General features: G+C 51.2%; 60 protein-coding genes and 1 tRNA gene (1 of these 61 running past the window's edge). 31 read left to right on the top strand and 30 right to left on the bottom strand.

Annotated elements, in window-relative coordinates:
• Positions 1-340 precede the first annotated feature (340 nt).
• The 13 genes from LRP54_RS05110 to LRP54_RS05165 form a co-directional block, all read right to left on the bottom strand.
• Positions 341-1,060, bottom strand: coding sequence for a hypothetical protein (locus LRP54_RS05110; RefSeq protein ID WP_231235247.1), 720 nt, complete (start codon positions 1,058-1,060; stop codon positions 341-343).
• A 71-nt stretch (positions 1,061-1,131) separates the two neighbouring features.
• Positions 1,132-1,569: a single-stranded DNA-binding protein gene (locus LRP54_RS05115; protein ID WP_231235248.1), complete on the bottom strand. Its 438-nt coding sequence runs from the start codon at positions 1,567-1,569 to the stop codon at positions 1,132-1,134.
• Positions 1,570-1,677: 108 nt separating this feature from the next.
• Entirely contained in the window at positions 1,678-2,106 is a 429-nt protein-coding gene (locus tag LRP54_RS05120) for a hypothetical protein (RefSeq protein ID WP_231235249.1), read from the bottom strand.
• Positions 2,103-3,284, bottom strand: a complete 1,182-nt coding sequence (locus LRP54_RS05125) for a hypothetical protein (RefSeq protein WP_231235250.1) — start codon at positions 3,282-3,284, stop codon at positions 2,103-2,105. The genes LRP54_RS05120 and LRP54_RS05125 overlap by 4 nt, the downstream gene beginning before the upstream one ends.
• 29 nt (positions 3,285-3,313) lie before the next feature.
• The gene (locus tag LRP54_RS05130) at positions 3,314-3,694 is read right to left on the bottom strand and encodes a hypothetical protein (protein WP_231235251.1); all 381 of its coding nucleotides are present in this window, start codon (positions 3,692-3,694) and stop codon (positions 3,314-3,316) included.
• A 619-nt stretch (positions 3,695-4,313) separates the two neighbouring features.
• Complete coding sequence (locus tag LRP54_RS05135) at positions 4,314-5,222, bottom strand: hypothetical protein (protein WP_231235252.1); 909 nt, start codon at positions 5,220-5,222, stop codon at positions 4,314-4,316.
• Positions 5,215-5,769 (bottom strand): hypothetical protein, encoded by a 555-nt coding sequence (locus LRP54_RS05140; protein ID WP_231235253.1) that lies wholly within the window; start codon positions 5,767-5,769, stop codon positions 5,215-5,217. The genes LRP54_RS05135 and LRP54_RS05140 overlap by 8 nt, the downstream gene beginning before the upstream one ends.
• Positions 5,766-5,930 (bottom strand): hypothetical protein, encoded by a 165-nt coding sequence (locus tag LRP54_RS05145; RefSeq protein WP_231235254.1) that lies wholly within the window; start codon positions 5,928-5,930, stop codon positions 5,766-5,768. The genes LRP54_RS05140 and LRP54_RS05145 overlap by 4 nt, the downstream gene beginning before the upstream one ends.
• Positions 5,923-6,114 (bottom strand): hypothetical protein, encoded by a 192-nt coding sequence (locus LRP54_RS05150; RefSeq protein ID WP_231235255.1) that lies wholly within the window; start codon positions 6,112-6,114, stop codon positions 5,923-5,925. Before LRP54_RS05150 ends, LRP54_RS05145 begins: the two co-directional genes overlap by 8 nt.
• 82 nt (positions 6,115-6,196) lie before the next feature.
• Complete coding sequence (locus LRP54_RS08410) at positions 6,197-6,331, bottom strand: hypothetical protein (protein ID WP_269212763.1); 135 nt, start codon at positions 6,329-6,331, stop codon at positions 6,197-6,199.
• A 183-nt stretch (positions 6,332-6,514) separates the two neighbouring features.
• Positions 6,515-6,730, bottom strand: a complete 216-nt coding sequence (locus LRP54_RS05155; protein ID WP_231235256.1) for a helix-turn-helix domain-containing protein — start codon at positions 6,728-6,730, stop codon at positions 6,515-6,517.
• On the bottom strand, positions 6,727-7,230 hold the full coding sequence (locus LRP54_RS05160; protein WP_231235257.1) for a phage antirepressor N-terminal domain-containing protein: 504 nt from the start codon (positions 7,228-7,230) through the stop codon (positions 6,727-6,729). The genes LRP54_RS05155 and LRP54_RS05160 overlap by 4 nt, the downstream gene beginning before the upstream one ends.
• A 38-nt stretch (positions 7,231-7,268) precedes the next feature.
• Positions 7,269-7,514, bottom strand: a complete 246-nt coding sequence (locus LRP54_RS05165) for a hypothetical protein (protein WP_231235258.1) — start codon at positions 7,512-7,514, stop codon at positions 7,269-7,271.
• A gap of 133 nt (positions 7,515-7,647) precedes the next feature.
• Here LRP54_RS05165 and LRP54_RS05170 point away from each other — a divergent pair, with 133 nt between their 5' ends.
• Positions 7,648-7,989 carry a phage regulatory CII family protein gene (locus tag LRP54_RS05170; protein ID WP_231235259.1) on the top strand — a complete coding sequence of 114 codons (342 nt, stop codon included), beginning with the start codon at positions 7,648-7,650 and terminating at the stop codon, positions 7,987-7,989.
• Positions 7,990-8,167: 178 nt separating this feature from the next.
• On the opposite strand, the gene LRP54_RS05175 is transcribed toward LRP54_RS05170, so the two are convergent.
• Entirely contained in the window at positions 8,168-9,004 is an 837-nt protein-coding gene (locus LRP54_RS05175) for a phage antirepressor (RefSeq protein ID WP_231235260.1), read from the bottom strand.
• Positions 9,001-9,315, bottom strand: a complete 315-nt coding sequence (locus LRP54_RS05180; protein WP_231235261.1) for a hypothetical protein — start codon at positions 9,313-9,315, stop codon at positions 9,001-9,003. Before LRP54_RS05180 ends, LRP54_RS05175 begins: the two co-directional genes overlap by 4 nt.
• A gap of 177 nt (positions 9,316-9,492) precedes the next feature.
• On the opposite strand from LRP54_RS05180, the gene LRP54_RS05185 reads away from it, so the two are divergent.
• From LRP54_RS05185 to LRP54_RS05200, 4 genes are all read left to right on the top strand, one after another.
• Positions 9,493-9,819 (top strand): hypothetical protein, encoded by a 327-nt coding sequence (locus LRP54_RS05185; protein WP_231235262.1) that lies wholly within the window; start codon positions 9,493-9,495, stop codon positions 9,817-9,819.
• Between the two features lie 8 nt (positions 9,820-9,827).
• Positions 9,828-10,241, top strand: a complete 414-nt coding sequence (locus tag LRP54_RS05190) for a hypothetical protein (protein ID WP_231235263.1) — start codon at positions 9,828-9,830, stop codon at positions 10,239-10,241.
• A gap of 394 nt (positions 10,242-10,635) precedes the next feature.
• Positions 10,636-10,708 (top strand) — tRNA-Arg (locus tag LRP54_RS05195).
• A gap of 290 nt (positions 10,709-10,998) precedes the next feature.
• Entirely contained in the window at positions 10,999-11,844 is an 846-nt protein-coding gene (locus LRP54_RS05200) for an aldo/keto reductase (RefSeq protein WP_231205652.1), read from the top strand.
• Positions 11,845-11,865: 21 nt separating this feature from the next.
• Here the strand turns inward: LRP54_RS05200 and LRP54_RS05205 are convergent, their stop codons facing one another.
• From LRP54_RS05205 to LRP54_RS05230, 6 genes are all read right to left on the bottom strand, one after another.
• Positions 11,866-12,354: a GNAT family N-acetyltransferase gene (locus LRP54_RS05205; protein ID WP_231205651.1), complete on the bottom strand. Its 489-nt coding sequence runs from the start codon at positions 12,352-12,354 to the stop codon at positions 11,866-11,868.
• Positions 12,355-12,564: 210 nt separating this feature from the next.
• Positions 12,565-13,143 carry a GtrA family protein gene (locus LRP54_RS05210; RefSeq protein WP_231235264.1) on the bottom strand — a complete coding sequence of 193 codons (579 nt, stop codon included), beginning with the start codon at positions 13,141-13,143 and terminating at the stop codon, positions 12,565-12,567.
• Between the two features lie 362 nt (positions 13,144-13,505).
• Positions 13,506-14,111 (bottom strand): DUF1349 domain-containing protein, encoded by a 606-nt coding sequence (locus LRP54_RS05215; RefSeq protein WP_231205649.1) that lies wholly within the window; start codon positions 14,109-14,111, stop codon positions 13,506-13,508.
• Positions 14,112-14,321: 210 nt separating this feature from the next.
• Positions 14,322-14,702 carry a type II toxin-antitoxin system death-on-curing family toxin gene (locus LRP54_RS05220; protein WP_231235265.1) on the bottom strand — a complete coding sequence of 127 codons (381 nt, stop codon included), beginning with the start codon at positions 14,700-14,702 and terminating at the stop codon, positions 14,322-14,324.
• Positions 14,699-14,941: a type II toxin-antitoxin system Phd/YefM family antitoxin gene (locus LRP54_RS05225; RefSeq protein ID WP_231235266.1), complete on the bottom strand. Its 243-nt coding sequence runs from the start codon at positions 14,939-14,941 to the stop codon at positions 14,699-14,701. The genes LRP54_RS05220 and LRP54_RS05225 overlap by 4 nt, the downstream gene beginning before the upstream one ends.
• A 370-nt stretch (positions 14,942-15,311) precedes the next feature.
• On the bottom strand, positions 15,312-16,520 hold the full coding sequence (locus LRP54_RS05230) for a methyltransferase domain-containing protein (protein WP_231235267.1): 1,209 nt from the start codon (positions 16,518-16,520) through the stop codon (positions 15,312-15,314).
• Between the two features lie 322 nt (positions 16,521-16,842).
• Here LRP54_RS05230 and dnaK point away from each other — a divergent pair, with 322 nt between their 5' ends.
• From dnaK to ppdK, 5 genes are all read left to right on the top strand, one after another.
• Positions 16,843-18,693, top strand: coding sequence for a molecular chaperone DnaK (gene dnaK, locus LRP54_RS05235; RefSeq protein ID WP_231205647.1), 1,851 nt, complete (start codon positions 16,843-16,845; stop codon positions 18,691-18,693).
• A 253-nt stretch (positions 18,694-18,946) separates the two neighbouring features.
• Positions 18,947-19,516, top strand: a complete 570-nt coding sequence (locus tag LRP54_RS05240; protein WP_269212764.1) for a nucleotide exchange factor GrpE — start codon at positions 18,947-18,949, stop codon at positions 19,514-19,516.
• A 106-nt stretch (positions 19,517-19,622) separates the two neighbouring features.
• On the top strand, positions 19,623-20,696 hold the full coding sequence (locus tag LRP54_RS05245; protein ID WP_231235269.1) for a DnaJ C-terminal domain-containing protein: 1,074 nt from the start codon (positions 19,623-19,625) through the stop codon (positions 20,694-20,696).
• A 2-nt stretch (positions 20,697-20,698) separates the two neighbouring features.
• Positions 20,699-21,283 (top strand): heat shock protein transcriptional repressor HspR, encoded by a 585-nt coding sequence (locus tag LRP54_RS05250; protein ID WP_231235270.1) that lies wholly within the window; start codon positions 20,699-20,701, stop codon positions 21,281-21,283.
• 287 nt (positions 21,284-21,570) lie between these two features.
• A complete protein-coding gene (ppdK, locus tag LRP54_RS05255; protein ID WP_231235271.1) occupies positions 21,571-24,282 on the top strand; it encodes a pyruvate, phosphate dikinase in 2,712 nt (903 codons plus the stop codon).
• Between the two features lie 137 nt (positions 24,283-24,419).
• Here ppdK and LRP54_RS05260 read toward each other — a convergent pair whose 3' ends face one another.
• Entirely contained in the window at positions 24,420-27,476 is a 3,057-nt protein-coding gene (locus LRP54_RS05260; RefSeq protein ID WP_231235272.1) for an FAD-binding and (Fe-S)-binding domain-containing protein, read from the bottom strand.
• Positions 27,477-27,574: 98 nt separating this feature from the next.
• Here LRP54_RS05260 and LRP54_RS05265 point away from each other — a divergent pair, with 98 nt between their 5' ends.
• Positions 27,575-28,861 (top strand): hypothetical protein, encoded by a 1,287-nt coding sequence (locus LRP54_RS05265; RefSeq protein WP_231235273.1) that lies wholly within the window; start codon positions 27,575-27,577, stop codon positions 28,859-28,861.
• A 58-nt stretch (positions 28,862-28,919) separates the two neighbouring features.
• Here the strand turns inward: LRP54_RS05265 and LRP54_RS05270 are convergent, their stop codons facing one another.
• A complete protein-coding gene (locus LRP54_RS05270) occupies positions 28,920-29,987 on the bottom strand; it encodes an alpha/beta fold hydrolase (RefSeq protein ID WP_231235356.1) in 1,068 nt (355 codons plus the stop codon).
• A 294-nt stretch (positions 29,988-30,281) separates the two neighbouring features.
• On the opposite strand from LRP54_RS05270, the gene LRP54_RS05275 reads away from it, so the two are divergent.
• Positions 30,282-31,538: a C40 family peptidase gene (locus tag LRP54_RS05275; protein WP_231205640.1), complete on the top strand. Its 1,257-nt coding sequence runs from the start codon at positions 30,282-30,284 to the stop codon at positions 31,536-31,538.
• Positions 31,539-31,642: 104 nt separating this feature from the next.
• Here LRP54_RS05275 and LRP54_RS05280 read toward each other — a convergent pair whose 3' ends face one another.
• Positions 31,643-32,152, bottom strand: a complete 510-nt coding sequence (locus LRP54_RS05280; protein WP_231205639.1) for an inorganic diphosphatase — start codon at positions 32,150-32,152, stop codon at positions 31,643-31,645.
• A 108-nt stretch (positions 32,153-32,260) separates the two neighbouring features.
• Between LRP54_RS05280 and dacB the strand changes: the two genes are divergently transcribed.
• From dacB to LRP54_RS05330, 10 genes are all read left to right on the top strand, one after another.
• On the top strand, positions 32,261-33,643 hold the full coding sequence (gene dacB, locus LRP54_RS05285; protein WP_231205638.1) for a D-alanyl-D-alanine carboxypeptidase/D-alanyl-D-alanine endopeptidase: 1,383 nt from the start codon (positions 32,261-32,263) through the stop codon (positions 33,641-33,643).
• A 138-nt stretch (positions 33,644-33,781) separates the two neighbouring features.
• Positions 33,782-34,636: a hypothetical protein gene (locus LRP54_RS05290; protein ID WP_231235274.1), complete on the top strand. Its 855-nt coding sequence runs from the start codon at positions 33,782-33,784 to the stop codon at positions 34,634-34,636.
• Positions 34,599-36,053, top strand: a complete 1,455-nt coding sequence (tilS, locus tag LRP54_RS05295) for a tRNA lysidine(34) synthetase TilS (RefSeq protein ID WP_231235275.1) — start codon at positions 34,599-34,601, stop codon at positions 36,051-36,053. The genes LRP54_RS05290 and tilS overlap by 38 nt, the downstream gene beginning before the upstream one ends.
• A gap of 66 nt (positions 36,054-36,119) precedes the next feature.
• Positions 36,120-36,674 carry a hypoxanthine phosphoribosyltransferase gene (gene hpt / locus LRP54_RS05300; RefSeq protein ID WP_231205635.1) on the top strand — a complete coding sequence of 185 codons (555 nt, stop codon included), beginning with the start codon at positions 36,120-36,122 and terminating at the stop codon, positions 36,672-36,674.
• Between the two features lie 19 nt (positions 36,675-36,693).
• Positions 36,694-38,745: an ATP-dependent zinc metalloprotease FtsH gene (gene ftsH / locus LRP54_RS05305; protein ID WP_231235276.1), complete on the top strand. Its 2,052-nt coding sequence runs from the start codon at positions 36,694-36,696 to the stop codon at positions 38,743-38,745.
• 32 nt (positions 38,746-38,777) lie between these two features.
• Entirely contained in the window at positions 38,778-39,314 is a 537-nt protein-coding gene (folE, locus tag LRP54_RS05310; protein WP_442984622.1) for a GTP cyclohydrolase I FolE, read from the top strand.
• Between the two features lie 62 nt (positions 39,315-39,376).
• Positions 39,377-40,171 carry a dihydropteroate synthase gene (gene folP, locus LRP54_RS05315; RefSeq protein WP_231235357.1) on the top strand — a complete coding sequence of 265 codons (795 nt, stop codon included), beginning with the start codon at positions 39,377-39,379 and terminating at the stop codon, positions 40,169-40,171.
• Positions 40,155-42,377 (top strand): 2-amino-4-hydroxy-6-hydroxymethyldihydropteridine diphosphokinase, encoded by a 2,223-nt coding sequence (folK, locus tag LRP54_RS05320; protein ID WP_231235277.1) that lies wholly within the window; start codon positions 40,155-40,157, stop codon positions 42,375-42,377. Before folP ends, folK begins: the two co-directional genes overlap by 17 nt.
• A complete protein-coding gene (locus LRP54_RS05325; protein ID WP_231235278.1) occupies positions 42,374-42,868 on the top strand; it encodes a DUF3180 family protein in 495 nt (164 codons plus the stop codon). The genes folK and LRP54_RS05325 overlap by 4 nt, the downstream gene beginning before the upstream one ends.
• Before the next feature lie 50 nt (positions 42,869-42,918).
• Positions 42,919-43,566 (top strand): hypothetical protein, encoded by a 648-nt coding sequence (locus LRP54_RS05330; protein ID WP_231235279.1) that lies wholly within the window; start codon positions 42,919-42,921, stop codon positions 43,564-43,566.
• 72 nt (positions 43,567-43,638) lie between these two features.
• Here LRP54_RS05330 and disA read toward each other — a convergent pair whose 3' ends face one another.
• From disA to LRP54_RS05350, 4 genes are all read right to left on the bottom strand, one after another.
• Complete coding sequence (gene disA / locus LRP54_RS05335) at positions 43,639-44,709, bottom strand: DNA integrity scanning diadenylate cyclase DisA (RefSeq protein ID WP_231205629.1); 1,071 nt, start codon at positions 44,707-44,709, stop codon at positions 43,639-43,641.
• A 37-nt stretch (positions 44,710-44,746) separates the two neighbouring features.
• Positions 44,747-46,123 carry a DNA repair protein RadA gene (gene radA, locus LRP54_RS05340; RefSeq protein WP_231205628.1) on the bottom strand — a complete coding sequence of 459 codons (1,377 nt, stop codon included), beginning with the start codon at positions 46,121-46,123 and terminating at the stop codon, positions 44,747-44,749.
• Between the two features lie 105 nt (positions 46,124-46,228).
• A complete protein-coding gene (locus LRP54_RS05345) occupies positions 46,229-46,897 on the bottom strand; it encodes a potassium channel family protein (protein ID WP_231205627.1) in 669 nt (222 codons plus the stop codon).
• Positions 46,898-46,957: 60 nt separating this feature from the next.
• Complete coding sequence (locus tag LRP54_RS05350) at positions 46,958-48,385, bottom strand: TrkH family potassium uptake protein (protein WP_231235280.1); 1,428 nt, start codon at positions 48,383-48,385, stop codon at positions 46,958-46,960.
• Between the two features lie 218 nt (positions 48,386-48,603).
• On the opposite strand from LRP54_RS05350, the gene LRP54_RS05355 reads away from it, so the two are divergent.
• The 3 genes from LRP54_RS05355 (at position 48,604) to hemH (ending at position 50,422) form a co-directional block, all read left to right on the top strand.
• Positions 48,604-48,822 (top strand): helix-turn-helix domain-containing protein, encoded by a 219-nt coding sequence (locus tag LRP54_RS05355; protein WP_231205788.1) that lies wholly within the window; start codon positions 48,604-48,606, stop codon positions 48,820-48,822.
• Positions 48,823-48,907: 85 nt separating this feature from the next.
• The gene (locus LRP54_RS05360) at positions 48,908-49,006 is read left to right on the top strand and encodes a 30S ribosomal protein bS22 (RefSeq protein ID WP_003792170.1); all 99 of its coding nucleotides are present in this window, start codon (positions 48,908-48,910) and stop codon (positions 49,004-49,006) included.
• A gap of 357 nt (positions 49,007-49,363) precedes the next feature.
• The gene (gene hemH, locus LRP54_RS05365; RefSeq protein WP_231235281.1) at positions 49,364-50,422 is read left to right on the top strand and encodes a ferrochelatase; all 1,059 of its coding nucleotides are present in this window, start codon (positions 49,364-49,366) and stop codon (positions 50,420-50,422) included.
• Positions 50,423-50,554: 132 nt separating this feature from the next.
• Here the strand turns inward: hemH and LRP54_RS05370 are convergent, their stop codons facing one another.
• On the bottom strand, positions 50,555-51,013 hold the full coding sequence (locus tag LRP54_RS05370; protein ID WP_231235282.1) for a MarR family winged helix-turn-helix transcriptional regulator: 459 nt from the start codon (positions 51,011-51,013) through the stop codon (positions 50,555-50,557).
• A gap of 527 nt (positions 51,014-51,540) precedes the next feature.
• Here LRP54_RS05370 and LRP54_RS05375 point away from each other — a divergent pair.
• The 5 genes from LRP54_RS05375 to LRP54_RS05395 all read left to right on the top strand — a co-directional run bounded on the left by LRP54_RS05375 (position 51,541) and on the right by LRP54_RS05395 (position 55,820).
• Positions 51,541-51,864, top strand: coding sequence for a histone-like nucleoid-structuring protein Lsr2 (locus LRP54_RS05375; RefSeq protein ID WP_231235283.1), 324 nt, complete (start codon positions 51,541-51,543; stop codon positions 51,862-51,864).
• Between the two features lie 129 nt (positions 51,865-51,993).
• Positions 51,994-52,731, top strand: a complete 738-nt coding sequence (locus tag LRP54_RS05380) for a phosphoglyceromutase (protein WP_231205623.1) — start codon at positions 51,994-51,996, stop codon at positions 52,729-52,731.
• 240 nt (positions 52,732-52,971) lie between these two features.
• On the top strand, positions 52,972-53,526 hold the full coding sequence (locus tag LRP54_RS05385; RefSeq protein WP_231205622.1) for a CarD family transcriptional regulator: 555 nt from the start codon (positions 52,972-52,974) through the stop codon (positions 53,524-53,526).
• Between the two features lies 1 nt (position 53,527).
• Complete coding sequence (locus LRP54_RS05390) at positions 53,528-54,286, top strand: IspD/TarI family cytidylyltransferase (protein WP_231235284.1); 759 nt, start codon at positions 53,528-53,530, stop codon at positions 54,284-54,286.
• Positions 54,287-54,413: 127 nt separating this feature from the next.
• Positions 54,414-55,820, top strand: a complete 1,407-nt coding sequence (locus LRP54_RS05395; protein WP_231205620.1) for an MFS transporter — start codon at positions 54,414-54,416, stop codon at positions 55,818-55,820.
• Positions 55,821-55,994: 174 nt separating this feature from the next.
• Here the strand turns inward: LRP54_RS05395 and ispF are convergent, their stop codons facing one another.
• On the bottom strand, positions 55,995-56,576 hold the full coding sequence (ispF, locus tag LRP54_RS05400) for a 2-C-methyl-D-erythritol 2,4-cyclodiphosphate synthase (protein ID WP_231235285.1): 582 nt from the start codon (positions 56,574-56,576) through the stop codon (positions 55,995-55,997).
• A 112-nt stretch (positions 56,577-56,688) separates the two neighbouring features.
• Here ispF and thrC point away from each other — a divergent pair, with 112 nt between their 5' ends.
• A protein-coding gene (gene thrC, locus LRP54_RS05405) for a threonine synthase (protein ID WP_231235286.1) crosses the window boundary here: on the top strand, positions 56,689-57,671 show its 5' portion. The gene runs 541 nt beyond the window's last position; 983 of the gene's 1,524 nt are visible here — the first part of the coding sequence; the start codon lies at positions 56,689-56,691; the stop codon falls past the right edge of the window.

The raw sequence follows: 57,671 nt of genomic DNA on the forward strand, positions 1-57,671 counted from the left end.
GAGAGTCCGAGTGTGAAAATGAGCAGAGTGATGGTGGTGAGTGCGGCCTTGCGTTTCATGCCTTTGAGTATAGCTATCTTAAGGCATTTGTGTGTGTGTGGGAACGGCCAGTCATTGCCAAGGCCCTTTGTGATAGGGGTGCTGGGTGACTGGCCGTTTACCGTTTGTTGAGTGCGGGGCGTAGGGTCACAAGCGCCAGATAGGAGTGTTTTAGGTGTGGTTCACCCCGCGCAGTATGACAGTATCAGATTTTCTCGCCATATGTGCGACAGACGGAAAAGGGGCCGCTCTCGCGTATCACGCTCACACACGAGAGCGGCATAACAGATGTCACTAACATCTAACGCTCATCATACTTTTTGTTGTGTTCGCGCGCAATTCGGGCGTTCACGCTGGCCAGATCGTAGCCGTGCTCGGTTTTGATGATGTGGTCGCGCTGTTTCCATTTAGCGAGTAGCGGGGCGCTGAGCTGTGGGTGTAGGCGTGTGAGTTCTTGGCATTTGAGGTACAGGCCGGGCGTGTTCCATGTTTTGAGTGCGCGCAGTTCTAGGGCGGTGAGTGATTGTTTCCAGTGGCTGGCGGTTTGCCATGTGGTTTTGCAGTTTTCGCAGACGGGTTTTGCTGCGTAGCCGTTCTTGGTGGGGTTTTGTGTGACGTTTCGGGTTTTGCATATGGGGCAGGGGCCGAGGTGTCGTGGCGTGTAGCCGGCGAGGTGGGTGATGTGTGCGAGGATGCGCGTGATTTCTCGTGTGAGTGTGTCCCACATGTGGGGGTCGCGTTCTTCTAGCACTGGGGTTTCGTGGGCGAGGCGGATGAGCGGGTCAGTGTGGTGTGTGAGGCCGTATTGGGCGCACCATTCTGCGGCCCACGCGTTGAGGTCTGCGAGGGCGCGTATGTTGTGGGGGAAGTTTTGGTGCGCGTGGAGGTGTTGGTCGAGTGTGGGTGTGGCGCGCGTGTGGGTGCGGGTTGGGGCCGGTGAGTGTAGGTGTGTGTCTGGCGTGGTTGTGGGTGTGATTGTGCGCAGTGTGATGAGGTGTTGGGTTGCTGTTTTTGCGTTCACTCGTGGGTTCCTTTCACTCACCGGCCATTACCGTTTGTTTACTTTACTGTGGGACTAGTTTGGTGTTGTTTTTAGAATGGGGCTGGGTCGTTTGCGCTGGTGCCCCAGGGGTCGTCGGTGGGTGTGGCGTAGGTGCCATTGCGGGCCGCTGACGCTTGGGGGGCTTGCCCGTTTTGTCGCGGTTTTACGCCCAGAAAACGCGGGTGCATGACCTCTAGGCTTTCGCGTGTTTGCCCGTCCGCGGTGGGGTAGGTGTCAAGCTTGAGGGTGCCGGTAACGCTGACCGTGTCGCCTTTGTGGAGGGTTTCTGCGAGGTTTTCGGCTTCGTACTCCCAGAAGGTGGCGCGTATCCACAGGGTTGCGCCTTGGTCTTCCCACTGGCCGCTGGTCTGGTTTTTTTGTGCGGGTGTGGCGCATATGGGCAGGGTGAGGACGGCTTTGCCGGTTTTGGTGAATTTGATTTCGGGTTCGGTGCCGAGTCTGCCGGTGAGTGTGAGTGTTGCGCTCATGGTTCTTGTTCTCTTTCTGTCATTGCCCCGCTAAGCGTGCTAGGAGGCGTTTTGACGGACTTTTATCAGGTTTTGGTATGTGGGTGCCACTTGGGGGGTAAAAGTCGCTTAGAGCGGCTTACGAGTGATTCTAGGGGCATGTGAGAGGACGGGGCCAAGGTTCGACGGTTCTCGTCCTATCGCGTTCCATGCCACCTCATCGGGGGCCGGGTGGCCGTCTTGGATGGCGAGGATGAGGTTTTTTCGCCACAGGAGCTCAACCTCTGGCTCATCCTCTAGCCCATCGGGGATAGGGATTCTCCCATAGGCCTCTACGCGCCTTTGGCGGATGTCCCGGTGCATCGCGTTGATGTCGCAGGGCATGATTGGGTGCCGGTTTTCCGCGTAGTACTTTGTGACGATATGGGTTGCTTCATTGAAGCACAACGTTTGGTCGAGGGCTTTGGACCATGTGACGATCATCGTTTGGCTGACCTGACGGCGGTCCACACTGGCGCAGATGGCGAGAATTTTCGCTATTTCCTCGTGGGTCATCATGACGCGTCACCACATGGGCTAGCGTCAAGGTGTGCCCACTCGTTGCCGGGGGCCGCTTGGTCTTGCTGCTGGTAGTGCTCAGCGAGGGCGAGCCAGTCGGCAACGATCTCATCCGTGCTGCCTGTGCGCCTCGCAGGGAGCGGCTCATCTTCCCACGACCCGGCGTTCAGCCACGTTGTCGGGTGCTTGGTGTACTGGGCTTCACGGTTAGGGTCTGCCGCATAGCGGGCCGCGCCTTGAATGATAACTTCCGGGGAGGCTTCCTTGATGGCTTTGTCCCACGCGACCCGCGCACGCAGTTTGCCGACTTTTCTCGGGTATGCCTTCCAGAAGCGCTCGAAGTCTTTTTCGATCCGACTCGCGGAGTGGTCGCGTGTGTCTGTGAGGGCAATGAGGGCGAAGGGTTCCGACTCGGGTTCCGGCGTGGGTTGGGGCGTGTTTTTTTCGTCGTTTGGGGCCGAGGTTTGTTCGGGGATTTGGGGACGGTTAGAGGGGCTTTTCTTCCTTTTGGGGGTATGGGTTTCTTTTTCTTCTTCTTCTTTTCTTTGTATTACTTTCTTTTCTTCTTCTTCTTTTTCTTTCCTTAGGGGGTCTTTTCCTTCTTTTTTCGACGATCCGCTTTCCACATTTCCACAGGCAGTTTTACACAGCCCTGAGTGTGTTAGAGGTAACAATTTGTTCGTATTAGAGGTCACATCAGTGTAATAGCCATCACAAATATTTATTCCAGAATGTGTTAGAGGTAACAGCTTGTTCGTGTTAGAGGTCACAAATGCGCATTTGTTGGAATCTTGAATTACTTTGTTCGATCTTTCTTCGCCAAAGTTACCATTTCGTAATAAACCCTCATCCGACCCCTGAGAACACGCGCAATCCAGCGCTTCCGTACTCACCCAGTTATAAAAATCGACCACGTGAATGATCTTGGCCGAATCCGCCATATAGGTGATAACAAAGCCGGCGAGCTTCAGCTCAGCCAACGCCAGCGCCACATGCTCTCGAACCTCATCACCCTCGCGCGCCTCAGAGAGCAGATGCTCAGTGAGCGTGCCTGCGTCTCCGACCCCCCATGCGTCCACGTGCTTCAAAATCTCAATCAACGCTACCTGTGCGAGCGCAGACAGCCCCTGATAACGCTCACTAGAGAGCAGGCGCGCACTTATCTTACGATTACACATACAAAACACAACCTTTACGAAAACATTACTTACAGTGTGGTGGGCGACAATACGAACCGAAACACGTACTCGCCCTTCTTGCAGGTGCCGTCCTCGCGATAAAACGCCGGGCCAGCCACATGAGCCGAATCATCATCTACCCACACGCCCGCATCGGTCAGCCCGTCCAACATGGCCTTCACGCTCGGATACGTGTTCGCAGGATCAGCCCGCCGCCTGTGCGCATACTGCACATACACGCTCACCATGCACAGGCCAGCAACCGGCTTGATGCCCTGTGAGAGTGCGTGATAGCGTGCGCGGCGACGCAACATGCGCGTGCGCTTTGCTCGTACTGGCCAGTGGTGGCGCGCGTTAGCCGACAAGAATTCGCTTGCCGGGACGCGCACGATCAACGTTTGCTCACTCATGGCCTACCCACCTCGCTCGCGTTCACCTCTAGAGGGTGGGTCCCTCGCCATGCGCGCTCAAGGTGAGAGATCGTCGCATCCGGGTTGTGTGGGTACCGATACAGTGAGATTCCCTTGTAGTGGTCTTTGCCCGGCTCGGCGGGATGAGCTAGCGCCAGAGTGCACATGTCCCGCAGGACATCCGCCCGTGTGCCCTCGCACGCATCCTCTAGTACGTCTAAGCGTTTCGCGCGGAGCACGTGCTCCACCCACATGAGCAGTTCGTCAAAATCCGTTTTCAAAATGGGCAGGGAATAACATATCAAAGCCTTCCCGCCCTGTACGCGGGCCAGAACGCATTTTTCACGCGGCTTAAAACTGATCCCAAACCCCGTAAAATGACGCAGGACCTTGATTGCCGTTAGCCCGATAGCGTTATACGAGGGGATGCTCGTGTCAATCGGTAGCTGTACCGCGTGGGCGAGAAAGCGTTTCCGATTCTCCACATAACGCCCCCAGCACGGGGCGCATATCCACCAGTAGTTAAACCGCTCCGCGCTGGTTAGTTTCCCGTCGCACAGGTAGCATACGCGCCGATCAATGAAGCTCGGGTGCATGTCCTCGTATGGGTCTTTCGTTGTCATGACAGGCCTCCGATCCGTTCTTTTTCTCGGCGCTCACTCTCACGCGCGCACTCCACCAAAAGGCGGCCAGCTTCCTCGGCGTACAGTTCGCGCCAGTAGCGCGTTCTGCCACGTGAAGCCCAGTGGGTGAGGTTGCCGAGGTCTTTTTTAGAAAATGCGAGGACTTCGGCCCATTCTTTGAGGTGGGTTTCCTGCTCACTGGTGATAAACCGCGCATCTGATGCCTCTGGTGCCGCTGATGCTGCTACAGGCTCAGACGCGGGCGCGGTTTCGGCGGGTTGTGGTTCGACATCTTCTATCACCTCGGCCACAACCTCCACCGGCTCCACCTGCTCTACATGAGGCTGTGCGGGCCGCGATTGCACCACAGGCACAGGAGCAGACTGCGCGTGAGCAGGCCCATCCTGCGCGCCTTCTAGCTCATCAGGCGTATAACGCACACCAAACAGCACATCCGACGCGCCCTGACGACACACCTCCGTGATCGCACGAGAACGCAGCATCTGCAACGGGTACTCACTCCACGGGCCTTTGCGCCCCCATAAGCCCGCCTGCACAGCCTTTTGCTGATCCCACGTGACAGTAAACGTGAAATCCGGGTCGTCGCGGCGAATCAGCTCCGCTGTCACGCTTTGCCCGCTCTCACGAATACGTAGACGATGCCCCGCTTTGCGCACGAGAGATGCCATCAGGTCAGCGCTCATGGATGGGCGGCCGTTAATTACCGTGATTTCGTTGAGTACCGTTACTGGGGGGATGTTGAACGCGGCCCCGTACTCTATAGCAATCAGGATGTTCTCGGGTTTACGCGCATACGAGGGGGGCAGCATGTTTGAGGATGCCAGCGCTTTCGCATACGAGATGCGCGCGTGCATTGATTCCGCGCTTAAAATCAGATCACTCACTGTCAATTACTCCATTGTTCGTATTGTTTTCTGTATCATCGTCGGTGTTGAGGGTGTGTGCGGCGGCTTCCAGCATCGCGCGCGCACTAGAAAACTCACCCAGCAGCACATCTTCCTGCTGTGGTGTTTGACGCACGATCACCGATGGCTCACCCTCCCCGGTCAGGTCCACAACGCCGGGTGGGATTTCCCCGCCAAAACGCTCAATGAGGGCTTCCATGCGAGCAAGGCTCGTCGTGGCTTCAGGGAACACGTAGGTGGGTTTGCCGCCGTGTTCTACGCCGTTTTCTTCACACCATGCGACAAATGCGAACGCGTCCGTGATTTCAAAACGCCCTATGCGGCGCGGCTTGCCCATAGATACGGTGGCTACGCTCTCGCCCGCGCTTGTGCGCGCGTGCAAGCGGTCCCCCGGTTGCATCCCGCTCTCACGCAGGTGTTCTTTCGCGGATTTTTCAGCCGCTCCCACACGGGAACGGATCAGTTTGGCTAGTGCGAGAGTGCGTAGCGCCATGCGGGTCCTCTCACCTGATATAAGCTCACTCATCCTGCTCGCCTCCCCTCGTCCTCGTCGTCCCATGAGTCCTCGATGCACCGGTCCCGCCAGCTCTCATATGCAAGATCAGCAAGCGCTCCGATGTCCTCGCCCGGCTCATCGTCCTCGTTCCACCACTCGTAAGGCTCATCAAGCACGCTGTTTTCACTCATCGTCAGCCGCCTCATCCGTGTTCTCGGGGGTTTCCTCTTGTGAGGCTTGCTCTAGGAGGATGAGTGCGTCGTTGATACGAAACGCGGCCTGCGAAAGCGCCTTATAACGCTCCGCGTCCTTTTCTCGGTCGACCTCTAGTAGGACAGCGTGCAACGCTTCCCGCACAGTTTTAATAGTCAACATTGTTTTTCTCTTTTCAATATCACGAAATTTCACTACAACACTTCTTGATAGCGTGTTCGCACGCCACCACGAGGAAGCGCCCTCACTCATCCGCTTTTTCATCCGATACCTCTCGTTTCCCTAGCTGATACAACGCCAGCAAGTTCGCGCCAGCGATAAGCCCGCCTGCGGGGATGTGCCACAGTGGAATGTCCTCATTGGCCGCGCCGATCACCATGAACCCACCCACAAGGAACGAGAGCCACAGCACCATATCCCGCAACGTGCGCGCCGTCTGGCGAAGTAGGCCACGCCAGAAAATACGCTGTTCCCGCCCGATTTTGGGCGCACGAAACCCGGGCCTTTGCCTTCTCATAGTCTTTTTTCTTTCTCTTACGCCCCCAACACTGGGGGCTTTCGATTACTCGCCGCTTATGCTCGCAGCGTTAGTCACCGGGCGGCCAAACCCATCAATATGCCGCCTGTGAATCCGATACATTGGTTTAGACGTGCCCGGCTTGACCATGCGAGCAGGAAGCGCGCCCTTAGAGATCAGACGGCGAACCGTTTTCGCATCCATCCCCAGCAGTATCGCGGCCTCAGCAATCGAAAACCACTCCTGCACAACCCCGCTCATGCCGCACCACCTAGCCCATGTGCGAGGATGAGGCGCGCCCGCGTTTCCAGTTCTTCGGGATGAATCAGACCCCGCGCGGCCTGACACAGTTCCATCTGCCTCGTGGCCTGCCTGATCCGCGCGCTGACCTGATGCTCTACCGCGCCCGGCTTAACCGTCTCCCGCTTATGAAAATGGTATTCCAGCGTGTCTATGGCCTCGGTCTGATACGCCACGATCATGCGTTTGGCATGGTCGTTTCTAGCTCTGCTGGTGCCGATGGTCGCCAGCCACATGGTGAAAGTCCGCCGACTAACCGCCACATAGTCACGAGTCTTACCGTCCGACCCAGTTATGGGCATCATGCTCATGGTTGCCCACGGGCGGCGCTTCAAACGGCGGTACTGCGCCAGATAGTCAAGGCCGAGCGCGTCACACACGGGCATAAGCGCAATCTGCGAGCCGTCGCCATTCGTGATAATCTCTGCCCCATAGAAGGGGATTCTGATAACATTGGTCATAAGAAAAATCCTTTCTTTCTTAGCCTCAGATGGTCTCGTCATCTGGGGCTGTCGCTTTCTTCCGTGTTATCGCGGACAAGGATCATCACGTCGTCGAACGAGTGTCCGAGCCCTGCTTGTAATGCGCCTACCGCAAAACGCGCGGTAGGTTGCTCTTTTCCTAGCCAAACCGCGCTGAAGAATTGGCGCGTGATTCCCATTGCGGCAGCGATAGCCGCATGAGTCATTCCGGTGTTTTCTACGAGGTAGCGGAATTTTTGAGTCAGTTGGACTTGAGTAGACAAATGCTCTCCTTTCGATTAGTCACTTTGCAACACTTTTGTTGCGACATGACTAGACTAGTGCTCGTAAAACATCCTGTCAAGTCGAAACGCAAAAGACTATGCATAGTGACTATATGTGCTGTACTATAGATATATGGATATAAAAGATTGGTTTCAGGAAACCGTTAAGAGTGAGAGCATTAACGCGATTGCCCGTAAAGCCGGCATTAATCAGGTGACCCTTAACCGGCAGGTAAACGAGGATCGACTCTCTGCCGAAACAATCGCCGCAATCGCCCGCGCCTACAAAAAATCAGTTCTTGACGCTCTGGTTATCCAAGGACTACTCAAAGAGGCTGATCTCGTGTCTTTTGTCAGGTCCGTAGAGGTACAAAAACTTACAGACGAGGAACTTGTTGCCGAAATTATGCGACGATTAAAAGAGTGTCCTACTGCGGAGACTGCATTTGATGAGCCGTTTAGGGATGTCAGATAAGATGCGTTATCCAATCGAAAACTCCTTTTAGTCTTTACCCGAATTTGGGTAGATTGTGTGCATGGGATCAAAACCGCTACCAGTAGGCGACTTTTCACAGACAGTCGCCAAAACACTCAGTCACTACGCAGACCGAGCAGGTCTTAGCCAATCTGAAATCGCTAGAAAAACCGGCATATCACAGAGCCGTATCATTCTTGAGAGCGAACAATCGCCCGCTATCAGTCATACCAAACCGGCGCGTTAAACCCCGCCCACCAAGAAACTTCTCAACAAAATACTGCTGACCACGCCCAGTAACCTTCGGGGTCTTACTCACCGTAACATGACCATCCGCATGAGTAACCGCCGTCTCCTTGACCTCAAACAGGCCCAAATCAATCGCCCGCTGAGTCGGCATATTCCGATCACTCCCCTTACGCTTGATGAGATACCCCTTCTCACGCAGCCAGTTAAAAAGCCGCTGACCACCAATATCCACACCGTTCCCCTTAAGAATCTTCGCTAAATCCCCCACGAGGATTGATGTTTTCGACGTGGCCACAGAATCAGCGAAAAGGACTTTCGGCGCATCTATCGCGGCTTGAGCTTCAAGCTCCCTGCGTTTGGCTTGTTCTTTTTTCAGTTCTGTGGCGATCTTGATGATCGTGTCCGGGTTTAGGAGGACTTCTTCGATTTTTTCCGGTGTCATGTACGCGCCATGCCTACGGACAGAGGGGAGGACTTCGTGCGTTACCCAGCGCTTGAACGCCTTGGCTTCCGGTTTGCGGCTTCCTAGGATGAGGGAGTAAAGACCGGCCTCGGAAACAACGTTGAGGTCGTGACCCTCATTTGAAATGAGGGTCCGTTCGTCATCGTCTAGACGAGTTATCGCCTGTGACGGGTTTCCGATTTCTAGGATGCGTGTCACGTCGGCTACAACGAACCACGGTTCGCCGTCGCTTCCGGTAATGACCCGGATGCTGGTGCCCTTGTAGTCGAAGGGTGTCATCTGGTTCATGATTTTTTCTTTCATTTTGTGAAGCACTCCTTACAAAGTGTGCGGTCAATGAGCTTGACCGGATTCACGTCCACAGCTTTGGTAAAGCGGACTTCGGCCTCGTGAGTGAGCGCGCTTGCAGTTGTTCCGATGGCATGCGCAACGGCTGTTAGCTCTCCTGTTGAGAAGGCAACTTCGCCTCTGCACTTTCGTCCGAATACGTTCGGATGCATCTGGATTTTGTTTGCAATTTCCTTCTGGTCGAGGCGGAATCGAGCAAGCTCTGCTCTTACTACGCCGGAAAGTTCTTCGTCAAGGGTTGCAAACCCAACTCGGTTTACGATCATGAAATTAATTATAAACCCATTTCGGTTTTTTGCAACCTTGTTCGGTTCGTGTGTCAGAATATATACATGGCTAAGGCGAAGAAGTTGCGACCGGTTGATGACCAGATCCGACTGATACTGCAGGCAGCGGCGCGCGAAGCCGGGTTAAACCAGTCAGAGATAGGGAGTCTCGCCGGGATGTCCCAAAATCGTGTTGGCATCATTTTTCGCGGTGAAACTCCACCGGCAACAGTAGGGGAAGTGAGTGCCATTTCAAAGGTGGTGGGTCTTTTGTCTTGGGAGGTTGTCAGTCGCGCTGAAAAATCGGCCACTACCCAGACCCCCAAACCGAGCCTGAAAATCATCCCCACACCAGAGCCAGAGCCAGAAGAAGAAGCGTTACCAGACTTTTCTAAGCTAGCCGCGCGCCGCGTCACCAGCCGCCCCCAATACGACCACGCCCACAACCACGACACGACAGGCGAGGAAAGCCAAGACCCTAGCGACTACGGGTACGACTGGTAGACCCCCGCATGTGGAACCCGTGGCACGCGTTACGTGAACGCGCAGACCTCGCCCTCGTATGGACCGACCAGCTCCCTGACGGCGCGCTCGGCGCAACCGACGGTAGACGCATCTACATGACCAAACGCCAGCTACAGGCTGAGCGCAGGTGTACGCTCACGCACGAACTCGTACATGTGGAGTGGGGGCATGACGGGTGTCAGCCGAGCGCGATAGAACGAAGCGTGCGCGCAGAGGCCGCACGCAGGCTTATCGACATTGACGACCTGACAAGCGCCCTCATATGGGGGCACGACCCGGATGAGATAGCAGAAGAACTGTGGGTGGATGTAGACACGTTACTGGCCCGCCTTGAGTCCCTGACCGAGGGTGAGCGGGCACGGGTTGAGCGGGCGATAAAAAAGCGTGACGAATCCCTTTAGGACCAGATTAGGACCACGCGTTTTTGACCCCTGTTTTTCCGCATGATTTAGCCAGTCGAAAGAGAGTCCCGCCGTCTCCGCAACCGCCCCGTGATTTCGTCGAGATCACGGGGTTTTTCGTTGGGGAGCCCCATCTGTGCTGACTATCTGAAATAGGAAATGCGCTTCAGTGGAAATTCACTGCGGCATATATGGAATTTGAGTCCATATTCAGATGCGACAAATGTGATGTAAACATCATGGCATGGGTATATGAAGCCTCTTTCTGCTGCTGACATATGGTGAAAATCAGTCATAACAGGTGGAAAAGCTCCGAGGTGTGATCTATTGCCTATCTGTGAGTTTGTGTCAAGGGCACTTATCCGCGTAAAGTTATTCCCAGCCAAACGGCACTGCGCTCGTAGCTCAATGGATAGAGCATCTGACTACGGATCAGAAGGTTGGGGGTTCGAGTCCCTTCGAGCGCGCGGCGGCCCCCCTCGGTGAGACCCACCGGCGGGGGTTCTGCGTATCACTTCAACACAGCCGTATATCGCAATCATTTAGGCATCCTCCGCTTTCGGTTACGCCCCGCGTATCTCCTTCAGCGTATAGCTCATTTCTGGGCACACTCTGTGGAGAACCCTAAACTATCCGCCTTATTTCTTATGAAAAGAAATCTGGGTTAGCGGACTTTTCGTGTTGGTTTTTATGGTGTTTGGTCTGCCTGACACCCAAGCGCACACCAAAGATCATGTAATCGCGTAACCTCATAAATATGACTGACACGCATATCCCCACGCGCACACTGAACGATGGCACAAAAATTCCGCTCATCGGACTTGGAACCTACCGGCTCAACGGTCCTACCGGTGTTCAAGCAATGCTGCACGGAATTGACATAGGCTACCGCCTGCTTGATTCTGCCTTCACCTATGAAAATGAGGGTGCAATCGGTGAAGTTGTCCGTCGCTCACCAATACCGCGCGAACAACTAGTACTGACATCAAAACTGCCTGGCCGCCATCAACAATACGACGAAGCAGTAACAACAGTGCATGAATCCTTATACCGCGCGGGTCTTGACTACTGGGACTTATACCTTATCCATTGGCCCAACCCAGCCCGAGGAACCTACGTGGAGGCTTTTCAAGCTCTCATAGATATGAAAGAAGCAGGCCTGATTCGTTCAGTCGGCGTATGTAATTTCCTGCCAGAGCACCTGCACACGCTGAAAGAACACGTAGGAGTACTCCCCAGCGTGAACCAAGTGGAATTACACCCTCGTTTCAACCAATCTGCTCTGCGCGCACTCCACGATGAACTGGGAATATGCACGCAATCATGGTCGCCTTTAGGCCGCAAACTTGCACTCGTCCACGCCCCAGTTATTTGCGCACTCGCTGAAGAAACAGGTCTAACCCCCGCTCAGCTCATCTTGCGGTGGCATTATCAACACGGTGCAGTGCCGCTGCCAAAATCTGCGAACCCTGAACGTCAAAAAGAAAATGCGAATATTTTCCATTGCGAGCTATCACAATCACAGATGGAACGTATCGACGCGCTTTCCCTGCCCGACGGTCGAATGGCCGGCCAAGACCCAGCGTTTTATGAAGAATTCTAAAAGCTACGTGAATCTGGAACCCTACTTCACCAACGTCACACGATAAACATTTGTTTCACGCTGCTCAAAACCACACCGACGGTACAAACGATTTGCGGCTTCGCGTGAAGGACGGGAAGTGAGGTCCACAGTTCGTGCTCCAAGGCTTTTTGCATGCGCCAAAGCTGCTTCTACAAGGGCTTGCCCGGCTCCTTGGCCACGTGCTTCGCTGTCAACGACAACATCTTCAATCCACGCGCGCACACCGGTAGGTATTTCAAATGTGGCTAGCGACAGCATGCCAAGGATAGGACGAGAATCATCCTCAACACGCTCATTTGCGTCAGCGCAAGACGTAGGAGCAGGAGCCTCGCCACTGCGGAAAACAAATACGTGAACACTAGGCTGGGCAACAAACCGTGCAGTAGCTTCTGCATCCAGTGGTTGCGCGCTGCGTGAGAGTTGCGGAATAAGTCTTTCCATCGCGCGGACAAGTGCGGGGGAGGACTCGGTAATCAACTCAACGCTCATGTGGTGGCTCCTTGTGTACGCGTTATATGCGGCTTACGTGAAAATACATGTGAGGGTGCGCGCGGTTTCGCAGGCACATGCTGTAAAACACCTGCATAACGAGCCTACACGCTGCACTGTATTTTTGTGGGTAAGGGCAAAAACGCGTGTCCGCTTGAGGTGACGGAGATTCTTTCGTGTCCTTGAGTCTGCACTTCAGGACTGGCCAAATTATGCTGCCTGAGGTAAATGAATATGCGCTAAAGCAGTATTTTCAACTGAAAACTTCGGTAAGTGACAAGCAAAAATCTGTGTGACCTGTTGCTGGACTTTAGCTATGAAAGTACTGTAATTCTTTATGAATGTGCGCGCACGGTCCAAAGCATCATAAGGTCGCCCAAAGACAAGAAATGATTGTCCGAGGTAATTCACAATGAATAATGAACTATTTGTGAGGACGCTTGCGCTCCATAAAGACAAACCCGCCATAACGCCTGCATTTGTGAAAGTGTACGACAGCATCATCACAACAGCAGCAACGATGGCGTAGCGGATACCTGTGCGAATGACAGAGCCTTGCGAGGCAAAAACTTTCCTATTCATCAGGTAATTAATTGTGCACGAAATAGTCCGTGCAATGACTACCGGCACGAAAACCCCACCTGTTATTGCATTCAAGGTAAGCAAAATAGTGTATTCGGCAGCCGTCGATGACAACGATGAAGCCAGGTAGCGCACAGGTCGAGCGATACGATGCACCACTGTTTGTGCGCTGACGCATATGCTGTGAATACCCGTTGTTTTTTGCATACTTTGAGTGTGCGCAGCGCTTTTATGTGCCATTTATGACGTAACTATGAATAACCTGTGAAAGTATCTGCCCATTCGTTAGAGGTCACATTCGGTTTACGAGAATCTCGTATATAACAGCGTATGTAGGCTGTATATAACAGAGCCAGTAAACGATGAAATTTACTGATACAGGCGGCTGGATATGTCAGCCGTGAATAACACACCCTGCTGACGCAGTGACAGCCTACGAAAATCCTATGTAGAACCTGTGAATTAACGACCGTGTATTCAAGAGCTGTACGGTCAATACGCTGAATGTGGGGTGTTTTGGCGTGACACTAGGCGCTGAGCGTCCGTGCAATCCAGTAGGTGCACGAAGCTTATTCCTTGTCGGGTTGCTGCCCGTCATGTGCAAGCCAGCGACATTCGGTTATATCCATGTGCGTAAAAGTCGCTGTGAAAGAAGAATCTTCAGGGCTACACGCGTAGATTCCAAAGGAAATTTCATCCTGTGCTTCCCACATGTGACATATCCTCATCTGTGTGAAGGTAATACCGTCAACGGAACATTCAATACAAAAATCCTGTTCCCTGCGACTTAAGCGGTACCACATGGATTTCACAGAAGCATCAATCGCTGTGGTTGCCCAATCTGAGTACCCATGATTAGTGACAACACTGCCAAGATGTTGAAAATCCTCATTTTCGTATTCTATGGAGCCTTTGATCCAGTTCTCGCTGTCCAAGTACATAACGACGCCGCATTGGTCGAAACGATGCTGAGTGTCAAAATGGGTCTGAACGACAAATGAAAAATATTTTTCCGATGTTTTCATTTGCAATACGGGCGCGTTGTCATTTCTGAAGTGATAGTACGTGCGCTGCCATAAATCTGTGTGCGCAAGAGTAGTAATTTCAATACGTTCAGGACTTATGTGGTACTTGCTAGGTTCCCTGATCCACTCTAAGCGAGTGACATCAAACATTTCTTTTCCTCTGTAGTAGTTTCTGTGTTTGTCACCTGTAATGATGAACGTCGTGACAGCACACATGCTGTCTCAACATGCGACGAATATGTGGACAGAAAAAGCAAACGATACGGCCAGCTATAAGCGTCTGGTCACACAGGTTGATTTCGATTGCTTCTAAATGAAGACCTCCGCAATACGCAGAGGTTTTCGCTGGTTCATGAAAATTTAAGGATCGAGATGGTTTGCGAGCCACTGGTAAAGCTCATTACAAGAGAGCGTGCCGGATGCAACATCAAGAATCACGTTGATGAGTTCTTCTTGGCTGTAGGTGAAAGAAAGTCCGTTGATCCTCAAGAAGGTCATCATCGCCAGCGTTCCGATACGTTTGTTTCCATCAATAAAAGGATGATTGCTGACCAGTCCGTACCCCAGCTTTGCTCCTTTTTCTAAGAAACTTGGATACAGGTCATCTCCGGCAAATGTTTGAAACGGCGCGTTGAGTGCTGAATCGAGCAGTCCCTCATCACGGATGCCTTGTACGCCACCAAAGTGGTCAATCAGTTCTTGATGAAAGAGCAGAATCTGGGAGTGGGAGAGGCGTTTCATTTGGCAAGCGTCTCATAGACCAGTGCGTCTTGAGACATGAAATCACGAGCAACGCGCAACGCTTCATCATCAGAAACTGTCTCGCTTGCTTCCACAGCGGCAAAGTCTAAAACGACATAGCGCGGCGAATTGTTCTTCAAAATCACAGCGCACCCGAACTGGTCCACTCGTTTAGTGACCTCAGAAAAATTGCGATTGGCTTCGGATACCGAAAGCAACGTATTCGTATCAATGTTCATCGCTGCTACCTCCTTACTCCAAAGGATAGCAGATTTTACCTATAAATTTAACCTATTTTGGAGTCAAACACTATAAGCACTATATAAAAGCTCGCCCGGAATGGACCTTTGCAGGCATCTATTGTAGATGACGGTATCTCAGCGCCAACACCAAAAAGCGAGAAGAATCCATCAACGCACTGGACGCAAAAGACGAAGTACTCCTCACCATCATGGCAAGGCTTGCTTGGCAAGAAAGCCAATCGCTATCTCAAAACATCAAACTAGGCATTCGGTGCCGCGTACCCAAAAAAGACCTGTTCCTACAAACACACACTGTGCGCAAAAATGTCACTAGCACAATCTGTAGAACAGGCATTTTAGCTGGATACTACCCCTTGCGTGACAGCACACATGCTGTCTCAACATGATCTGTGTGGGGGAACATGTCAAAAATACGGACAGAATCAACCTGATAATTTGGCATATTATGCAGGTCTTTTGCCAAAGTTTCGGGGTTGCACGAAGAATAAATGACTCGCTGAATTTCGCTGGAATTAATCCACTGTGACAGTTCGGGACCGATTCCTCGTCGAGGAGGATTAACGATCAATACATCCGGATATGTCGCCTTTTCTTGGGTAAGTGCCCATTGTGTCGCATCAGCGGTAATGAAATTACTGCGTGTTCGTCCAAAACCTGCTGTGCGTGCCGCCAAGCGTGCGGATTGTATAGCCTCACGTGACAGTTCAATTCCGGTGACATGTTCAATTCCGGCATATGCGCAGTGAAGGGCAAAGCCGCCGATCCCACAGTACAAATCCCATAGTGTGCGAGGCGTATGTGCAGGTGTTTTTTTGGGTGGCTCATCGGAATGTGAAGTGGGGGATGCGTGAAGATGATGTGTCGCCCACATGCGAACTTGCTGGTACAACTGTCCTGCTATATCCGTATTTGTTTGGACGAATGAGCCGGGACTCAGGAATAAATCAAGCCCACCAATGGTGAGAGGTAAAGCAGTGAGGCGGGTGAGGATAATTTCATCCGTTCCTTCAACGGTGGCGGCGTGTTGGGGGTGAATATTTGCTGTGATAACTGTGGCTTGAGGAATGAGTGTGCGCAGTTCGGTCAACGCTGTCCGTATATTGCTCACCATGTCGCGGCTACGCAAGACAAAACGGATCATGAGTTGATCGTGGGTGCCGACGATCAGGTGGATATATTTCAGTTCGCCTTTTCTTTGAGTGATGTTGTAGGGCTGAAGTTTGACCAGGCGAATGAAACGTTTAAGGGCGGGAATTGCTTGTGTGATAGCTGGATGCTGAATCTGGCATTGGGGTAGGTCAATAGTGTTTTTATGAGGGCCGAGTATGCCAAGAGTTGGGCGGCGTGGTGTGCCGCCGACAACGAGTTTTGCTTTTGTGCGGAAACCTGTGTGCGCGGATGTGGCGCTTGGAAGCCATGTAATTGTCTGCGCATAGGGGAGTGCAGAAAGGGTTTGCCGTACCCGTTTTTCTTTTGCGCGTATTTGGGTGGGCATAGGGATTTCAAGATATGTGCAAGAAGTGCATGTGTGTTCTTCCCAATGCGGACAGTGCATACCTGTGATCGTGTCATATTTGCTGCGGAGCTGTGAAGTTATTTTGTGTGAGAAAGTGCTAATGGGTGCTTTTTGACGATTACGGCTAGTTTGATGCGGGATTTTATGGGTGTGTTGAGGGAGCAAAAGTGCAGGTCATACGTCAGGTGATTGACTCAAAGAGAAATGAAATTGAGTCCACTAGGCTCAACTTTGAGGTTTTCAACTTGCGGACACAAAGCGGGACACCTAACATTGAGTCCATCAGACTCAAGAATGAGTGAGTGTCTTACACTTACCCGCCGAATTGACTGGAATACCAGGCAAGACGAAAGGAACTTCAATGTCACGTGCAGTAGGCATCGATCTTGGAACCACAAACTCTGCTATCGCCGTCCTAGAAGGTGGCGAACCCACCATCATTGCAAACGCTGAAGGTATGCGCACCACGCCCTCAGTTGTCGCCTTCTCGAAAACAGGTGAAGTCCTCGTAGGTGAAATCGCTAAACGACAAGCCGTGACAAATGTTGACCGCACAATTTCATCAGTAAAGCGCCACATCGGCACAGACTGGACTGTCAGCATCGACGATAAGGCATACACCCCGCAGGAAATTTCTGCCCGTATCCTCACCAAACTCAAACGAGACGCAGAAGAATACCTCGGTGAAGCCGTTACTGACGCTGTCATCACTGTTCCTGCATACTTCAACGATGCGCAGCGTCAGGCCACAAAGGACGCAGGTCAGATCGCCGGCCTGAACGTGCAGCGTATCGTTAACGAACCAACCGCAGCAGCCCTTGCCTACGGACTCGAAAAAGGCAAAGAGGATGAATTAATCCTTGTTTTTGACTTAGGTGGTGGCACATTCGACGTATCCCTACTGGAAATCGGTAAGGATGACGACGGATTCTCCACAATTCAGGTACGCGCCACTGCCGGTGACAACCGACTGGGCGGCGACGACTGGGATCAACGCATTGTTGACTGGCTGATTCAGCAGGTGAAAACCAAGACAGGTGCAGACCTGTCCAAGGACCCTGTGGCCCTGCAACGCTTGAAGGAAGCAGCTGAACAAGCAAAGAAAGAATTGTCCAGCGCAACCAGCACAAATATTTCACTGCAATACTTGTCAATGACGGCTGATGGCCCAATTCACTTGGATGAATCACTCACTCGCGCCAAATTTGAAGAAATGACTGCGGACCTTATTGACCGCACCAAGAAACCATTCCACGATGTTATTCGTGACGCGGGAATTAAAGTGTCAGACATCGATCATGTGGTCCTCGTTGGTGGCTCAACCCGTATGCCAGCAGTCACTGAAGTTGTGAAAGAACTAACCGGCGGTCGTGAACCGAATAAGGGCGTTAACCCTGATGAAGTTGTCGCAGTAGGCGCTGCGCTTCAAGCCGGTGTTATCAAGGGTGACCGTAAAGACGTGCTCCTGATTGACGTGACCCCGCTTTCCTTGGGCATTGAAACCGAGGGTGGCCTTATGACGAAACTCATTGATCGCAACACTGCGATCCCGACCAAAGCCTCCGAAGTATTCTCCACTGCTCAAGATGGTCAACCTTCCGTACTTATTCAGGTTTACCAAGGTGAACGCGAATTTGCTCGAGACAACAAGCTGCTTGGCACCTTTGAACTATCCGGTATTGCCCCAGCACCACGCGGTGTCCCGCAGATTGAAGTCACATTCGACATTGACGCAAACGGTATCGTGCATGTTTCCGCTAAGGACCGCGGCACAGGTAAGGAACAGTCTGTGACTATTACAGGCGGCTCCGCTTTGCCAAAGGAAGACATTGATCGCATGGTACGTGAAGCGGAAGAACACGCCGCCGAAGATAAGAAACGTCGTGAAGACGCTGAAACCCGTAACGGTGCTGAACATGCCGCATACTCCATGGAAAAACTGCTGAAAGACAACGCCGACAAGATCAGCGAAGACACCCGTTCGACGGTTCAAGCTGACGTGGACGCCGTGAAAGAAGCTCTCAAGGGTGACGACATTGAAGCTGTTAAAGCTGCGGTGAATAAACTCAACGAATCTGGTATGAAGATTGGACAAGAAATCTATCAGGCACAGCAAGCAGCAGAAAATGCTTCAGCAGCTGAGGGGGCTTCTGCTCAAGCTGAAGATGAAGTCATCGACGCCGAAGTTGTGGACGAAGACGAAAATAAGTGAATCAGCTGCACCCCTACTCGCCTTGCGGTGGCTACGTAGGGGTACTCTGAAAAGAAAGGGAACTGCTGTGCCACGTGTGATACTCACGGACACAGCAGTCCCTCACACATAACCAGAGTTATATGCAGGTCAGACTGCGCGATAACAGTTCACACGGCAAATAGGATGGTGAATAAACGTGACTGAACAGGTGCCACACGATGCGCAACCTCAAAAACACGAGGAGGACGCACTACCTGACCAGGATATTTCTATGGGAGAAGATCACTTTTCGTTCCCCTTAGATGAAACTGACGCTGCAACTTCACCAGCAGAAAATGCGGACACGGTGGACATGTCAGAGTTCGAGGAACGCGTGGAAGACAGCGAGCTAAGCTCAGCGTTAGCGCAAATTGCGGATCTTGAAGACCAGCTTGCCCGCGCTCATGCTTCCCTCTACAACCTCGATCAGGAATATGCTGGCTATGTTCGGCGCTCAAAGGAATCCGCAGGTCAGACACGTGAAAACGGGAAAGCGGATGTTATCGAAGCGCTCATACCTGTCCTCGATGATATTCATGCTGCTCGTGAAGCTGGTGACCTTGTTGAAGGGCCTTTTGCCGCTATCGCTGCAAAATTAGAGGAAACCCTTTCTGCGCGTTTCCATGTTGAACGTTTCGGACAAGTTGGGGATGACTTTGACCCCCTCGTACACGAAGCCTTGATGGCCCAAACAAATGACGCAGTAGATCACCCTGTTGTTGCTCAGGTACTTCAACCAGGATACCGACACGGCGAAAAAGTACTGCGCCCAGTTAAAGTCCTTGTTGATAACCCGCAGTAGAACCCCGTTTTCGACACGAAAGCAAGGGAATATTTACCCGCCTCGTGCGGATATGCGCGATTACAAAAGGTTCAGTAACAAAACACTACTCAGGAGGTGACGTGCAGTGGGTGGTCAAGATTGGTTGAATAAAGATTTCTACTCGATTTTAGGTGTAGCGAAAGACGCTGACGCTGCTGCCATTAAAAAGGCATACCGTAAACTTGCGCGCACCTGGCATCCTGACCAAAATCCAGGTGATACAAAAGCCGAAGAACGTTTCAAAGAAATCGGTGAAGCATACGCCGTTTTATCCGATAAAGAGCAACGACAGCAATACGATGCCTTACGAGCAATGGCCGGCGGAGGAGCGCGTTTTTCTGCAGGCCCAGGCGGGGCAGGTGCAGCCGGTTTTGAGGATCTTTTTGGTTCTATTTTCGGTGGCTCAGGGCGTTCACGGACGCAATTCGGTAACTCTGGTGCAAACAGTGCTGATTACGGCAACATATTTGAGTCGTTTTTTTCCAGCGGCTCACATGGGACAAATTTTGGGTCTTTCGCAGGACAAACAGGGGGAAATACCCATTTTAGCCAAGGAATGCCCTTTGGCGCACAATCGGGTTCCTACACGCAACCCAGGTCAGAACCTATTCGTGGTGAGAACCTGAAAGCCACAACCACACTGTCATTACGTCAATCCCTTGAAGGTGCGACCGTGCGGATGAAAGTGGGGGGGCGCCACATATCCACCCGCATACCGGCAGGCGTGAAAGACGGCCAAACACTCAAGCTATCTGGAAAAGGAAAAGCAGGACGCAACGGCGGCACCGCAGGCGACCTACTGCTCACAGTGCATGTGCGTCCCGATGCCCGCTATACCCGCAACGGAAATGACCTGCAGATAACAGTTCCTGTTACAGTTTCAGAAGCCTTACTTGGAGCAGAAATTACCGTCCCTGATTTTGATGGCGCAATGCATACCGTGACAGTGCCTGCAGGATCCTCCTCAGGAACTGAAATACCCATCAGCGGAGCCGGCGTCACAACCAGGGAATCCGTTGGCGATCTTGTTGTCATTTTACGTATCCAGATACCTACAGAATTGACGGAAGAACAACGCGAACGTTACGAAGCGCTTGCGGATATTTTCGATAATCCTCACGTGCGCGACAACTTTGCTTCTGCCGAGGATGTGAACTGACGATGGTGCGTGCAAGGAATAGCTCGCACTATCAGGACGACCCCACTTTAACTTTCGTCATTTCGGTGGCAGCCGAACTTGCAGGTATGCATCCGCAGACTCTGCGACAGTACGACCGATTAGGCCTAGTTATTCCTGCACGCACTCAAGGCCGTGGGCGACGCTACACAAGCCGTGATATTCAGCGTCTACGACAAATCCAGCATTTAAGCCAACAAGAAGGTATCAACCTTGAAGGCATCCGCCGGATTCTTGATTTAGAACGTCGCGTTGAACAGCTAGAAGCTGAACGCGATCATTTACACGAGCGCCTCGCTGAACTGGAAGAACGTCGCAACCGCGTATTTGCGGCATCCGCTACAGGGCGTGTACGTCAACTGCGACGAGGTGAACGTTCTTTCGTGGATACAGGCGAACAGGATACCACCCCAAGTGACACACCTGTTGCCCTACAACTCACACGCTGGCAAGGTGATATGCGAGGCTACACGTATATTCCTCGCAATCGGCGTATTCGTGCGGTCATTGAACCTGCCCCTGCGCATGTTCACGTTCTTGAAGGGCATGTTGTCGTCGTTGATTCATAAACGGCCAAAGCCTTGAAATATTACGCTGAGTACCCGTTTTTTCAGAGAAAAATCACCATATATGAACCTGTAACACCGGACGCGGGCATCATATATGCTGTGACGCTCGGTATGAACTGTCGAACACGATCATTACAGGCCATCATCAGGTATTTTTCCTTGTGAAATAAACGAAAAAAGCTCACAATACCCTTCAATAAATGGTGACTTAGGTCCTTAACTTGCTAGAATCTGAGCGAACGGTCCGAGGAAGGACCGCCAGCAAGATAACGGAAGATGAGGACCCGATGGTCAAGTACGTGTATGACTTCTCCGAAGGCGATAAGTCAATGAAAGACCTACTAGGTGGTAAGGGAGCAAACCTAGCTGAAATGACGAAACTGGGATTACCGGTGCCCCCCGGATTTACTATCTCCACGCAGGCATGTCGAGCCTACCTGCGGGAAGGCTGCGTCCCAGAAAGCCTTGAAACAGAAGTAACAACTGCACTACGTCGTGTAGAAGACCACATGGGTCGCCGCTTAGGTGATGCCGCAGATCCACTGCTCGTTTCTGTTCGCTCAGGCGCAAAATTCTCTATGCCCGGCATGATGGAAACAGTCCTCAACATTGGTTTGAATGACGAATCCGTACACGGCCTCGCTCAAGTAGCTCAAAATGAACGTTTTGCATGGGACTCCTACCGTCGCCTCATCCAAATGTTCGGTAAAACCGTGATGGACATTGAAGGCGAACTGTTCTCACACGCATTAGATTCCCTGAAAGCACAACGCGGCGTCACAGCAGACGTTGATCTAACTGCCGATGACCTGCGTGAACTGGTTGACACATTCAAGAAGATCGTTCTTGAAGCAACCGGTAGCCCATTCCCACAAGATCCTCGTGTCCAAATGGACCTCGCAATCGAAGCTGTTTTCCGTTCGTGGAACACAGAACGCGCACGTATCTATCGTCGTCGTGAACGTATTCCACATGACCTTGGGACAGCAGTAAATATCTGCACCATGGTTTTCGGCAATATGGGACAAGACTCCGGCACAGGCGTGTGCTTCACACGTGACCCCTCCACCGGACATTCTGGTGTTTACGGCGACTACTTAGAAAACGCGCAAGGCGAAGATGTCGTGGCCGGTATCCGTAATACCTTGCCACTGTCGGCTCTCGGTGAACGCAACAAAGAAGTGTACGACGAATTACGTGGCATTATGCGTAAACTCGAAACACACTACCGCGATCTATGCGACATCGAATTTACAGTGGAACGTGGGAAGCTGTGGATGCTACAGACTCGCGTAGGTAAACGTACCGCTGCGGCTGCCTTCCGCGTAGCAATCCAGCTTGTTGACGAAAAACTCATCACTCGTGATGAGGCTCTAACACGCGTCACCGGCGATCAGCTCACTCAGCTCATGTTCCCCCAGTTCGATGCCTCGGCACCAAAGGAACTGATTGCAAAAGGCATGGCCGCTTCCCCAGGCGCAGCTGTGGGACGTATCGTTTTCGACAATGTGCAAGCTGAGGCCGCAGCCCAAGCTGGTGTGAAGTGCGTGCTTGTTCGCCGTGAAACAAACCCAGATGACCTCCCCGGCATGGTTGCAGCCGAAGGTGTGCTTACTGCTCGTGGCGGTAAAACCTCTCACGCTGCTGTTGTGGCACGCGGCATGGGCAAGACCTGTGTATGCGGTGCTGAAGCACTTGATATTGACGCTGAAGCAGGAACCGTGACAGTGGGCGGCCGCGTCCTCACAGGTGCAGACACCATCGCTATTGATGGTCAGACCGGTGAAATCTTCTACGGAGATGTTCCGGTGACTGATTCACCTGTGACCACCTACCTCACACATGGACTGGAAGCAGGCCTGGCTGTGGCTGGCGATGATGAAGGAACAGCGGAACTCATCAACGCGGTACATAAGCTGCTGACACATGCGGATTCTGTGCGCCGCCTGCGTGTGCGCGCAAATGCTGACACCCCTGAAGATTCACGCCGCGCCATTGAATTTGGTGCAGAAGGTATCGGCCTGTGCCGTACAGAGCACATGTTCTTGGGTGCTCGTCGTCCGCTTGTGGAACGCGCCATCCTATCTGAGGCAGGCTCACAGGAACGCCGCTCTGCCTTCGATGAGCTTGAGAAATTATCCAAGCAAGACTTCCTGCAAATGCTTGAAGTAATGGATGGAAAAGCGATGACAGTTCGACTCATCGACCCGCCATTACACGAGTTCTTACCTTCCCTGTCGGAACTGGAAGTTAAGGTTGCCGTAGCAAAAGCAACAGGTTCAGCAGATCCAGCCGACGAAGAAATGCTGGCAACAGTTCGTCGTTTCCACGAACAAAACCCCATGCTTGGTTTACGCGGCGTGCGTCTGGGGATCTACTTGCCGGGCCTTTTTGCTTTGCAAATGCGTGCTCTGTGCGAAGCAGCGGCAGAATTGGTTGCTCGCGGCCTGAACCCACGTCCAGAAATCATGGTTCCGTTGGTTGGTTCTGTGCGTGAACTTCAGCTTATCCGTGAAGAAGGCGAATCAATTATCGCTCAGGTTGCCGAAGAAGCAGGTGTAGACCTGTCGGGCGTAACCATTGGTGCAATGATTGAACTTCCACGAGCAGCAATGACCGCAGAAGACCTCGCTGAAGAAGCTGACTTCTTCAGTTTCGGTACAAATGACCTGACTCAGACCGTGTGGGGCTTCTCGCGCGATGACGTTGAAGGCGTTTTCTTCCCCGAATACATTGAAGCCGGCATTTTCGGTGTCAGCCCATTTGAATCCATCGATGTTCATGGTGTTGGCACTGTCGTAGCCGAAGGCGTGCGTCGTGCCCGCTCCACAAAGCCCAACATTAAGCTGGGCGTGTGCGGTGAACACGGTGGCGATCCGCTCTCAATCCACTTCTTCCATGAGGTTGGTTTAGATTACGTGTCATGCTCACCATTCCGTGTACCAGTTGCACGTCTGGAAGCAGGGCGCGCTGTTGTTGTCGCGGATATCGCTGACTGATAACACGCTGAAATAGGCGAAGAAAGGCCGGTGTTGGTACGCCCAACGCCGGCCTTTCTGCTAAAAATAGGGTTACCGGATAAAAGTCAGGCTTATAAGTTAAAGATCAGATACAGAACTGAGTATTTACCCGAAAATCACGTGGAAGCTGTTTTCTGGAAACCCTGCGCCAACAGATGAGCCAAATGAATTCCCCCTCGCCCAGCAAGTTGCTGCGCCTGTGTGCGACATGAAAAACCATCAGCTAAATACACGGCCTGAGGGTGGGAACGAAGCGTCGGCAGTAAAGAGTGCTCCGCCACAGCAACTGACATATCGTAATGACCGCGCTCCATCCCAAAATTACCTGCAAGGCCACAACACCCTTCCATAATTGTGACCTGCGCGCCTAAACTTTCCAATAGCTCCCGATCATGGGACCAGCCCATCACAGAATAATGATGGCAATGAGGCTGCGCGATCACCTCAATACCTGACAAATCAGGCAGGCGACGTTCGGCCTTCGGAATATGCGTCAACACTTCCGCTAAAGTTTTAACAGCCCCACTCACCAGAGCAGAACGTGGATCATCCGGTAACAAATCCAATAAATCATCACGTAAAACAGCTGTACAAGACGGCTCCACCCCAACAATAGGAATACCGTTAGCAGCAAAAGGTGCGAGTACTCCAAGCAAATGCGTCAAACGTTTCTTTGCGCCAGTTAGTTGCCCAGTAGTAATCCACGTAAGACCACAACACGCATCCTCAGGAATAATTACGTGGAAACCTTGAGCTTCTAACACGCTCACCACTGCCCGAGCTCCCGCATCATCAAGAGTCTGCGAGAACGAATCCGCCCAGACCACAACAAAACGTGAAGCACGCACATACGACTGAGCTTCACCACAGTAGTCAGACTGCGAAACTTCCTGTCCCTCATCCGCGGACGCGTGCTCGACTTGAGGCACACACGAATCCAAACCACGTCGTCGTGCCCAGCGCGTAAAAGTCCCCGATTGCAGGGAAGGCATAGGCCGCCTCGTATCTAAACCAATAAGCGAAAAAATACTGCGACGTATCAGATTATTTTTCATCACCATGTTACTGATCGCAGCAAGACCAGGGACCCGTGCGCTCAGACGTGTCCAGCGTGGCAGCCACCCTAAAGTCCAATGAGAAAGGGGCCGCATACGCCCACGATACCGTCGAAAAAGAACTTCAGAACGGTACTTCGCCATGTCAACACCGGCAGGACAATCAGAAGAACACGCTTTACATGCGAGGCATAAATCGAGTGCTTCGAGGACCTCTGGCGAATCAATACGCGCAATGAGCTGCCCATTTGCTGCATCTTGAAGTATGCGCGCACGGCCACGAGTCACATCTTTTTCATGACGGCTCGCTTGATACGATGGGCACATGAAAGACCCTGAGATGTCTGCACGGCATTTACCTACGCCTGTGCAACGGTGGATTGCTTGGGTGAAATCGCCGTGGTCTTCACGGAAGGCGAAACCGTTGTCGGCAAGTATTGGGCGGGCCTTAGGACGACGTAAATAACGATCAAGCGGGTCAATGTCAGGGTGCAGATTACGTGCCTGTTCCACGGAGGCAGCGTGAGTACGAGCGTGCAAACGTTGAGAGGCATGGGCTTTGTCCATAGGTGCGGTTAAAACCCCTGGATTAAGTAAATTCTGCGAATCGAAAAGATGCTTGACCTGCGCAAAAAGATCTAAAAGATCCGGTGAATACATAAAACGCAGCAACTCTGAACGCGCGCGGCCATCGCCGTGTTCTCCCGAAACAGAACCACCATGAGAAGCGCATAAAGCTGCTGATTCTTCGAGGAAACACCGCGAATGAGCAACCCCCGCTTCATCTGCTAAAGGCATGTTCAGGCGCACATGAACACACCCATCACCGAAATGCCCGTACAGTAAGCCATCAATGCCATAGCGTTGCATGAGAGCTGTGAAATCACGTAAATAGGATCCTAAACGTGCAGGAGGCACGGCCGCGTCCTCAAAACCTGGCCACGCTTGTTCGCCGCCCTTGCCTGTCAGCGAATCATACGGTGTGCGTCCACCAAGGCCTGCTCCGTCTGCGCGAATCCGCCATAAAGCTGACGCTTGAGTTCCCGGAGGGTAAATAGCAGTCGCATGTGTGTGGGCATCAGCGGCCAACGCATGTGCGCGCGCTAAAGAATCTTCAGGATTCTCGCCGCCGACTTCGCACAAAAGCCAGCCGGTTCCCTCTGGCAGTTCAGGTACGGCCCCCGGTCCGCGGTGCTGTCGAACAACATCGACAAGGCGCGCGTCCATTCCTTCGACGGCAAGCGGCTTATGCGCGAGCACAGTAGGAACATCATCGGCGGCCTGAATCATATCCGCATACCCTAATGCCACTAAAACTGGCGCTGTAGGCACGGGAACTAAAGCAACGGTAACTGACAGGATTGTGACAAGTGTTCCTTCAGTACCAACGAGCATTGCTGCTAGATTTCGGCGTTTTTCAGGGGTGAGGTGTTCTAGTGAATAGCCGGATACTTGCCTGCCGAAGGTCCCTAGTTCGCGGCGAATAATTGCAAGATGAGAGTCAATGAGCTGCGCGAGCCCAGGAACTTCAGGTATATCCGAGGCATGTGATGTGTGTGCCGTGAAACGCCTCCCATGACCGTCAATGCAGTCGAGCGATATGACGTTGTCGGCTGTACGACCCCAGGCTGTTGCATGAGGCCCACACGCATTATTGCCGACCATTCCGCCGATACTTGCACGATTATGACTGGAAGGATCAGGGCCAAAACGCAAACCGTAGGGTGCTGCAGCAGCTTGGAGGGTGGTTTGTATGCAGCCGGGTTCAACAATTGCTGTACGGTTTTCAGGGTCGATATGTAGGACACGGTTCATATGCCGTGTGAAGTCAATGACGATGCCTGGGCCGATTGCGTTTCCAGCGCATGAGGTGCCACCGCCTCGTGAAGTGACAGGAATCTGATGTGTGCGAGCGCATTCAAGTGCAATAAGCACATCATCTACGTGTTGAGGGAAAACAACGGCTAAGGGGGGAATTCGATAGTTTCCAGCGTCCGTGGAATAGCGTGCGCGTGTGCCTGTTGATGAGTCGACTTCTCCTGTAATGCGAAGCCGTAAGATGTCAATGAAGGTACGTTGATCTGTGCTCAGGGGGCTACCAGGCTCGATCGGGTCCATATGTAGATTCTTACATTGGTGTAGGTGTGAGTGTCCGCAGTGTCCACTTCAATATGGGACAATGGTTCAGCCGTGGGTGTATTGAGGATGAGGAGAGCATGATGGCTCTATTCGAGTTTGACGAGGGTCGTCTTATTCCTGCCCAATTTGGACGTAATGTTCCGGGGGGTGTGACTCCTGAGGTTGTCCGGGCTGTGTGTTCACAAGTTTTAGAAATTGTTTCGCGCCCTTTATTCCCTATTACATGGGACGATGCGGTATCGCATGGAGATGAAAGTAAGCCGCCTCCGCGACTGATTGCTTTAGATGCGACAGGTCAGGTTGTTTCTGTTGAGGTTGTGCAGCATTTAGATTCGGATGTTCTTATTTCGTCACTGTCACGTTTGGCGCATACCGCGGCTTTGTCGTGGTCAGATTTAGCGCAGGAATATCCTGGTGATATTGAGGGTTTCAAATCCGGTTGGGCGCGTTTTAAGGAATCTATGCCACCATCTGCGGGTTCAGGACCGCGTTTAGTTATGGTGGTCGCTTCGATTGATGAATCTGTGCGTCCAGCGTTGGATGTTCTGGCTACTTCCGGTGTGGAAGTCCATGAGATGTCTTTCCGTCAGATGACTAATGGTAGGACTTTCTTGGAAGTTGCTACGGTGGGTTCTCGAATTTATGGTCATGCGCCGTATGTGTTATCTGGGCGCAGCACTCAGGTACCAAGTATTTCTGCATCTGAGCGCGCGCCTGAAGTGCCTACGCCTGCAAAACCGGAGCATGTATCACCACAGGTGTCATCTGTAGATCCGCATATTCGTATCTCGCAGCCTGATGCGCCACGCCGCCCTGATTCTTTTGTTCTTTCAGCTCAGACACAAGCGCAGGTGCCCCCTAGGAGCCGCCGGTATGGACGGGAAGTGCTTTCTGATTTGCGTTCACATCAGGATGAGGGCCTTCAAGCTGCGCGTTTAGCGGATGCTGCGTCGTATTCGTCGGTTGATCGTCAGGATTTTTCAGATCGTGCCGCTCAGGGAAATGCTGACAGTGCGCTCGCAGTGGATGTTTCCTTACTGAAGTGTGATAAGGAAGGTTTACGTGCTCTTGCGCGGATAATTGGTGAGGACGTGCTGTTGAAGTCTCATCCTGATACGGGTATTCCATCGGGATTTGTTTTGGGAACGGATGGCATGTTGCATTTTGGTCCCTCTGTTTTCCGTACCCCTGATGAAGCAATGATTGCGTTGGGTTTACCATCGGTTAATGGTTGGGAACATTTACATATTGCGGATCGTAGGGGTCCTTCTTTGAAGGATTCTGTGGAGGAAGTCAATAGGGAACGCATACGTGAACGTCGGCGTAGGCCTGCTCGTTCTCGTGAATATCCGGCTCGTCATTGATATAAGGGAATACGCATATTGCCAGTCGAGGGGGTTTTTAAGGTTTTGGCGTGGTGTTTTATTTCCCTGCGACGAATGTGGTGAGCCAGCGTGTCATGGTGTCCCATACTTGTGTGCGTACAGGCGGATCGGATAGGAAAAGGTCGTGTCTGCCTGGGAAACGGGCGATGGTGACCAGTGGGCTTAAATGTGTTGAGCGTTCAGCGATGATGTTGGCATCGAGGACAATATCTGAGCGAAAGACTTCGGGCGCCCACACGTGTGAGAAGTATGAGGATGTGGACATCATTGATAAAACGGGGCAGTCAAGGTGAACAGATTTTTCAATGAGGCTGTGTCCGGTCAAAATAGCGTCTAACCATGCGGCAAAAATGGGGTAGCTCTGGGGTCGTTTCCATTCGGTGACGTAATCCCATCCTTGGATTGCTGGATCGTCCTCGTAGGGCTGTAGGTCATCAGGGAGGTCAAATCCTGATTCTGCCCATCCGCCGAGGAGGGAACGTGAGTAGTAGTCGTTGCCGTCTCCGGAAGGGACTTCCCATGTGGGTTTGTATGAGGCGATTGTGCCGAGTACGTGTTGCGCAGCCGGTCGCATAGAGGCCATGGTGTGCATTTCTAGCCATGCGGAGTTGAGGATGAGTCCAGCAACTGCTCCAGGATGTCGGTAGGCCCATAGGGTGGCAAGTAGGCCTCCGGTTGAGTGTCCGATGAGGACGAGCGGAAGTGATCCGACTTCTGTGCGGATGATTTCAAGGGCTTCGCTGATGTCCTCATCGTATGTTACAAGGGTGTCAACGTAGCCGATGGTTTGTCCTGGGCGCAGGGAGCGCCCATATTTTCTGAGGTCGAGAGCGTAGAACGCGCCTTGTGCTGCGGCGATGCAGTGGGCAAGTTCGGGTTGAAAGAAGTAGTCATTGCGTCCGTGAATGTAGAGGGCAACGAAGCGTAGGGGAGTGGTCACGGGATTATCTGGGTCCCAGGTGGGGACGTGTCGGATGAGTGTGGCGGGGCATTCGCCTTCGTCGTCGGGGAGTAGTTCTAGTGTGCGTGACTCGAATTGTGGGCCGAGGATGTCTTCGCGCCATGCGTTGACGGGTGGGGGGCCGTCATTTCCCCACGGTCGCATAACGTCAATGTGGTTCTGCGATGTGGGGGTTGTGTTTTCTTGTGTACTGTCGTTCTGATGTGTCTTTGAGGTGCGAGTCACGCTTTTAGCCTACGTGTTTTCGGTGAAAAATGCGTGTTGTGAGGGGCGGAAGAACAGTATGAAGTGTGAAGCGTGTGCGAAAAAGATCAGGATGTTACAGGTGTGACAAATGTTAATAATGTGGATATTTATTGCGTAAGTGACGAGTGATGAATTAGAGTCAATAGTGGTTTTTGATATTGACTAAACAAGAGCAGAAAGTATGGTGAGACAGTGAAGCGTACTCGACGTATGGCCCTTGCCGCGCTCATAACTGCTTCTTTTATTGCGCTTCCGAGCCTCGCGCAAGCAACACCGTCGGAAGATGACATTAATCGGGCAAAAGCTGCAGAAGAAGCAGCGAAAATGTCCGTTGCACAAATTGAAGTAGAGCTTGCAAATGTCGCTGCTCGCGCAGAAGAAGCCGGACGTAAATCAGCTGCCGTGACCGAGCAATACAATAGCGCGATGCAAGTCCTTGACGACGCGAAAGCAACAGCTGAGGCTGCGCAAGCTGACGCAAATAAAGCTCAGGCAGATTTTGACCAAGCGAAAACACGTATTGCTTCCGTTGCTGTCACTGCATATCGTGAGGGTGGTTCACCTTTAGATTCCCTGAGCCCCTATTTAGAAGCTGATGGTTTACGTTCTGTTGAAACTAAACAGACCACGATCAAAAACGTTTCCCATCAGGCAGATAGCCGGATGCAGGAAGTTGCTGCACTTGAACAGGTCGCTCAGGTAATGCGCGGGGTCGCTGATCGTGCTGTTGAAAAACAACAAGATGCTGTTGATCTTGTATCCCAGCGCGCATCTGAAGCTCAAGCCGCTTACGATCAAGCCCTTGCTGTTCGCAACGAAATGGATATGCGTAAGCAGGTTTTGGTTGAAGAACTCGCAAAGAAACAAAATACAACGGTTGAGCTGATTCAAGAACGCGAAGCTGCTTTAGAGGCAGAACGTCAAGCCGCTGCTGCGGCCGAAGCAGCTCGTCAGGCTGAGGCTGCACGCCAAGCAGAAGCAGCTCGCCAAGCCGAAGCCGCACGTCAAGCTGAGGCTGCACGCCAAGCCGCTGCAGCATATGCGCCGAGCGCTCCCGCATGGAACCCCCCTGCACCTAGCAGACCGGTTTCAAGCTCAGGTGTTGCCGCTGGTGTGATCGCATTCGCTTGGTCCAAAGTTGGCTTACCGTACATTTGGGGCGGCAACGGACCTAACGGCTACGATTGCTCGGGTCTGGTTCAGCAAGCATTCCGTTCTCAAGGTGTGTCAGTTCCTCGTGGTGCAACAGACCAATACTTTGCAGGAACAAAGATCCCTTACGGTCAAAAACAGCCTGGCGATTTGATTTTCTGGGGCGGACCAAGCTACTACCACCATGTTGCTATTTACATTGGTAATGGTCAGATGATTGAGGCTCCTATGCCGGGAATGAGTCTCCATGCGACTCCTATATGGGGCAATCCTGCACCCTACGTCGTTCGATACTGACTCTCAATACTTATCCCATTAAATACACAGTGAAAATGTGTGGGGAGTGCCGAAAGGCACTCCCCACACATGCATATGCTCAACTCACGTAAGATAAGCCAGTATTAATGATGATCGAGTTCACCGCTGGCCTCAGCCTCTTTCAGACGTTCATATGAGCGACGAATTTCTGCTTCCGCCTCCTCACGGCCTACCCAGTGAGCACCCTCAACTGATTTACCCGGCTCCAAGTCCTTATACACCTCGAAGAAATGCTGAATTTCAAGGCGATGGAACTCTGACACGTCCTCAATCTCTGTTCTCCACGACGCACGTTGATCTGAGGCTGGAACGCATAAAACCTTATCGTCACCGCCTTTCTCATCGCGCATACGGAACATACCTAATGCGCGGCAACGGATCACGCATCCGGGGAAAGTTGGTTCTTCCAACAGGACCAGAGCATCTAAAGGATCTCCGTCCTCGCCAAGCGTGTCATCAATGAATCCATAGTCATCGGGGTAACGTGTTGATGTGAATAACATACGATCAAGTCGAATACGACCCGTTTTATGATCGATTTCATATTTATTTCGATTCCCTTTAGGAATCTCGATTGTCACGTCAAACTCCACAATGCACTCCTCAGTTGGGCTTGCGCCGCCACAAGGGTGGCACAGAGTCGGTTAATGCCTACATCTACACTATTGTGATTACCTACCATCATATTGAGGAGGAAACCCGTGAGACATAAAGCCGTCATGGTGATTCTAAGCGTTACAGCGCTATTATTTGCGACCGTCGGCTATGTGGTGGCAGATCTATACGATCGTGTCCCCGGTTTTCTCACTTTCTCACAGGCTGTCAGTCCCGCAGCGCCGCCCGCACTCCCACATGTGGAAAAGAATCAAAACGTCCAATGGAAAGCCACAGAAGGCAACCCTGTCGATCCAAAACAGCTAGAACACTTATGGCAAAAAAATGAAGCAGCCGCAGCCGAAGGTGGCTGGAAAAGCTGGGCCAAAATAGTCGATGCAACGACAGGTGAAACCCTGCTAGAAAAAAATACTTCCCAAGCACACACCCCCGCCTCAGTCACAAAAATTCTCACCGCATACGCCGCTTTAACGCATCTATCCCCCTCCCAGCGATTAGCAACAGGCGTATCCCGTGAAGGAACAAACCTATACCTATGGGGACAAGGTGACCTTCTCCTTGGAGCAGGAACAGGAAACCCAGACGCAGTCAATGGACAGGCAGGCGTGGCTGACCTTGCGGGAAAAACAATAGCCGCCCTGAACAACAACGGTGTGAATGCAGTGCAACTGTACTGGGCTCCTCAGCCTTTTACTGGACCATCACACTTGAATACATGGGATCAACAAAACTCCGGTGACTACGAAGGACATGTCGCAGCTTTTGCGGTTGACGCTGGTCGTATTGATGGTCAAGAAAATGCATTCTATAGTGCCCCTGCCGCTACGGTGGCTACTCTTTTCGCTGACTATCTGCGTGCAGCAGGCATCACTGTCGAAATGATAAGTGAAGCTGCTCCTCCAGAAAACACATACGAAGTCGCTCGCATAGAATCAGCAACACAAGCACAGCAAATACGGTACATGTTAGAGCAATCAGATAACACGCTTGCTGACCAGTACTGTCGTTTAACTGCACGAACAATAGGGGCAGAAACTTCCTACTCTGGCGCTGTAAGCACTCTGATCTTAACCCTCCAAAATGCAGGAATTCCCACACAAGGTATTCACTTAGACGACTGCTCAGGTTTATCTGAAAACGATCGAGTAAGCGCAGATACACTAATTGCTACTATTTTCGATTCTGTTCGTGAACACAAAACGCCGGCAGTTGCCAACCTCGTGCGTTCACTACCCATCGCAGGCGTTTCAGGGACACTCACCTCACGCTTACAATCAGAAAACACTCGCGCAAATGTGCAGGCAAAAACAGGAACGCTCGGTAAAACCGTGTCAATGGCTGGAGTCCTCACCACAACCTCAGGGCGCTTGCTGATTTTTGCCCTCGGAAATGATGACGTACCGCGCAATGAAGCTGTGACGACACGACCTCACATTGACGAATTTTTACACGAACTCTCGAACTTATAAACGTATTGGCACGCCACACGGAATGCCGACAGAATTCCGGTAGGCACACCGTTATTTTGCCCTCGCATGTACGGAAGTTATTAATGGTGCAATGAAAACTGCAGTGAGACTTTCCTTAAAGGACACTAAACTAGGAACATGAGTACTGACTGCGCGGACGACGTTTTCATGCGATTCATGATCGCTTCCCTACCATCGGGACCGCATGTAACGGCTCCGACAGCGGCTGCTGTTGTTCGCAGACTACGGCGCACAGATGAATGGGTCAAACCCTACGTGCAGCGTTTAAGTCACCTACCTGAAGCAGCTTCCACAGTCATCAAATCTCCCATTGAAATCGTTGAACGACGAGCTGCCGCAACCGTGTGTTTTACAGCTTTACGTCAACTAGTTACAGGCCAGAGCCTTAACATACGCCCAACGGCTTTATATAAGACAGCCCTGTGGGGGCGTACAACTATGCGCCATGTGACTGGCATATGGGATATGACCCGAAATACACGTGTACTTGTCGCACCGAACATTTTTACTCAAGCACAACAATTTCAGCTTGACCAAAACGACTGGTGCCGATGGGTGTCCCTACGCACAGCACTTACTGCTACACACCACATATACGCGCCACACCTCATCGAATACCTCATTCATCTAATGAGTGCGCTCCCCGATACAACACATGAGCTTGCGCATTTCATTTTCCTTTCAGACGCCTTGGCCTATGCTTCAATGGATGCGCTCACACCTGTTGATATGCCTTCATGCCAATGGTTGCGTCACTACGACAAAAAACATAATGAAACAGCGCGACTACATGTCCTCCGTAAAATACTGACCCCACCACCCGACATCAGCGTGATATGTGAACGTACACAAAATTTCGCAGATTACGTGGTGGCGGCGCGAATGCTTCCGGAACTTTTACGGGACGTAGCAAACCTGCCTACCGTGGCTGAATATGCGCAACCTGATATGTGGGGGCGACGTGTGGGTTGAACAACACGCACGGCCTTTGAGTCAGGCAGTTACCCTCATAGGCCCTCAACCTCGTGGTGCGGTGAGAGAAATCAGTCTTGCTGTACGCCCGTATATTCAACAGATGAAAAAAGAGGGGGCGAAAGCTGTTCTTGTAGGTTTTTCCGGTGGCGCTGACTCGACAGCACTCACCGTGGCCACTCTTGATGCGGGAATGCGGGCAGGACTGCATGTGCACACATTGACAGTCGATCATGGTGTTCGTGCTGAATCATCCGCAGAAGCTGAACGCGTATGTGAGCAAGCCAGACAGCTAGGCGCGTACGCTCATATATGTCATATCAACATGGCGCAGGAAGGCGGACCAGAAGCTGCTGCTCGCCAAGGACGTAGAGCGGCCCTTATTGACTATGCCGCGCGCATACATGAACAAGAAGGTGGCTCCTGTGTTCCAATTTTTCTGGGACACACCCTTGACGATCAAGCCGAAACAGTGATTCTGCGTTTAGCCAGAGGCTCTGGCACAGGGTCGTTACGTGCAATGGATGCGTGTCGCTATGGGAAAGATGGCGTGTGGGTGCGCCCTTTTTTAGGGGTCAGGCGTGAGATTATTCGTGAAGCGGTTAAGACTTTAGGGATCCCATGGGTGGAAGACCCCTCGAATTTTCCGGACGGACCATGGAAAACTCGTGATGGTTCTCCTTTACGTCGAGCGGCCGTGCGAGCAGATGTTTTACCCCTGCTCAACCGTGCTTTAGGTCAAGATGTGACGCAGGCCCTTGCTAGAACTGCTGCGAATGCTGCTGATGATGACGATGCCTTGACGCAGTGGGCATGGCATGAATACCGTAACGCTTTACGTGAAGTGCGCCATATAGGTCAAGAAGATTTTGAGCACATGCCTCATATTTCACACATGTCGGATCTGCAACATGATGCGCACTCGCACTCGGGTAATTGCGAAAGACCAGCACTAACGCCTCATAATTTTTCGACTCAACCACTGGAATCTGCCCCTGAAACACATATGCCCGAATGGGATAAATCAGGCGACCCATCCCCTAATACAGATCAACCTGAATGTGACTGCGCAGTGCAAGAAATATCTGACAAAACATATGCTACAGGACTTAATTTAAGTAAAAACAACACGTATATTTTGAGTGTATCCGCTGTGAAAAACCTGCCATATGCTGTTCTTGCACGAGTTGTCAGGCTGTTCTTATTAGAGGGCGGAGCACGCGCAGGCCAGCTATCCTCAACGCATATTCGACAAGCTGTGGATTTGGTGAAACAGTGGCATGGTCAAGGACCATTGCATCTACCAGGAGTCGTTATCGACCGATACGGTAAAGGGAAAAAAGCCTATTTGAAATGTGGTGAATCGCCCGTAAACGATCTATGCCATGCATCAAGGCATGGAAATGTGGCACGCTAGAACAGAATGGTGTTGTGAGGACCCAGAACATTCTGTGATCCGTACAGCAGAGAGGAAAGAAACGCGGTGGACGCAACCGATATGGGACAGGATCTGAAAAGCATCCTCGTTGACGAAGCTGAACTGGATCAGCGTTTAACTGAAATGGCAGCAGAAATTGACCGTGACTATGTTGGTCGTGAAATTTTGCTGGTAGGTGTTTTACGTGGAGCTATCATGGTGATGGCGGATTTATCCCGTAAAATTCATACTCCATTAAAAATGGACTGGATGGCTGTGTCCTCCTACGGTTCAGGCACGAAATCTTCAGGTGTCGTACGTATCCTCAAAGATCTAGATAACGACGTTCATGGTAAACATGTGCTGATCGTTGAAGACATCATTGACTCCGGTTTAACACTGTCATGGTTACGAAAAAACTTAGAATCACGCGGAGCAGCATCAGTACAGATTGCCACTATGCTGCGTAAACCAGAAGCCGCAAAAGTGGAAGTTGATGTCGCCTACGTCGGTTTTGAAATTCCGAATGAATTCGTTGTCGGATATGGCTTAGATTACGCTGAAAACTACCGTCACCTGCCTTTTGTCGGTACGTTGGCACCGCATGTGTATGGTGGCTGAAACTCAATAAAGGATTGTCGTGACGGAAAACGCAAAAAAGAAGCGAGTGAACTGGGCATGGGTACTCGTGCCCCTGCTGATTTTGTCGATGGGTGCCTGGGTTGCATGGGCGTGGTTTCAGCCGCGATCAGTTGATACATCAGAAGGTCTTGAAATACTCACAAGCGACACGGTTGAACGCGTTGATATTAACGAGGGAACTCAGCAAGTCGTTGTTCGGCTCACCGCTGACTGGACTCATAAATCAACTGGCCTCGGCGACCAAGATCGTAACTTAGGACGCTCCATCACTTTCAGTTACGCACGTATTCAAAGCGAAGAACTGGTATCGACTGTAACGAAACTTGAACCCGCACGCGGATGGAACACCCTGTACCCTCAGACATCCTTCCTATCCGCAATGGTGCAAACACTAGTGCCCATCATCATCCTTGTTGGAGCATTCTGGTTCCTGATGCGCCGTTGGGGTGGAGGCCGAATGATGGATGCTTTCGGCCAATCCAAGATTCGTGAAGTCAACCAAGAACGTCCAGACATTACCTTTGGTGACGTTGCAGGTGCAGATGAAGCTGTTGAAGAACTTGAGGAAATACGCGAGTTTTTGTCTTCACCAGAAAAATTCCAACGGGTAGGTGCCAAAATTCCCAGGGGCGTTTTGCTATACGGTCCTCCGGGAACAGGTAAAACACTGCTTGCGAAAGCGGTTGCTGGTGAAGCACATGCACCGTTCTTTTCTATCTCTGGTTCAGAATTCCTTGAACTGTATGTTGGTATGGGTGCTCTGCGTGTGCGTGACCTATTTGGTCAAGCAAAGAAAGCGGCTCCAGCGATTATCTTTATTGACGAAATTGACGCGGTTGGTCGTCACCGTGGTTCCGGTTTTGGCGGCGGTAACGATGAACGCGAACAAACCCTCAATCAGCTTCTTGTTGAACTTGATGGCTTCGACAACCGTGCAAATGTCATTTTGATTGCCGCAACGAACCGTCCTGACGTTCTGGACCCTGCTTTACTGCGTCCAGGTCGTTTCGATAGGCAAATCGCTGTTGAAGCCCCTGATCTGAAGGGGCGTGAAGCAATCCTGAAAGTACATGCGGCCGGTAAACCCATGACTGAGGACGTAGACCTACGCCAGATCGCAAAACGTACCCCAGGTTTTACCGGAGCGGACCTCGCCAACGTACTCAATGAAGCAGCTTTGTTGACAGCGCGTTCTCACGCGGACCTTATTGACAATCGTGCCATTGATGAAGCTATTGATCGTGTGATTGCTGGTCCTCAGAAACGTACACGTGTCATGAACGATCACGATAAAGCGGTGACCGCCTACCATGAAGCCGGACACGCCTTGTGTGCAGCGGCTTTGAACTACACCGATCCGGTGACAAAGGTGACGATTTTGCCGCGCGGCCGCGCTTTGGGCTACACCATGGTGATGCCAACAGAGGACCGTTACTCTCGTACACGCAACCAACTATTGGACAATCTCGTGTACAGCATGGGTGGTCGTGTTGCTGAAGAAATCGTGTTCCGTGACCCATCAACCGGTGCGGCAAATGACATTCAAAAAGCCACAGAATCAGCACGAGCAATGGTGACAGACTACGGGATGTCCTCGCGTGTCGGTAATGTGAAACTCGGTTCCTCGGATACTGACCCATTTGCTCATAATCAGGGCCAAGCCCAAGGACGCGGCACCTCAGAAACGATTGCGACAATCATTGACGAGGAAGTTCGCCTACTCCTGGATAACGCGACACGTGAAGCATGGGAAATCCTCACACGTAACCGCGATGTTTTGGATACGCTGTCACAGCGCCTCCTAGAAGAAGAAACACTGGACGAAACAGCGCTGAAAGAAATATTCACAGCGGTTCGTAAACAGCCGGATCGTCCAGTATGGAATTACCTATCTGAGGCAGCAATCCCAGGAGCTGTTCTAGGGAACCCAGTGAGCGCACATTCTGAAAAAGACAACATAGCTGAATCTGATGTACACCTTCAGACAGAGGAAACGAACCTTCCTTCTGAACCGTCAGAAACACCTCATGCGACTCCTGAGGGGGAATAGTGGCCTACAATGAGGAGGCAGTAGTCGATGCAATGCGTCAACTACTGGAAGCGGTAGGGGAAGACCCTGCTCGTGATGGTCTGCGGGATACTCCTGCCCGGATGGGTCGTGCGTGGAAAGAACTACTCAAAGGACTTGAAGAAGATCCACGTGAACATCTGAGCACAGTTTTTGAAACAGGAACAGATGAACTAGTCCTTGTCCGCGACATCCCTTTCCATTCGGTGTGTGAGCATCACTTTTTGCCTTTCTATGGTCGTGCGCATGTTGGCTATATTCCTTCACACGGTCGAGTAACGGGTTTGTCAAAACTGGCACGAGTAGTTGAAGGCTACGCGCGTCGGCCACAAGTACAAGAACGACTCACCGCGCAGATTGCTCAGGCTATTGATGAGGTACTGACACCTCAAGGTGTCATAGTTGTCATTGAAGCAGAGCACATGTGCATGGCAATGCGTGGCATCAACAAACCGGGATCTTCAACGGTCACATCGGCACTACGAGGCATAATGAAAGACGCTGCCACACGTGCAGAAATGATGTCGCTCGTACTAGGTGGTCCTCGGTGAGTAAATATCCGCTCCTGCGATTACCTCATGGGCTTACCGTGCCCACGGGGAGAACACTGGTGATGGGTATTTTGAATTTAACGCCGGATTCGTTTTCTGATGGTGGCCGTTGGGCAGAACACTCACGAGCACTGGATCACGCTTATGAAATGTTAGAAGCGGGAGCTGACCTTATTGACATCGGAGGGGAATCTACCCGCCCGCATTCGACTCGAATCACACCAGGCGAAGAATGGGACCGCATACGTGAAGTCGTGACCCATCTTGTGAATGCAGGTGTCGTTGTGTCAGTGGACACGTTGCACGCAGAAACAGCGCGTCGCTGTGCTCAAGCAGGGGTTGCAATTATTAATGACGTGTCTGGTGGAATGTGGGATTCAGATATGAATACTATGGTCGCCCACTCAGAATGTGCCTACGTTATCCAACGTTTCCATGCTCTACCTGGCGATCCGAATGAGACTTTTGACCACGGTCATGATGTGGTCGCTACAGTTCTTTCACGTGTACTCCAGCAAATTGAGGCCGCATGTGAAGCAGGTGTCCCGCAAGACCGTATCATCGTGGACCCCGGTTTAGGTTTTTCTTTAACGAATGAACAGTGCTGGGAAATTGTTCATCAAACAGATCGTTTATGTGCTCTGGGGTACCCTGTCCTTATAGGGGCATCACGTAAGCGTTTCCTTTCTTTGTCACCTATCGCAGATCGCGATGAGGCAACTGTGGATATCACGGCTCGTGTGGCAAAACATGGGGTGTGGGGAGTACGTGTCCATGATGTTCCTGCTCATGTCGCATGTGTGAGGTCTATGGGCCAAGAAAAAACCGGAGGTGTCTGCCATGACGGACAGGCTTGATGTCATCACATTGACAGGTGTGAGCGCTGAAGGCATCCACGGTGTTTTACCGCAAGAACAGAAACAACCGCAGCTTTTCCGCGTGGATGTTTCCATGTGGGTTGATGTGTCGCGCGCCGTTGGTAGTGATGATCTTGCAGATACGGTGTCATACGCGGATGTGGCTCATATGGTGATTCAGATGATCCAAGGGCCATCAGTTCGGTTGATTGAAACTCTTGCGGGTCGCATTGCTGAGGCCGTAATGACCTACCCGCGGGTAGTGGGCGCTCAAGTCACTGTACATAAGCCTGAGGCACCAATTAATGCGCGTTTTTCTGATATTGCGGTGACATTAACACGCGGTCACATCCCTGTAGGTCACAGAGAATCCACACCTCAACACGCAGACGCAATTTCAGATGCTCCTGCTGAGTTATCACCGCCTCGACGAAGGACATCTGCGCCTACACATTCCCCACTCATGTGGACAGATGCGGTTCTTGCTTTAGGTGGGAATGTCGGGAATGTTCCTTTAACTTTGCGTTACGTCATTGAAGATCTGATTGAACACCCTCACATTGAAATTATTGAAATTTCACCGCTACTGCGCACACATCCTGTTTTAATGGCAGGGCAAGCAGCACAAGAAGACCACTGGAATGCGGTCCTCCTGATCCGCACGACGCTAAGCGCACGGGAACTTCTTGATACGACTTTACGTATCGAGCAAAACTATGGGCGGCTTCGTGAGGAACGTTGGGGTCCACGCACAGTTGACATTGATCTGATCCAGTACGGTGAGGAACATATTCACGAGGCTGACCTGCAGCTCCCGCATCCACGTGCTTTTGGCCGCGCTTTCGTTCTTGCACCGTGGCTTTTAGCTGATCCGGACGCTGTACTGGTGGGGCACGGTCGAGTGGCTGACCTATTGCCTTTAACGCAGGATCGTTCTGGAATTGTGGATGCCATTGAAGATTGGCTGGAAGAATCAGAAACGGTTCTTGCAGATTCTCAGGCTTATCTGGACTCTGTTCACGATGGGACAGGGGACGCTGCGCTTACTGTTGGTATTCATGCGCAAAAGGAAACGATAGATAAATCTTGTGCGCATATTGAAGATCCAGCACCTGAAAATCTTGTGGGATCTGCCGGTCCTACAGGTGGGATACCTCATGCTGGCCCTGAGTCGGTGTCTGCCGTTGTTCCACCACTTGCTGTGCCGCAGATGAATGTTTTACCGCCGACGGTACTGCCAAGCCGCGTGGAATTACTTCCCGAGTCGTCAAGAGTAGGCTTAGCGCCTTCAGGTGATCGTGACGATCAGGTATGGCGTGCTTTATGGCAGAAATGGTCACAACCTGGTTCGGGCCATCACCGTGAGCGCTCGCGCGTACAGCAGGACTGCCCAGAGGCGCTAACGTCTGCGGCGCAGCCGTATGAATCAGATTTTTATGCTGATGAGTATGTGATTCCAGAGAATAAATGGGCTGCTGAGCAGGTCCCGTCTTTTCCTGCGCAAGAGTATGCAGCACACGAATCCACACGTGAAACCGAGTATAAGCAGCAAACTTTTGACGCCTGTGGTGCGGAGCCCGCGAAAAGTGAAACCCGCGTATCCGACAATAAAAGCGAGCAAAGCACTCGTCACACAGAACCTGTGGTGCAGCGACGTAGCATAGCGGATCTGCTGGCTTTGCCTCAAGAATCTATTGATACAGATGAACCGGCGCTCACTCATGCTGGAACTGAGATTCATGCTGCCGATGAAGAAAATTCTGCTCGTATACCAGCCGACGTTGAGGATACAACGCGCATACGAGAGACAGCGAATGTGCGGGCTACTGATGAAAAGACCATGCAACTTCCCGGCTGGATTTCACGGTCTAATGCTGCTAAAAGGGCTGCGGCTCAGGGGCGTTCTGCAGTAAAACCAGCAACAGAGTTACCTCGCTGGGATTTTGCTTCAGCTCAGGTTCGCATTATTGATGAGGACCCTGCAGAACATCATGCAGATCATCATGATGAAAGTCATGCGGCAGAGGAATCTGCTGCATCTTCTGCCCGTTACTCGCGCCTTGTTCCAGACCTTCCCGCAGAAATTTCACGTGGCCCACGTCAGCATGAGGATACGGTTCCTCCGCTGCTTCGCCGTTCAGTAACGGTACGTCCCACTGTGACCGGTCAGTTCCCCGTGATTCGTGATGAGGAGAATACGCGGTGAAACCTGTAAAGGTGAGCCTTTTAGCTCTCATTGTTGCAGTTGCAACGGTGTGCGGGGCTGTTGTTGTCCTCGGTGTTATTCGTTTGGGGGGCTCACCTTTCCAGCCAACTTTTTTCTTAGCGATCTTTTTTGCCGTATTGTCTGGGCTGCTTCTTTACCTTGGATTCCATATTCGGCGTTTACGCGCGCGTAAGCCAACGTGGATGAGGCCAATTGCTGCGGCTCGCTCAGCAGCATTGGCTCGTGCAACCACTTATGTTTCGTGTTCAACGGCGGGCGTTTTTTTCGGAATGGCTGCGATAATGCTGGCGCGGATGGATTCTGACTATATGCGTTATTGTGGAATTGTTGCTCTGGTTGTGGGGATCTCAGCTCTTGTCTGCGCGGTTTGTGCGGGAATAGTGGAACGCTGGTGTGTGGTTGACACAGATGATGACTCGGAGGCTTCGGCTTCGCGTATGGGGAATTACCCGCCAAAAACACCGTCATAAGGCGTGTATTTTGTTCACATGTACGCGTTAAACGAGGGAGGGTTGATTTTATGGGTCATTCAGGTGCTTCACGAAAAAAACGTCGTCATACGAATTTGTGGCCTCGTCGAATTATTACGGGCATTGCGCTGCTTGTCATTATCGCGCTTGTGGGGGCAGCTATTTGGTGGACTGTTGTTGCGGCGCGTGCGTATTTTAGTCGTTTACATGTGCAATCAGAGGCTGCTCAATCATCAGTGGGGATGATGGAGGAAAGGACTCCTGATGGAATTGTGGGCGCTGATGGTCGTATTACTGTGCCGTCCTGTCAAGCTGCGGATGTGACAGTTGAAACTGTTGCGCAAGAAACTACGGTTGGCACTGGCGAGAAAGTAGTTTTCCGTTTGACAAATAAAGGGCAAACCGCGTGTGTGCTCCAAAAGAATCGTTATTCAGCAGTGATTTCCAGTGGTACAGAAGTCGTTTTTGATGGTCGTACCTGTGAAAAAGACGAGGCGGATTCAACTCCTTTGTTATTAAGTGTGGGTACCACGTGGGAGGGGAATCTTATGTGGGATGGACGCCGTTACGCAGGGTGTTCTGCCTATGACAGTGACAGCGATGGGACACCTGATACGGCTCCTGCGGGGGCGTACCATGTTCAGGTGCATGATGGACAGGCACCTGTAGGTTCTGATGTGTATTTTGAAGTGAAGTGAGCACTATCCGGTGAAGCACAGGGAAGTACGCACAAGCAGTTTCATGCGATTTTTTAAGGGAAGGGTGCGACTTTACCATCCGACAATGCCGGTGGAGGCAAGGGCGTATTGATTTTCAAGTGATTCTTGAATGAGTTTTGCCCGGTAGGGGCCAATACCTTCGATTGCTTGAAGTTCTTCAGTACTTGCGTCGCGTAATTCCGCGAGGGTAGACCAGTGGGCTGATACTTCTTTAATGACAGACCAGGGCAGACGCGGCACTAAGGAAAGAGCACGTATGCCGCGCGGCAAGATCGTGCGATCAAGGTCTGACACGTCAAAAACACTCAGCCCAAGCACATTGGCAATTGCGGATAAATCAACGAGTTTGTCTCCGGTTAATTCGGATAGGCGTTGCTCAGTGATATGTAAAGTTTCAGGATCTCGTACATAATCACGAAGCACGAGGGCGCGTTCAGAGGCAGAGCCGCGCACAAGATCATCGACTTGGAGAGCAAGTAAACGACCGCTTGAACCGAGTTCTTCGAGATATTCGTTAATTTCTGTGGTGATACGTCGAATCATTTCCATGCGTTGCAGGACGGTTGCTACGTCACGGATAGTTGCTGCATCACGCATTTCGAGGACAGTGAGTGTTTGGAGGACTTCGTCGAGACGCTGAGTGTAGCGGTCGAGTGTATCGACAGCGAGGTTTGCGCGTGCAAGCAGTGCTTCAGGTTCTTCAACCAGATGATGATGTGTACCTACGTAAATGGAAATCATCTTCATTGAGGAAGAAAGTGACAAAACGGGTAAACCAAGGTGACGGGCTGTGCGTTGGGCTGCCCTGTGTCGCATACCTGATTCATCTGTTGGGATACTTGAATCTGGCATGAGCTGAACATTTGCTTTACGGATACGCCAATTTTCACTATCGATAACGACAGCGCCATCCATTTTTGCTAGTTCGCGCAGTCGTGAAGCGGTGAAAGGAATATCCAAGTCGAAGCCGCCCGTACAGATTGCTTCAACTTCAGGGGAGTAACCAAGGACGATAAGTGCGCCTGTACGTGAACGTTTAATACGTTCCAAACCTTCGCGTAATGCAGTGCCAGGGGCAACTGCTTGAAGCACGCTTCTTAACGTTGAAGTGTCAGAGGTCATGTGCTTACTCCCTGTGTGTGAATTTCCTACCCTGATATTACGTCAGGGCGACGTTAATAGCAGTTTTCAAGTCAGAAACCGTGAACAGATCCATACCTTCGATTGGTCGAATATCTTCGGTACCAGTTGCTGGGATAATGGCGCGAGTAAATCCGAGACGTGCGGCTTCTTGGAGTCGCTGACTGGTTCCTGTACACGGACGTACTTCCCCTGTGAGTCCTACTTCGCCAATGATGACTTGCCGGTGATGAGGAATGGCATTACGAGTAGCCGAAGCGATAGCAACCGCTGTTGCTAAATCTGCGGCAGGTTCATTGAGGCGGGCTCCGCCCACAGTTGATACGTACACATCGCATGTTGATGTGTCAATACCTAAACGCGCGTGAAGTACGGCCAAAATCATAGCGACACGTGAATGATCGACCCCTGATGTGGCGCGCCTAGGTGAAGCAGCTGCGCTTGCTGCTACAAGTGATTGAATTTCTGTGGGTATAGGGCGGCGTCCTTCCAAAGAAATGGTGACGCATGAACCAGCTACGGCTGGGCTTCCTTGCGAAAGGAATAATCCGGACGGGTCAGGTAGGCCCGTCATACCTGTTTCAGTGAGTTCAAAACAACCAACCTCATCGGTAGGTCCGTAACGATTTTTAACGGAGCGTAATAGGCGCAGACGTGAATGGCGATCGCCTTCGCATTGACAGACCACATCAACTAAATGTTCTAAAACGCGAGGCCCTGCGATTCCTCCGTCTTTTGTGACATGACCAACGAGGAGCACAGGTAAATTCCGTGTTTTTGCCACTCGAATAATAGCGGAAGCCACAGCACGCACCTGTGTGGTTCCACCGGTTGTGCCTTCTGTATGAGGGGCGTGGATCGTTTGAACGGAATCGATAATCACAAGTGAAGGATTCACTTGTTCAATATGGCCTAAAAGTGTGGGTAGATCATTGTCATCTGATAGTAATAGCGCATCATCGAATGCTCCGATACGTTCAGCGCGCAAACGGACCTGCGAGGCGGATTCTTCGCCGGTGACGTATAAGACTGGTCCTTCTTGATGTAAGCGGCTGTGGCGTGCGCATCGTGCAGCTACTTCCAGGAGCAATGTAGATTTACCGACCCCTGGTTCACCGGCCAATAAAATGACAGCGCCGCGGACAATACCGCCACCAAGAACGCGATCTACTTCGCTTTCACCTGTTGGCAGGAAAGCAGCATACTGTGCATCAACCTGTGCAATAGGAACAGCAGGATGAAGTGGCGTTCGCGCTGTTGGTACTGAGGGTTCACTGCCCACAGGCAGCGCTTCTTCTACGGTGCCCCATGCGTGACATTCACGGCATTGCCCACACCATTTTGGGGATGTCCATCCACATTCAGTACATCGGTAGCTTGTTTTTTCTTTGGCCATGATTCCACTCTAAAACGTCGCACCTACATCTGGAGCACAGGTAAGGAAATCAAGGAACGCTTCTTATGTAGATTGCTGCTGTTGCGTGGCAGGAAACAGCTACCTTTAGGGGCGATGCGCAAAGTGTTCAAGTAAATCAGAATCACCGGACACAATAATTAAGTCCTCAGCTTCAATACGTGTCCGTGATGTGGCATATTCAAAAGGTTCACCAGGACGCAAAACGCCCAGCACATTTACGCCGTATCGTCCACGTAAATCGAGTTCTGCCAAAGAAAAACCTTGAACTTCTTTTGGTGGATGCAGCTTCATAATGGCGAAGCCGTTTTTTTCCATTTCGATGTAGTCTTTCATGCGCCCACCGACCAGGTGTGCTGTGCGTTGCCCGGCATCAAATTCGGGATATACAACGTGATGAGCGCCGATTCGTCGCAAAATTCTGCCGTGCTCGCGCGAAATTGCTTTAGCCCATATGTTAGGTATTCCTAAATCAACGAGGTTCGCGGTGATTAAAACAGAAGCTTCAAGTGATGTGCCGATGCCGACAACTGCACTGCGAAATTCTTTTGCTCCGATCTGGTCAAGTGCTTCCATTGAGGAGGCATCAGCTTCGACCAGTGGGAAACGCCCGGTAAATTGGCGGACACGTCGAGCGTCTTTTTCGACAGCGAGAATTTCGTAGCCCATTTTTTCCAGGGTCAATGCCACTGCTGATCCAAAGCGGCCAAGACCAATGACGAGTGTGCCAGATGCCAGCGTTTTTTCTTCTGTCATAGGTGTATTGTCCCATTTTCTGTGTTTATGTGAATAAGTACGCTGCTCGTATGAGTTACTTTAGCCGATGATAGGGCGTTCTTCTGGCATACGTATGAGGCGTGAGCGTTCACGTACAGCAAAGGCCGCGGCCATTGTCACTGTTCCTGTACGGCCTGCGAACATGAGTAAGGCCAGAACGTATTTGGCTCCGGCTGGCAGGGTTGCTGTGATGCCGGTGGATAAGCCGACGGTTGCGAATGCGGAAACAGATTCAAAGAGGATGACGTCGAGGGTGTAGTTCGTCATGGACAGCAAAATGACGACAGAAATCGACACGAGGGCAATACCCATAAGCGTGACCGCAACAGCTAAACGTACAACTGAAATGGGGATGCGGCGCCCGAAAGTTTCAATGTCACGATCACCGCGTGCTTCTGCGATAACTGCGAGGAGCAGAACCGCAAAAGTTGTCACTTTGATTCCGCCGGCAGTTGAAGCGGAGCCTCCGCCGATCATCATGAGTATGTCTTGAACGAAATGTGTATGTGGTCGCATGACTCCCACATCGAGTGCTGAGAGTCCAGAAGAACGACTGTTGACACCTGCAAGCAAGATGTTGAGGGTTTTGGTGGGTATGTCGGCTTGTGCGAGGGTTTCAGGATTTGTCCATTCGCTGAGGGCCAGCATAAGAGTTCCCACGAAGGCTAGGGTGAGGTAGACCGACAGAGTGAGTTTCGTGTGAAGCGACCATTTGTGAGGTGTGCGCCAGTGAGAGGAAAGATCCAAAATCACGGGGAAGCCAACAGCCCCAACCATTGTGCCTAGGATGATGGGGAAAAGCATCCACCAGTCTGAGACGAAGGGGCCAAGACCGCCGACGAGGATAACGAATCCTGCGTTATTGAAAACAGAGATTGCCATGAAAAGCGCTTGCCACGCGGATTCGAGAGGAGTCAGTGTGCCTAATGTGAGGAATCTGGGGAAAAATACCGCAAAAAGTATGATTTCAGCAGTTAATGAGGTGACAACGACGGCGATGAGCAGGCGGGATAATTTGCTCATATTGTCTTGTTTGGTTTCGGCGGCGGCCAACATTCTTTGAGTGAGTCCCAGATGGCGTGAAACAGCAACGCCGAGTATGGAAGCAAGGGTCATCACACCGAGTCCGCCAACCATGACACCAAGTGCAATAACTGCTTGTCCGAAAGTGGTCCATTGGGTTGCTGTGTCAACCGTGGTCAGACCGGTGACGCAGACCGCAGATACTGCGGTAAAGAGAATGTCAACAAATGCGAGGGGTTGGTTACCTGTTGAAGATATAGGCAAACTGAGTAAAAGCGTGATGAAAGTGACGATCAGCGCAAAGACTCCGATAGCTAAGCGGGCTGGTGCATTTCGCGCACGTTTTGCGATCCAGGTACGTAGGATCTGCACATAGGACACAGGCAAAGGATGTTGTTTGCGTGTGTGAGCTCTGCTGTGAGAGGTGTGCGTGGAATCGGCCATAGCTTACCTAGTTCGTGGCATTGGAAAATTATGAGTGCTTCACATGTATCCTAAGTCGCGTTGTCTTTTATTGTGAATAGCAGTGTGATAAAAGATTCTATTGAGATTTGTGTGAACAAAGTTGCATTTGAGGTACCTGTGCCCGTTATTATTATCCTTGAGGTTGAAACAAGGACGGCAGGAGAGCCGAACGCCTCGTGCCACAATGGGAGTCATCAATGGAACACAAGTCTGCTCCTCGTCTCATGACGGTGTCCGAGGTGGCGGATGTCATGCGCGTATCGCGGATGACAGTGTATAGGCTCATTCATAGCGGCGAAATGCCGGCAATTCGGGTGGGAAAGAGTTTCCGTGTACCCGAGGTTGTTGTGAATCAGTTACTTCATGCAGGTTTGGCTGAACAAACTGATACACGAGCTTTTGGTACTGAGGGGTAAGATATTGGGGAATGTGCTTATTGGCACGTGACCTCATTACGGTAAACCTTGCCGTATACATCCAACGATTCGAGGGAGGGACCCAATGGGCTCCGTCATTAAGAAGCGCCGTAAGCGTATGGCAAAGAAGAAGCACCGTAAACTGCTTCGTAAAACTCGTCATCAGCGTCGCAATAAGAAGTGAGCGCGTGACGGGCGAATACTGTCCGTCAATGACACATATTCAGGGGTCCGACATCGGTCGGGCCCTTGCTTTATTTTGTTATGTTTAGAGCTGAGTGTTACCCCGGATTACGTGTATGTATTCAGGAAATCCGGGTAAGTGTTTTGTCGGGTGCGTGCTTTATATGAATAGGCGTGTTCTTTTGCTTTGTCACATTGAAAGAAATATTTTCTGACAGTTTTTTCGCATGTATTTCTTTTCTAAAACCTCTGCACCTCTTGGTATAGAATCTGAGGAAATAGGCCCGAGGATAAGGAAAAAGCTCTAAAAGAGTGCGCTAGTTCATGTTTTGTACACAACTTCCGCTAAAGTCAGGTTATGACGAACGTGAGTACAGTGTCAGAAAATTCGCAGACTCCAGCTATTTCGGAAACGTCAATGCAGACACGACCGACGCTTCTCCTTATTAATCTTGGCACCCCTGAAGCTCCTACGCCCTCAGCTATACGAACTTTCCTACGTGAATTCCTGAGCGACCCGCGTGTTGTTGAGATGCGGCCTTTGCTGTGGAAAATGATTCTTGAAACCTTCATCCTTCCTTTTCGTCCGCGTATGATCGCTCCTCAATATCGCAGTATTTGGACAGAGGGCGGTTCCCCACTTATGCGCGGCACGCAAGAACAAGCAGAGCAACTTCAACGCATTTTTGGTGAGCAGCTCAATATACGCATTGCCATGCGTTACGGAAATTCTTCCATCAAGGACGAACTCACCCGCATATACAATTCAGGATGCCGAAAAGTCCTTATCTTGTCAGCCTATCCACAGTACGCAGCCAGTACGGTAGGGACTGTGTATGACGAGGTAGCGCGTTGGGCGTTATCTGCACGAGATCAAATGGAAATACGCACAATCCGTAGCTTCCAAGGAGCCTCTGAATATATTGAGGCTTTAGCTCAAGCAATTGAAGCTCATTGGCAAGAACATGGTCGCCCTCATTTTGATGCAGGAGATCGACTGATCTTATCTTTCCATTCAATCCCTGTGGCAATGCGTGATCTAGGTGATCCCTACCCAAGCGAATGTGAGGAAACCTACGACCTTCTTGCGGAACGTCTGCGTTTGCCCCGAGAAGCTATTATGCGAACCTATCAATCTGTTTTTGGGCGTGCGGAATGGGTGGGTCCAGCAACGATTGATACGGTCAAAGAATTAGGGCGCACATACAAAGGACGTCTTGATGTGATCTGCCCAGGATTTATGGCAGATTGTTTGGAAACCTTAGAAGAAATAAATGAGCTGAACCGACAGGCCTTCTATGAAGCCGGTGGCACAGAATTTCACTATATTCCTTGGGGGAATGGGTCAAAGGGTGCTGTCGCTACTCTTGCTGAACAAATACGGCAGGGCGCAGCAGGCTGGTTGAACAACAAATAAGCGGGCGAAAACAGGATATTCACGCGTTTGCGGACCACTTATACCTTAGGTTGCCTACTGCCTAAGCATGCAGCTACTCCGTAGCAATGGTGATGCCCTGCCTGAGAGTAATAAGAAAGTAGGCAATGCTATTTAGAAAGTGCTGAATTCTTCCTCATCTAGCCGTTGCCTAATACGCTGGAAAACTTTCTCAAAAACAGCGCTTTCTTCCGGAGTCATGTCATCAAGCAGCAGTTTTTTCAGCAGATCTGCGTGATGGGACGTTGCTTTGCGTAGAGCGGCATTTCCTGCACGTGTGAGTGTGATGATGCCGCCTCTTTTGTCTTGCGAACACAGTGTGCGCGTGATGTAGCCGCGCTCAACGAGTCGATGCAGAGTATGAGTTAAACGTGAAGGACTGAAAACAACGCTACGGGCCAACAATCCTAAACGAATCCCATTTTTTCCTGCGCGTTCGGTATGCAGGAGGACATTGTATTCAGGCAGGCTGAGTGAACTTTTTTTCTTGAGTTCATTTTCTAATCGAAGGGCAAGTCGTGTGGTAGTTGAAAAACATGTTTCCCAAGGGCAACCCGGAATATCGGAGTTCATGATTTTCTTCCTTCTGAGCTTTCTGTGTGTGGGGGAGGGCAGGGACGTGTGGCCTGAGCGCAGGCATTGTCTATGAGTCTAGGTGCAATAGTGTGGAATGAGAATCCGTAAAGTCCTATTCGCCTTTGTTTAAGCAAGAATTTTGTGTTCTTGCGCTGTAGTAATCGTTTCAGTGAAGTTAATTTACAGGTTTGGCGAAGAAAAAGAAAGTGGCAATTGATAATTTCAGATGCTCAAGCAAGTAAAGTGCGAGTTAAGTTTCGATTTTTCCGCAGGCCAGAATCAATTTTATTTTCTTCTTCAGTCAATTATTTCTCTTTCATAGGAAAAGTTAAGGAGCAGAATTAAAGAGGTGAATCGAATGAAGGAAATTATTTAACTTTCACTTTATTCTGTTTCATATAAGTGACGCATAAAACGCTTTAATATTTTCTTTATAAGTTCGCTGTCAAGTTCTTTTATATTAGAATAAACATGTCTGGTGTACTGCGGATACTTTTCTGTTTTGGTCACAAAGTGAGGCGCTCATGAAGAAAACAAAAGTAATTCTTATTGACGATGTGGATGGAGCGGAAGCTCAGCGTACAGTTTCTTTTTCTTTTGATGGAATTGATTACGAAATTGACCTTTCTGAGGAAAACCTCGCGCGCATGAAGAAAACGTTAGATGAATGGATTGCTGCGGGACGTCGTATCGGCGGCCGTCAGCGTCGCAGAACATCTGGCGTTACGGCTGTCCCCGGTTTAAGTGCCGAGGTGCGCGCATGGGCGAAAAAGCGAGGGATCGCTGTGAGTGAACGTGGACGTATCCCTGCGGAATTAGTGAGCCAGTATCACGCTGAAAACGCCTAACCATTTTTGAGGTTTTACGGTATATCGTGCCTTTATGTGGGAGGAATAGCCTCCCGTGATGATATGTGTATGCCCTAGTGGGCCTTGTGCCCTAAGACAATACCGACGATACAGAGGAGAATACTGATCGTGACTTATACATTAGTGCTGCTTCGCCACGGCGAAAGCGAATGGAATGCAAAGAACTTATTCACCGGTTGGGTGGATGTTCCTCTCTCAGAAAAAGGACGAGCAGAAGCTGCTCGCGGCGGTGAATTCCTGAAGGAAGCAGGTGTCCTACCGGATATTCTGTTCACCTCTATGCTTCGCCGTGCAATCATGACAGCGAACCTGGCTCTTGATGCGGCTGATCGTCACTGGATCCCCGTGCAACGCCACTGGCGTCTCAACGAACGTCACTACGGTGCTTTGCAAGGGAAGAATAAAAAGGAAATCCGTGACGAATACGGTGATGAGCAATTCATGCTGTGGCGTCGTTCCTACGATGTGCCACCGCCAGCAATTGAACTGGGATCAGAATTTTCTCAAGACAGCGACCCGCGTTATGCAGGTGAACAGATCCCAAGCACCGAATGTCTAAAAGACGTGCTCGAACGCCTGTTGCCGTACTGGGAAGAAACAATTGTTCCTGAAATTCGCACAGGAAAGACAGTAATGATCGCTGCCCACGGTAACTCATTACGCGCTATCGTCAAGCACCTCGATCAGATTTCCGACGATGAAATCGCTGGTGTCAATATTCCCACCGGTATCCCGTTGGTTTATGAATTGGATGAGGAAACTTTGCAACCTGTAAAGAAAGGTGGCCGCTACCTTGATCCTGAAGCTGAAGCAAAGATTGCGGCAGTTGCGAATCAAGGTAAGTAAGACCTCGTCTGGAAGGCGCTGAGACGGACCGATAGCTAAGACTATGGTCGATGCCCTCAGGGCGACAGATACTACAGGGCAGGGTGCATATCATATGTGCCCTGCCCTCTTTTTATGAGGTGGAGTGTGTGATACAGCGAAAAAGCGGGGTAAATATTCCGGAAAATGTGCACACTGCCTCTTAAAGCACAGCAAATGGTAGTATGAATACGCTGTTGTCTATATGCGCAGGGAGCTCCAATGTCGTTCGCCATCGGTCAGACCGTTGTGTATCCACATCACGGTGCAGCCACGATCGAAGAAATTTCGATCCGCAAAATCCGCGGTGAAGAAAGGACCTACCTGACTTTGCGTGTCAGTCAAGGTGACCTCACCATTCAAGTACCCGCAGAAAATGTTGATCTTGTCGGCGTGCGCGACGTGGTTGATGAGGACGGCTTAGAGGAAGTCCTTTCAGTTCTTCGTTCCCCCTACGTTGAAGAACCAACAAATTGGTCACGACGCTACAAAGCAAATCAAGAAAAAATTGCGACAGGCGACATTGTTCGTGTCTCAGAGGTAGTCCGTGACCTGACGCGCCGTGACGACCAAAAGAAACTGTCAACCGGTGAAAAACGCATGCTCACAAAAGCGCGCCAAATCTTAACCTCTGAACTTGCCCTCGCGCGCGGTATCGACAAAGCGGCTGCTGCTATCCGCCTTGATGAAATCCTCGCAGAAGGACAAATCATCATGCCGGACCTCGATACAGACGACGCTGACACTGACGCGCCACATTCAGGTGACGACAACTGATATGACACGCGCTTATGCGGTGCTGACAGCCGCGGGTGCAGGTAAGCGCCTAGGAAATACTCTTCCTAAAGCTCTTATTCCTTTAGACGGTCAGCCGCTTGTTCTACGCGCGGCACGTGGACTCGCTCACGCTGGTATTGCAGGTATCGTCATTACAGCCTCCCCGGAAGCGTATGACGATTTTCGCGCTGTTTTTCCGGAAAACCATGTACCAGGAACCGACACGCAAGTTCACATCGTCGTAGGAGCCTCACAATCGCGCCAAGCCTCTGTTGGGCGAGGATTGGCCGCAATAAGCAGCCTCGCACGTACATGCGGTGATGAATTACAAGATGACACGGTGATTCTCATACATGATGCAGCCCGTTGTCTGACTCCTACTGCCGTGATTACCCGTGTTATCACGGCAGTACGCCAAGGGTACGAAGCCGTGATTCCTGCTATGCCTGTCACAGACACATTAAAAATGGTGGATCGACCTTCTGCAGCCGATGACGTACCACGAGTGGTGACAGCGACACCTGAACGTCGTTGCATGGTTGCAATTCAAACGCCACAAGGTTTTACCTGGGCGACAATACGTCGAGCTCACGAGTATGGTGCTGAACTTTCTCATAATGAAATGACCGCTGCAACAGATGATGCAGCACTAGTGGAAGCGATGGGAGGAACTGTCCACGTTGTTACGGGTGATTTACAGGCAATGAAAATCACCACTAGTATCGATCTTGCGTTAGCGGAACTGATACTCAAACAGTGACAACACGTAATATGCGTGTGTGCACGCAACATGTGTATGCGCATGTCCCTATATCGACGTGACTATGCGCGCTGTTGAGTAAAGACACGTGAAGGATGTCAACGACATCAATATCCGAGGAGGATACATGTCAGATCACACTGTAAAACACAGAAAACTTCTGACCCGCCCCGTTATTGAATGGGCAATGTGGGACTGGGGATCAGCAGCATTTAACGCTGTCGCTACAACTTTTGTGTTCACTACCTACCTGACCAGTGACGGAAAATTCACTGACGGAGCTACAGCATCACGGTACCTGTCCATTGGTTTGACAGTTGCGGGCCTCGTCATCGCTTTACTTGCGCCAATTACCGGTCAACGCGCAGACAGACGAGGCAAAGGCGGGGTACTCCTCGGATGGTTTACAGGCCTTGTCGTTGTATGTATGCTCGCCATGTATTTCGTGTACCCCAATAGTCCACTTGGACCCATCAACGCACTGTGGTTGGGTGTGCTCCTACTAGGCTTAGGCAACATATTCTTTGAATTTGCCTCTGTTAACTACAACGCCATGCTGAACCATATTGCCCGCAAAGAAGATATGGGTCGCATTTCAGGTTTTGGCTGGGGGGCCGGCTATATTGGTGGGATTGTCCTCCTCCTCATTATCTATGTCGGATTCATAGCCCCCGAAGTTGGTTGGTTTGGTGTAACCACTGAAAATGACATGAATATTCGTGTCGCTATGCTCGTGGCAGCCGCACAATTCACGATTTTTGCTTTACCTGTCATTATCCGATCACCAAAACCGCGCCATGTGCATGTGGAACAACCTGATGCTCAAGAAGGGCGCGAAAGCCTCATACAGTCCTACCGTTTACTGTGGAAAACCGTGCGGAACCTTAAAAAAGTCGCTCCGCATACCCTGTTTTTCCTGATCGCCTCAGCGGTCTTTCGTGACGGCCTGGCGGGAACATTCACATATGGCGCAATTATTGCGAAAACAACTTTCCACTTCACTGCCAGCGATGTGATGATTTTTGCGATCGCGTCAAATGTGGTCGCAGGTTTAGCGACTATCGCCTTTGGAGCTTTAGACGACAAATTTGGCCCCAAAAAAGTTATCGTCACATCCCTTATCGCAATGACACTGTCAGGTACAGGGATTTTCGTGTTCTACGCTAACGGTCCGATAGTGTTTTGGATTCTTGGCCTTATCCTGTGTATTTTCGTTGGTCCTGTCCAATCTGCGTCACGTTCCCTGCTGGCTCGTATGATTCCCGAGGGACGTGAAGGTGAAATTTTCGGCCTCTACGCTACAACGGGCCGAGCTGTTTCCTTCCTTGCACCCGCCATGTACTTACTGGCATTAACAGTAGGTGAAATAGTCAATCCTGGCGGAGAATACACGCACTGGGGTGTCCTTGGTATCGCTTTGATTTTACTGGCAGGCTTATTACTGATACTGCCTGTCAAGGTCGAAGAAGCACATTTAGATCACTTCGATGAATCTGAACGGCACGCAGGAAAGACCTCAGAAACGACGAATTAAAAGGAAAATCTCGGAACAAACTGACATATCCGAACTGCTTTCCTTCGGTGGGTGTGCGAGAGTTTTTCGCGCACCCACCACGTGTGTGGCCTAAATGCGAAAATACGTGCATCTATTCCCCAAAGCAGGACCCTTTTTGTCTGGGCTGTCTTACGCACGCTGGTGAGCGTACAGCTATTGTGATACGCCTCCGAAACCTGACAAGTTAGCCCCAAGAAAGTCTTTACGAAATACGAGGACATTGGCGATCGCTGCCAAACCATCACCACGACCAGTAAAACCTAATCCGTCTGTTGTCGTTGCACTAACAGAAACCGGTGCGCTGACAATACTGCTCATGCGCTGACACGCTTCAGGTAGACGAGCAGCCATACGCGGACGTTTACCGATAATTTGGACAGTAGCATTTCCAAGGCGCCAGCCCGCATCATGCGCCATACGCATGACCTCACGCATAAAAGTTTCTCCACTGGCATTCGCCCACTGCGGACGGTCTGTACCGAAAACAGTTCCTAATTCACCCAGTCCACAGGCTGTAAGAATCGCATCACATAAAGCATGTGCTGCAACATCTGCATCTGAATGTCCCGACAGTGGTGTTTCATCGGGCCACTGTAAACATGCAAGCATCAGCGGGCGCTCAGAAGCGTGATCCTTAGCAAAAGCGTGAACGTCACATGCCTGTCCCGTTCGGAAAGGAAAAAAAGGCTCTGCAGGTGACATATCGGATAAGACAGTGGATAAAGAGTCGCTCATACCTCAAGCCTACGGCTTCTTTTTCGTGGCGACACTACGACGTGCGAGGGCACGAATGGGCCTTGCATGAAACACTCAACAACAAGTGAGACTCCACCGATAGAATCGCTCTGTGCGTTACCTTTCAACTCGTTCAGCAACAGATACGCCCACCATGAGCTTCAGTGATATTTTGCTGATGGGACTTGCTCCAGATGGCGGTTTATACATGCCGGTGGACTACCCGACGATCACCGAAGAAATACTCGCGCAGTGGCGTACCACTTTGAATGAGGAAGGCTATGCTGCTTTAGCGGCACGTGTCCTCTCGTTATTTATCGACGATATTCCAACTGAGGATCTTGTAGGAATATGCGAACGGGCCTACCGTACCCCGACATTTTCTACACCGGATATCGTGCCCGTGACAGACCTCGGAGACGGCCTGTGGCTCTCACACCTATCTGAAGGGCCGACAGCGGCTTTCAAAGATATGGCTATGCAGCTTTTAGGTGAACTCTTTGAATATGAACTCACACGCAGGAATAGTTGGCTCACCATTGTCGGAGCCACCAGTGGTGACACAGGTTCGGCTGCTGAATATGCGCTGCGTGGACGCGCCGGATTATCCGTCGTCATGTTGACTCCAGCAGGTAGGATGACTCCTTTCCAACGAGCACAAATGTTTTCCCTGATGGATGACAATATTGTGAACGTCGCGGTTGACGGAGTATTTGATGACTGCCAAGACCTCGTCAAATCCCTCAACATGGATGCGGATTTCAAAGCCGAATGGCACATAGGCGCGGTGAATTCAATTAACTGGGCGCGCCTGGTTGCTCAAGTTGTGTACTACGTGGCGACATGGATTCGCGTATCGGAACAGGTAGCACTTGCAAGGGGAACCCATCCGAATCAGCAGAAAATCAGTGTCTGTGTGCCTTCAGGTAACTTCGGTAACGTATGTGCTGCTCATATTGCGCGCTCGATGAGACTCCCGCTCGGTACGTTAATTGTGGCAACAAATGAAAATGATGTCCTTGACGAATTTTTCCGTACAGGTGTGTACAGGGTTCGTTCATCAGCAGATACCCTTGCCACCTCGTCACCGTCTAT

This window comes from Schaalia sp. lx-100 (genome assembly GCF_021083625.1).
Taxonomy (GTDB): Bacteria; Actinomycetota; Actinomycetes; order Actinomycetales; family Actinomycetaceae; genus Pauljensenia.

Coding starts and splice junctions, on each gene's coding strand:
- LRP54_RS05115 (WP_231235248.1), bottom strand. CDS start 1,569: ATGAGCGCAACACTCACACTCACCGGCAGACTCGGCACCGAACCCGAA.
- LRP54_RS05120 (WP_231235249.1), bottom strand. CDS start 2,106: ATGATGACCCACGAGGAAATAGCGAAAATTCTCGCCATCTGCGCCAGT.
- LRP54_RS05125 (WP_231235250.1), bottom strand. CDS start 3,284: ATGTGTAATCGTAAGATAAGTGCGCGCCTGCTCTCTAGTGAGCGTTAT.
- LRP54_RS05130 (WP_231235251.1), bottom strand. CDS start 3,694: ATGAGTGAGCAAACGTTGATCGTGCGCGTCCCGGCAAGCGAATTCTTG.
- LRP54_RS05140 (WP_231235253.1), bottom strand. CDS start 5,769: ATGAGTGAGCTTATATCAGGTGAGAGGACCCGCATGGCGCTACGCACT.
- LRP54_RS05145 (WP_231235254.1), bottom strand. CDS start 5,930: ATGAGTGAAAACAGCGTGCTTGATGAGCCTTACGAGTGGTGGAACGAG.
- LRP54_RS05150 (WP_231235255.1), bottom strand. CDS start 6,114: ATGTTGACTATTAAAACTGTGCGGGAAGCGTTGCACGCTGTCCTACTA.
- LRP54_RS08410 (WP_269212763.1), bottom strand. CDS start 6,331: ATGGTGATCGGCGCGGCCAATGAGGACATTCCACTGTGGCACATCCCC.
- LRP54_RS05155 (WP_231235256.1), bottom strand. CDS start 6,730: ATGAGCGGGGTTGTGCAGGAGTGGTTTTCGATTGCTGAGGCCGCGATA.
- LRP54_RS05160 (WP_231235257.1), bottom strand. CDS start 7,230: ATGACCAATGTTATCAGAATCCCCTTCTATGGGGCAGAGATTATCACG.
- LRP54_RS05170 (WP_231235259.1), top strand. CDS start 7,648: ATGGATATAAAAGATTGGTTTCAGGAAACCGTTAAGAGTGAGAGCATT.
- LRP54_RS05175 (WP_231235260.1), bottom strand. CDS start 9,004: ATGAAAGAAAAAATCATGAACCAGATGACACCCTTCGACTACAAGGGC.
- LRP54_RS05180 (WP_231235261.1), bottom strand. CDS start 9,315: ATGATCGTAAACCGAGTTGGGTTTGCAACCCTTGACGAAGAACTTTCC.
- LRP54_RS05185 (WP_231235262.1), top strand. CDS start 9,493: ATGTCCCAAAATCGTGTTGGCATCATTTTTCGCGGTGAAACTCCACCG.
- LRP54_RS05190 (WP_231235263.1), top strand. CDS start 9,828: ATGTGGAACCCGTGGCACGCGTTACGTGAACGCGCAGACCTCGCCCTC.
- LRP54_RS05200 (WP_231205652.1), top strand. CDS start 10,999: ATGACTGACACGCATATCCCCACGCGCACACTGAACGATGGCACAAAA.
- LRP54_RS05205 (WP_231205651.1), bottom strand. CDS start 12,354: ATGAGCGTTGAGTTGATTACCGAGTCCTCCCCCGCACTTGTCCGCGCG.
- LRP54_RS05210 (WP_231235264.1), bottom strand. CDS start 13,143: ATGCAAAAAACAACGGGTATTCACAGCATATGCGTCAGCGCACAAACA.
- LRP54_RS05215 (WP_231205649.1), bottom strand. CDS start 14,111: ATGTTTGATGTCACTCGCTTAGAGTGGATCAGGGAACCTAGCAAGTAC.
- LRP54_RS05220 (WP_231235265.1), bottom strand. CDS start 14,702: ATGAAACGCCTCTCCCACTCCCAGATTCTGCTCTTTCATCAAGAACTG.
- LRP54_RS05225 (WP_231235266.1), bottom strand. CDS start 14,941: ATGAACATTGATACGAATACGTTGCTTTCGGTATCCGAAGCCAATCGC.
- LRP54_RS05230 (WP_231235267.1), bottom strand. CDS start 16,520: ATGCACTGTCCGCATTGGGAAGAACACACATGCACTTCTTGCACATAT.
- dnaK (WP_231205647.1), top strand. CDS start 16,843: ATGTCACGTGCAGTAGGCATCGATCTTGGAACCACAAACTCTGCTATC.
- LRP54_RS05240 (WP_269212764.1), top strand. CDS start 18,947: ATGGGAGAAGATCACTTTTCGTTCCCCTTAGATGAAACTGACGCTGCA.
- LRP54_RS05250 (WP_231235270.1), top strand. CDS start 20,699: ATGGTGCGTGCAAGGAATAGCTCGCACTATCAGGACGACCCCACTTTA.
- ppdK (WP_231235271.1), top strand. CDS start 21,571: ATGGTCAAGTACGTGTATGACTTCTCCGAAGGCGATAAGTCAATGAAA.
- LRP54_RS05260 (WP_231235272.1), bottom strand. CDS start 27,476: ATGGACCCGATCGAGCCTGGTAGCCCCCTGAGCACAGATCAACGTACC.
- LRP54_RS05265 (WP_231235273.1), top strand. CDS start 27,575: ATGATGGCTCTATTCGAGTTTGACGAGGGTCGTCTTATTCCTGCCCAA.
- LRP54_RS05270 (WP_231235356.1), bottom strand. CDS start 29,987: ATGCGACCGTGGGGAAATGACGGCCCCCCACCCGTCAACGCATGGCGC.
- LRP54_RS05290 (WP_231235274.1), top strand. CDS start 33,782: ATGAGTACTGACTGCGCGGACGACGTTTTCATGCGATTCATGATCGCT.
- tilS (WP_231235275.1), top strand. CDS start 34,599: ATGCGCAACCTGATATGTGGGGGCGACGTGTGGGTTGAACAACACGCA.
- folE (WP_442984622.1), top strand. CDS start 38,778: ATGCGTCAACTACTGGAAGCGGTAGGGGAAGACCCTGCTCGTGATGGT.
- folP (WP_231235357.1), top strand. CDS start 39,377: ATGGGTATTTTGAATTTAACGCCGGATTCGTTTTCTGATGGTGGCCGT.
- folK (WP_231235277.1), top strand. CDS start 40,155: ATGACGGACAGGCTTGATGTCATCACATTGACAGGTGTGAGCGCTGAA.
- LRP54_RS05330 (WP_231235279.1), top strand. CDS start 42,919: ATGGGTCATTCAGGTGCTTCACGAAAAAAACGTCGTCATACGAATTTG.
- disA (WP_231205629.1), bottom strand. CDS start 44,709: ATGACCTCTGACACTTCAACGTTAAGAAGCGTGCTTCAAGCAGTTGCC.
- radA (WP_231205628.1), bottom strand. CDS start 46,123: ATGGCCAAAGAAAAAACAAGCTACCGATGTACTGAATGTGGATGGACA.
- LRP54_RS05345 (WP_231205627.1), bottom strand. CDS start 46,897: ATGACAGAAGAAAAAACGCTGGCATCTGGCACACTCGTCATTGGTCTT.
- LRP54_RS05350 (WP_231235280.1), bottom strand. CDS start 48,385: ATGGCCGATTCCACGCACACCTCTCACAGCAGAGCTCACACACGCAAA.
- LRP54_RS05355 (WP_231205788.1), top strand. CDS start 48,604: ATGGAACACAAGTCTGCTCCTCGTCTCATGACGGTGTCCGAGGTGGCG.
- LRP54_RS05360 (WP_003792170.1), top strand. CDS start 48,908: ATGGGCTCCGTCATTAAGAAGCGCCGTAAGCGTATGGCAAAGAAGAAG.
- hemH (WP_231235281.1), top strand. CDS start 49,364: ATGACGAACGTGAGTACAGTGTCAGAAAATTCGCAGACTCCAGCTATT.
- LRP54_RS05370 (WP_231235282.1), bottom strand. CDS start 51,013: ATGAACTCCGATATTCCGGGTTGCCCTTGGGAAACATGTTTTTCAACT.
- LRP54_RS05375 (WP_231235283.1), top strand. CDS start 51,541: ATGAAGAAAACAAAAGTAATTCTTATTGACGATGTGGATGGAGCGGAA.
- LRP54_RS05385 (WP_231205622.1), top strand. CDS start 52,972: ATGTCGTTCGCCATCGGTCAGACCGTTGTGTATCCACATCACGGTGCA.
- LRP54_RS05390 (WP_231235284.1), top strand. CDS start 53,528: ATGACACGCGCTTATGCGGTGCTGACAGCCGCGGGTGCAGGTAAGCGC.
- LRP54_RS05395 (WP_231205620.1), top strand. CDS start 54,414: ATGTCAGATCACACTGTAAAACACAGAAAACTTCTGACCCGCCCCGTT.
- ispF (WP_231235285.1), bottom strand. CDS start 56,576: ATGAGCGACTCTTTATCCACTGTCTTATCCGATATGTCACCTGCAGAG.